Origin of the sequence: Pseudoalteromonas sp. CH_XMU1449-3 (assembly GCF_037027245.1) — a bacterium.
GTDB classification, from domain to species: Bacteria; Pseudomonadota; Gammaproteobacteria; order Enterobacterales; family Alteromonadaceae; genus Pseudoalteromonas; species Pseudoalteromonas shioyasakiensis.
In genome coordinates this window covers 115343-173013 of sequence record NZ_JAYMDY010000004.1, presented here as the reverse complement: position 1 = coordinate 173013, position 57671 = coordinate 115343, and the positions used below count along the sequence as shown (strand labels likewise).

Sequence of the window (57671 nt, the reverse complement as noted above, 5' to 3'; positions counted from 1 at the left end):
GAGTGAATAGTGACCCGAGCATGATAGTTTGTTGGGGCGGCCACTCTATTAACGAAGTGGAATACAAATACACCAAACAAGTTGGCTATGAGCTTGGCCTTCGTGGCTTAAACATTTGTACTGGCTGTGGCCCTGGTGCAATGAAAGGCCCGATGAAAGGCGCAACCATTGGCCATGCCAAGCAACGTATTACTAATAACCGTTACTTAGGTTTAACCGAACCAAGCATTATAGCCGCTGAGCCACCAAACCCGATTGTAAACGAGCTGGTGATTTTGCCTGATATCGAAAAGCGTTTAGAAGCTTTTATTCGTACAGCCCATGGCATTATTATCTTTCCGGGTGGTGCGGGTACCGCAGAAGAGCTGTTATACCTTTTAGGTATTTTGCTTCACCCAGATAACGAAAAACAATGTTTACCAGTGATCCTTACTGGCCCTAAAGAAAGTGAAAACTACTTTATTGAGCTGTGTAAATTCGTTGAGAAAACACTCGGTAAAGCGGCGCTAGATAAGTTTGAAGTGATCATCGATGATCCAGAGCGCGTTGGTAAAACGCTTAAAGCGAAGATGGCTGAAGTGCGCGAATACCGTAAAAGCCAAGGTGATGCTTACTACTTTAACTGGACGCTAAAAATCGATCATGATTTCCAACAGCCGTTTGCACCAACTCATGCTAATATGTCGAGCTTAGATTTACATTTAGATCAACCAACTCAGCAACTCGCAGCTAATTTACGCCGTGCGTTTTCAGGCATTGTGGCTGGTAATGTTAAAGACGAAGGCTTACAAGCCATCAAACAACATGGCCGCTTTGTGCTAAGTGGTGAACCTGCGCTTATGGCTGATATGGACAAACTACTGGCAGCATTTGTTGAGCAAGGCCGAATGAAGTTGCCTGGCAGTAAGTATATTCCTTGCTATGAGATAAAAGCCTAACAGGAGCCTATGTGACAACCCAATTACTTTTAATAGATGCGCTAAACCTTATTAGGCGCATCTATGCTGTTGATAGTAATCAGAGTCATCACAGTGAAGAGCATATGATAAAAGCAAGCTGTGCCCGAGTGGCACATGCTTGCAAAAAGTTACGCCTGCAAACGAATGCGACTCACGCGATTGCCGTGTTTGATGGTGAAAGAAGTTGGCGTTATCACTACTTTGAGGCCTACAAAAGCACTCGTTCACCAATGCCTGACACCCTCAAGCAAAACTTATCACGCTTTAAACAAGCAATTGAAGACACTGGCATTGTGGTGTTTTCACCTGATAATGATGAAGCCGACGATATAATTGCTACTCTTGCTTACAAGGCCGCAACTAATAATGTGCCTTCTACCATCGTTTCTACCGATAAAGGGTTTTTGCCGTTTTTATCTGAGCAAATTGCAATTTTTGATTACTTTAAAAAACAGTATATTGAGCTTGAAGATATCAAGCAGCGCTTTGGTGTACCAAAGCATCGGCTTGCTGATTTTTGGGCATTAGCAGGTGATAAAACCAATGATATTCCGGGTGTTAAAGGGATAGGTAATAAGTCGGCGCAGCAATTAATCAACGATTATGAGTCGATAGAAGCGGCCATGAACGATGATGAGCTAAACCCGACTCTAAAACGTAAGCTGAGTTCAGAAATGGACATGTTCGTAATATCAAAAAATCTTGTTATGCTGCGTACCGATATTAACTTAGGCTTTAGTTTAAAGCAGTTAAGGCTCAATTAGTCGCAATCTCGTAGCACAGTTTGCCAACTGAGCGTATACTGAAAATTCGCGTTAGTTTTATAGAGTTACACATGTTCAAAAAGGTTTTCCAATATCTGGTACTTGGGTTAGGTGTTTATGCACTGATAGCAACCCTAGTGATCACTTTTTATAAAGATGATCCGCAAGCCATGATCTGGCAAGACCGCGAAGCTTTTAATAAACGCTATATCGCAAAACTATCGATTGATAAGCCTGAAAACCTGAATGCGGTGCTTGATTATTTAGGTAGCCCCGATCTAACCTATGCTAAACGAGTCGAAGACAATGTTTGGCAGATTATTTTTTACCGCACTCAGCATGTTAAATCTGATGGCATAACCACCATCGATGAGTGCACAGGGCTACTATTTAAAAATGGTCAGCTGGTATTATGGGGGCCAAGTGCCTATGAAAGCTATCAACAAGAAACCTAACCGCTTATGATGGAAAACGTGACGCCACGGGAATTGGCACGCTTATTTGATAGTACACACCAGCTACTTAAGCTTTATCATCAAAAGCAAAAATGGTCACAAATTTTCCCTTTGTTAAGTAATCTAGCTGAGCGTTATTACCTGCTGTATCAAGCCTGCCCAAAAGGTATGCAAGCACAACTAAGCTTGTATGTACCGAACCATGGTTACACCACAAACTTAGTTGTAAACCAATGTGTTGTCGCTTGCATTTTGTGCCGCAGCCTTAACTACAACCAAGCCATTAGCGAACAAATTATTAGTTGCTGTTTAGCCAATTACCTTTGCGTGCAATCACAAAGTAATAAGTTAGCAGCAGGACAGCCCCTGACGGCTCAAGATAAAAAGCTTTGGCAGTGCCGCCATCAGTTAGCTGCAAAATTACTAAAAGACTCAGGCCCACATACGCTTTCTATTCAGCATTTATTAGCGCGTTTAAATAAATATAAACAAGCCCTATTAAGCGCGCCAAAAATTATGATTTACGATGGCGCAACAACCTTAGTTGCTTTGGCTAATATTATTGCCATGAATACGACTTACCGCGAGTCAGGTGGTCACATTAGTGTGCACAAAGCCTTAGCTGATATTTATTTACGCACCCCTAATGAATTTGCCCAAAATGCTATAAAAGCACTGATTGCGCATATTGGCCCTTACATTCCGGCCAGTGAAGTAAAGTACGCCGAACAAGTACTTATTTATTTAGCCACAGATGAACATGGCCGCCATATATTGGTTGATGCCAGCCGCCCTGAAAAAATTCGTTGGCATCGCTTCAAAGCAAGCTTAACTATTTTTGACAAACAAAGGCATTGTAAAGACTCTCGTTTGCTATACACAGTTTGGTTTAGTGAAAACATTAACTTTGCTGAGCCACAGCCAATAAATCAGCAGCGCAGGCAGCACTATTTAGAGCTAATTAGCACGTTAAAAGTATCGCAGGAATATAGCTACCGTGGCTTAAATAAGCTTTTAAGCCCCTACCCTGAATTGATAGCCCAGCTTACCGTTGCTTCTAAACCCTATAATAAAGAGCAGCAAAGAGCTAAAGACTTGCGCCATTGTTTATCTATGGTCGGATACGATAACGCCCCTGCTATTATCCAAAAAGTATTATTTCAACGCTTGGTTGCAACCACATCACACCCGCTTTTTCAGCATATATCTAAGCGCCTTGAGAATATGGTGCGCATTATTCAGGCGCTATTTAAGTACAACGATTCAATTCAATTTGAGCAAGTTACTTTGCCCTTATATGCCTACGTTCTTTATCTTTGCGAACATCAAGCTACCAGTATTTCTCGTAAAACTGTATTTGAGCAGGCCGAAGAGCAAGTAATAAGCCCACCGCTTGCCTGTTTGTTTGGGGTTAGTCACTTAAATCAAGAGCCACTAACGGCGTATTTAAATCAACTGATTGGCGATAACAGTTGGACACAGCATTTACTTGGTAGTGAGCAACATAAAAAACAAACTCTCGATATCAATGAAAAACATTGGGTCGCGATTAAGCTATTTACTTATTATGTTTTTCAACCCAAAGCGCTATTTAGTAGTTGGCAAGAACAGATTATTTTCGACAGCTTATCGGCTGCTGGATGGCAATCAAAAGCAGATTTTTATGCATATCTGAAAAACTGTGAATTTGCAGACAATTTTTAGATTGTGTTGTTAAAAAGTGCGAAAACGTTAAATAAATATGAACTTTAGTCTGTTTATAGTCAGTATTCACAGGATAAACTGGCAAAAAGCTGAATAAATTGCTATAAAAGCCGCTTAAATTTTCAAACACATCCACGTAAACCCTCTAACAAGTAAATCGCATGCTATTTCGCGATAAGTTTACGTGTTTATCTACTCATAAATAGGAAAAGTAAATGGCTAAACAAACCATCACAGTGATCAAAGGCGACGGCATTGGTCCTAGCATTATTGATTCAGCACTTGAGATCCTTAAAGCTGCAGGTTGCGATTTTGATTATGAATTCGTTGATGCTGGCCTTGCTGCCCTAGAAAAAACTGGTGAGTTACTTCCGCAAGAAACAATCGACACAATCGCGCGTAACAAGATCACTTTAAAAGGTCCTTTAACGACACCAGTTGGTGAAGGTTTTACTTCAATCAACGTAACTTTACGTAAAAAGTTTGGCCTTTACGCTAACGTTCGTCCTGTTAAATCATTCGCAGGTACACAAGCTCGTTACGACGACATCGATATCATCACTATTCGTGAAAACACACAAGGCATGTACTCAGGTCTTGGCCAAGTGGTTTCTGAAGATGGTAACGAAGCAGAAGCAATGTCAAAAATCACCCGTGAAGGTGCAGAAAAAATCGTTACTTTTGCATACGAACTAGCGGTACGTGAAGGCCGTAAAAAAGTAACTGCTGTACACAAAGCTAACATCCTTAAATCAACATCTGGTTTATTCTTAAAAGTTGCACGTGAAGTAGCTGAGCGTTACCCACAAATCGAATCAACAGAAATGATTGTTGATGCAACTTGTATGAAACTAGTTATGACTCCTGATGAGTTTGATGTAATTGTTACTACAAACTTATTCGGTGACATCCTATCTGACCTATGTGCTGGTCTTGTTGGTGGTTTAGGTATGGCTCCTGGCGCAAACATCAGTGAAGATGCAGCAATCTTCGAAGCTGTACACGGTAGCGCACCAGACATCGCAGGCAAAAACCTTGCAAACCCAACGTCAGTGATCTTAGCATCTATCCAAATGCTAGAGCACCTAGGTATGGGCGACACTGCAGAGCGCATCCGCAGCGCAGTTGCTGATGTTATCAAATCAGGCGACCGTACAACTCGCGACCTAGGCGGCAGCCACGGTACTACAGACTTCACTCAAGCTGTAATTGAGCGTCTATAAGAGAATACTTGTTTAAGGCTTATGACAAGCTAATAACCCTTAAACACCTCCTTCCAAAAGCCAGTCTAAGACTGGCTTTTTTATACCCTCTATTAAATTGAATACTTAATTGGACATCCACTTTTATTTTTTTAGTAAAACCTCAACATAAAGCTAGACACCCATCTTTAAATTTCTCACTTCTCAAAATTATGACTAAACTTAAATTGTTCAACTCATGGAGGAGAAGAGCATGGCAACCCCACGTAGAAACTTAATTAGTGTTTCAAATACACCTTACTATCACTGTATTTCACGCTGCGTTCGTCGCGCTTATTTGTGCGGGCAAGACCCACTAACGGGTCGTTCGTATGAACACCGGCGCGATTGGGTTGAAAAGAAACTACTTCAACTTGGGCGAATATTTTGTATTGATATTTGTGCCTACGCAGTTATGAGTAATCACACACATCTAGTTCTTCACATTGATATAGCAAAAGCAAAGCGCCTAAATAATAAAGCGATTCTTATTAGATGGCACAAGTTATTCAAAAGTACATTCCTTTGCCAACGATTCTTAAATGGCGAATTGCTAACACAACCTGAACACGCTGCGGTTAATACCAGAGTAAATTTATATCGAGAACGGCTCAGCAGCATTAGTTGGTTTATGCGCGTGCTTAATGAAAGTATTGCACGAAAAGCGAATCAAGAAGATGAGTGCAAAGGTCGATTTTGGGAAGGTCGCTTTAAATCACAAGCTTTACTTGATGAAGCAGCACTTGCTGCATGCCTTGCTTATGTAGATTTAAATCCTGTTAGAGCAAAAGCGGCTGATTTACCTGAGCAATCTGACTACACCAGTATTAAATCTAGAATTAATGCAGCTCAAAATAATAAGCAACCGAAATCGCTTATGCGCTTTGCAGGTAAACCTCGTAAACATATGCCTAAGGGACTACCATTTGAGCTCAAAACATACCTGCAACTTGTTGATTGGACTGGGCGGTCAATACGAGAAGATAAGCCAGGGAAAATCCCAGAAAAGGCATTACCAATACTTGAAAGGTTAAACATTTGTACTGAAAACTGGCTCACACTCACCACTTCCTTTACCCGCTCGTTTAAAAATACTGCAGGTAAAGAACAAGCAATCACAGCTTATACTAATCATATGAAACGAAAACGAAGAAGCTCTATAACTAATAGCTTAGCCTTATTTACTTAGTTACGCATTCGACACTAGAAGTCAATTTTACAAATCCAATCCTTTTAATTCTAGAGGCATAACGACTACTGCGACTAGCGCTGACCAGTGTGTAAAACTAAAAAATTAACTCAGCACATAAGGCTGAAATTTAATTGATAACAATAAAAAATCACCATTCTTATAGCAATTCAACTTGTTCTGAATAATTCACATCTATCTTTAGCTGATTCTTATTAAAAATAAGATGGGTGTCTGGTTAAATATTTAAGTTGGCTGTCTTTTCAAAAATTAACCAAACCTTATTGCAGCGAGGTGTAAAAGTGGGTGTCTAATTATAAAAAAGAATCCGATTCTGATAGTAGCTAAGTTATGCAAGGCAGTAACGTAAATGCATTATCTATTGGTATAGTTAGCAATTTGCCACACGAACAATTCAATGCATAGTTACACCCCAAAATAATGATAATAAAGCATGTAGATGCAACAAAAATATCAAAAAACAAAAATACAGAAAAATTAATGCAAAAAGCCACTTTTGCGGTTGACATCAGTTTCCAAAACGCTTAAAAATACTCCTAACATTTTTTAAACAGCAGCCATCTAGTCGGCTGTGCATTTTTTAGAAGAAAATTAAAAAATAATGAATATTCGCCGTCACCTTTTAGTCGTCAACGTTCTCGTACTGGTCTTAGTTACAAGCCCAGCGGGAGGCTATTAAAAGGTGAAAGCACGCTTTTTAAAAAACCCCCGCCCTATGCGGGGGTTTTTTTATGCATTTATGCTTGCACACACAGAGGAATGAGGATGAGTACAACTGAATATAATGGATCCGAACTAGTTGTTCGGGCACTTAAAGAATTGAATGTTAAGTATATTTTTGGCTACCCTGGTGGGTCTGTTCTTGATTTATACGACGCGTTATTTCAACAAGAAGATATTGAACATATCTTAGTACGTCATGAACAAGCCGCTACTCATATGGCTGATGGTTATGCCCGTGCTACCGGCGAAGTAGGTGTGGTGCTAGCAACTTCTGGCCCTGGCGCTACAAACTGTGTAACAGGTATCGCGACAGCGTACATGGATTCTATCCCAATGGTGGTGTTATCTGGCCAAGTTCCTACTGGTTTAATTGGTGATGATGCATTCCAAGAAACTGATATTGTTGGTTGTTCTCGCCCTATCGTAAAGCACAGCTATAACTGTCGCAGCGCAAAGGATATTCCAACGATCTTAGCTAAAGCATTCTACTTAGCCAGCACAGGCCGCCCTGGCCCAGTTGTGGTTGAATTACCTAAAGATATGCTTAATCCAGAGCTAAAGTTCCCATTCGAATTTCCAAAAACAACTGAGCTTCGAACTTATAACCCGAACACTAAAGGCCACTCAAAACAAATTCGCAAAGCGGTTAGCGCAATTTTAGAAGCTAAAAAACTGGTTATTTACTCAGGTGGCGGCATTATTCTATCAAATACCTCTGAGCAACTAACTCACTTGGTTGAATCATTAAATGCGCCAATCACTAACACCTTAATGGGCCTAGGTGGTATCAGCGGTACTCACCCTAACTTTATTGGTATGTTAGGTATGCATGGTAGCCTTGAGGCAAATAAAGCCATGGCAAATGCTGATGTTATTTTAGCTTTAGGCGCTCGATTCGATGATCGGGTAACAAATAACGTTAAAAAGTTCTGCCCCAATGCCACTATCGTTCATGTTGATGTTGACCCAACCTCTATTTCTAAAACAATTAAAGCGCACATCCCGGTTGTTGGCTGCTTGAAAACAGTGCTTGAGCAGTTACAAACGGCGATTGATAAGAGCCCTATTTCAATTGATCGTTCGGCACAAGAAGACTGGTGGCGTCAAATTATTAGCTGGCGTGAACAAAAATGCCTAAGCTACAGCACAGATGGCGATAAAATCAAACCACAAGCCGTTATAGAGGCAATTTACAAAGCAACCAATGGTGATGCTTACATTAGCTCTGATGTAGGTCAGCATCAAATGTTTGCAGCTCAGTATTATCCGTTTAAACACCCTCGCCAATGGATCAACTCTGGTGGCTTAGGCACCATGGGCTTTGGTTTACCTGCAGCAATGGGCGTTAAGCTTGCTTTCCCTGATAAAGAGTCTATCTGTGTGACGGGTGATGGTTCAATACAGATGAACATTCAAGAGCTATCAACTTGCTTACAATACAATTTAGCTGTGAAAGTTGTGTCGTTGAATAACCGCTCACTGGGCATGGTACGTCAATGGCAAGATATGATGTATTCAGGTCGTCACTCATCTTCTTACATGGAATCACTTCCTGATTTTGTAAAATTAGTAGAAAGCTATGGCCACGTAGGTATTCGCGTTGATCATATTGATGAGCTTCAGCCTGCTATTGAAAAAGCCATGTCTATAAACGACAGACTGGTATTTTTAGATATCTGTGTAGATGAAAAAGAACATGTTTACCCTATGCAAATCAAGCTAGGGGCAGTCGATGATATGTGGTTACGTAAAGGAGTAAAAGCATAATGCGCCGTATTTTATCAATCTTATTAGAAAACGAACCTGGCTCGTTATCGCGCATTGTAGGCTTATTTTCACAGCGCGCTTACAACATCGATAGCTTGACTGTTGGCACGACTGACGATCATTCTCTTTCGCGTATTACCATTACAACCATGGGTGATGATCGCATCGTTGAGCAAATTACTAAGCAAGTTAACAAACTGGTAGATGTTCTAAAGATTATTGACTTAACCGAAATGGCACATATCGAGCGTGAGCTATTATTGGTGAAAGTTTTCGCCCAAGATGAAACCACTCGTGCAGCGGTAACGCGTGTTGCTGATGTGTTCCAAGGAGCTATTTTAGATATGGGTCGCCATAGTTACACATTACAGCTTGTAGCGAGCACAGAAAAAATTGAATCCTTCCTTGATACTTTGCGTCATGAATCAGACATTATTGAAGTTGTACGTTCAGGTGCGGTTGGTATTGGTCGTGGTGATAAAGCGTTAAAGGCATAAGCCTTTTTCGCTAGCGCGACAAAACTCCAGATACAAAAAAAGGGCTATAAGCCCTTTTTTCAATAATTAGTAAGTTACCCTATTAAGGATTAACTTGGTCTTTAAGACCTTTACCCGCTTTAAAGCTTGGGATAGTTGCTGCTGCGATTTGGATTTCTGCACCAGTTTGTGGGTTACGGCCAGTACGCGCTGCGCGCTCTTTTACTGAGAAAGTACCGAAACCAACTAATGCTACTGAGTTACCTTCTTTAAGAGAGCTAGTAACTGCGCCAGTGAATGCATCTAGTGCACGAGTTGCTGCCGCTTTTGAGATTTCTGCATCAGTAGCAATTTTTTCAACTAATTGAGCTTTATTCATTGTTAGATTCCTATTCGTTATTATTTTGCCTTCGCAAAACCTATCTTTATGCATTTTTGAGAAGTTAGCAACAGCAAATTGCTATTTTTACGTAATTTATTCAAAAATGACTACTATTTAACTATCAATCACAAGGTTAGTGATATCAGTATTAATAAAGACTTAATTTAACTTCCATCACAAAATTTTATGATAGCTAAACCATCATTCAATTTTCTCGATAACCAAGGTAACTTCCCCGACCTCAAAGCCAAACTTATCAATAGCGGTACGGTTTATCAAGCGTGATTGTGTTACCAAGTACATCCAATCATCGAAATTTACCACTAAAGTACTACCATCATATGGAAGCTCGACAGAATATGTCCAATGGAACACGCTTCCATTGCTCTCACCCTTTGCTTCGCCAATCACATCTGATGCTGTCCCTGTGATACTGCCATCATCATTAATGGTAATGTACCAAACACGCGTTTGCGTTTCGCCATCATCATAAACAAATTGCTCGTCAATCACTCCCTGATTGCCGTTCCAAGATGCTTGCATGTCAACAACCAGCTTACGTGTTAACTCACCCTTGTGGTCTTGCACAACGCCGTAGGCTTTGAGCTCACCACTAAAAAACTGCTTAAAGTCAAACTTAGGCTCTGTTCCTTGATAATAATCAACATCAGGCGCAGAGCAGCTGGTAATTAACAGTACCATAGCGAAAATAAAGAGTGCTTTGAGCTTAATCATGTTTCCCTCCAATAAGCTGTTTACGAAGTGATGGTTCAGACGTGTCGGCGCTTAGCCAAATTGCTAAGAAGTTGTCAGCGAATCTGTTATCATCGATCCGACCTAGCTTTTTATCATTAAAGTAAAAAGTACCGATCCCTTGCTCGTTGGTTTGAAACGACAACGAATCGTTTTTTTTGATATCAGGCCATAGAGTTAATAATTGTTTATCGTAAGCACCTACCATGTCATTAAGCTTTAAATGTTGCCATTGCTCGTTGGTTGCTTTGACGATATCTTTCGCATCGAAATCCCGCAAATAGGTGAGTGTAAGTTTGCTGGGGTGTTGGCCAAACTGATACGAACCCGATGGGGTCTCTAATTTCGCGTTATAAACATCCCAAAACAGATACTCCATTTTCGCTTGGCCCACCGTTTTAAAGCCATTTGCATATACGACCGCAGAGAACAATAACGCAGCAAATAAACTTAAATTAAGTGACTGTTTCATCAAATAATCCTTAAAGTTGTGTTATCAAACACTACGGTGAACCACTTAAAACTGATCATTTAGCCGTTAAAAATCGCTTATTAATAGCGATAATAGCCATAAACATACTTGCCCAACCTAAGCCATACACAAGCCAAAACTGCCACAGAACGAGCTCAGTATTAAGCACTCCAAAGCGCATTCCAGCGTAGTAACTAGCAGGAGCAAATAACGCGCAAACACCCCAAGCAATATACCAAGGCAGCTTTTGTAAAAACTGCATCGAAGTATTAATGGTTAAAAGTAATGCAGCCCAAAGTACAGCAAGCCATAAAGGAAAAGGGCTAACTTTAAAGGCAAGTAAATTTAAGCTGCTGGCAAGCCATTCATAGACCAGTGCGAGAGGCAAGCCACATAAGAGTAGCCAACTATCTTGCTGGCGTTGCTTTGATAGATAAATCATCAAAGCGACAACAGCTAAAGCGGGTATCAGAGAGTTATGCTCAAGGAGTAAGGCCATAAACCAGACTCCTTGAAACAGAGCAAAATTAATAATCGAGCGCGATATCATCGCCAGAATGGCCAAAACGAGGTTTACGGGCAACTAAATGAACGGTACTGATAGCACGGGTTCTAAACGCACCTTCACAGTAAGCTAAATAAAATAACCATAAACGATAGAATCGCTGGTCAAATTTGACTTTATCTATTTCAGGCCAGCTAGCGACAAAGCGCTCGCGCCAATCAGCCAGTGTTCTTGCATAGTGAACACCAATATCTTTTACACTATGCACAACCATGTCTGTTTGCTGCTTTATTTGCTTATTCATTTCATCTAAACAAGGCAAACAGCCACCTGGGAAGATGTACTGCTGAATGAAATCGGAATTTTTAAGGTAATGGCTGTAACGCTGATCAGCTATGGTGATTGCTTGAATAAGCATGGCACCATTGTCTTTTAATAAAGACTGACATTTTGCAAAAAAGCCAGGCAAATACTCATGACCGACAGCTTCAATCATTTCAATTGATACAAGCTTATCGTACTTGCCCTCTAAGAGGCGGTAATCCTGCTTTAATAAAGTAACTTTATGCTCAAGGTTAAGCTCTTTAACCTTTTGTTCAACATAGGCATGTTGCTCATCAGAAATGGTGGTCGTCGTTACATGGCAATCAAAATGTGTTGCTGCATAAATCGCAAAGGCGCCCCACCCTGTGCCAATCTCAATCACCGAATCACCTGGTTGTAAATCAACCTGCTCACAAATCAATGATAGTTTGTGCTCTTGGGCCTGTTCAAGGCTAGCTTGTTTTGACGGGTAAACAGCACATGAATACAACATTTCGTCACTTAAAAATGCACTGTATAAATCGTTGCCTAAATCATAGTGCGCCGCAATGTTCTTTTTTGAACCGCTTGCTGAGTTTTTATTTTTAATGTGATTAACTCGGTGCGCAATGCCACTTAAGAAAGCGAATTTTTTCTCGAATGCATCTAGCTGTTCTTGATTAAGGGCAAATATTTCAATAAGTTTAGTAAGGTTGTCACAATCCCAATAGCCGAGAATATAAGCCTCTCCGGCACCCACACTACCAGATAACGCAAATGACTTATACATAGCAGCATCATTTACCGTGACGGTTGCATGTAAATCACTTGTAATGTCACCGAATTGCTCTTTTTGATTACCCTCTTTTAGGGTAATGCAACCGACATTAATACTGTTGAATGCACCTATTACCAGTTTTTTATAAAGCTTTGTCATCCAGCCGGTCGTTTGGGCTTGTGTTAAATTTGATACTTTTTCCATCACATCACCTAGTTGAATTCTCTTGTTTGCCCGAGTGGCCAATAAATGGCACACGTTTGCAAAACAACTTCAAAGCATGAAGGTAAATACCTTTAAAAATACTTAACGTCATGGCCGGAAACTGTTTAAGCACGGCACCAACCTGCTCTTTCGTGAGAGGGTGCTTTTGCAAACGCAGGGTTGCATCAAACAAAAGAGTGTCGTCTTTTTTATTTTCAATATGAATCATGGTGTTATCAGAATTCATTCTAATATGCCAATGATAGTTCATATCTAAGTTCATGAAAGGTGATACGGAGAAAACCTTTTTAAAGTTCACTTTTTTTTCAAGGGGTACGACATAATAATGACGTTCATTCCAAGGTGTGTTGCTGACTTCAGCAAGCATGTGAGTGAAATCGCCATGACTAGTTTGAAAGAAGAAAAAGTTAACCGGGCTAAAATAAATTCCTAAACAGCGCACCTGTCCGAGCATAAAAACATGGGTAAATTCATCGTCAATGCCAAGCTCTTTAATTTTATTAAGTGCACGCTGTTTGAGTGGCAGCTGCATATCGGTTTGATAACTAAAATAGTCGCTCTGATTAAATTTAAGCGCCTTGAAACCACTTAAGCCAAGCCAAGGGTGAACACCATTAAGTTCATCAGGCTTAGCTAAATCAACCCACATCATATAAAGCGGGTACTTAAAGTGATGCTCTTTGACGGCAAAGCGCCTGTGGCGAACATCACCTACATATATGGCGCTATTCAAACTCGACTCCGAGTTGCTTTGCCACATTTACAGCACTTCTTACACCGTCTTCGTGGAAGCCGTTGTACCAGTACGCACCGCAAAAATAGCTATTATTTTTACCGTCAATAAGAGACTTTTGCTGCTGAGCGGCCATCGACTGTTTATTAAATACCGGATGATGATAAGTAAACTCGCGTAAAATTTTATCTTTATTAATGCCATCAAGGTGGTTAAGCGTGACACAAAATTGCCTGTCGCTCTTAATGCCTTGCAAAATATTCATCTGATAAGTCACCACTGCGGCTTTGTCTGTGTTGTTATTTAACAGATAATTCCAGCTCGCCCATGCTGCTTTGCGTTTTGGTAGCAGTGTAGTATCAGTGTGTAGTACCACTGAATTAGCCGTATAAGGTATCGCTGATAGAACACTTTTTTCGTCTTCGCTAGGGTCTAATAACAGCTTTAAAGCTTGATCTGAATGGCAAGCAAACACAACTTTGTCGAATGTTTCACTATGGCCATCATCAAAATGGACATGCACACTATCATCTTTTCGAGATACCGAGCTGATATTACTATTTAAACGAATTTTATCAGCAAAACCTTGGATCATAGGTTTAATGTATTCGCGAGAGCCACCCGGAATAACATACCACTGCGGGCGATTCGTGATATCCAACAAACCGTGGTTATAAAAGAACTTAACAAAAAACTCTACGCCAACTTCCGCCATTTCTTTAATGCTTGTTGACCAAATAGCAGCGCCCATCGGCAAGATATAATGAAAACGGAAGAACTCGTTAAAATCATGCTCGTCTAAAAACTCACCTAGAGTTTGATTTTCTTTATAATTTTTTTCAGCATGTAATGATTTACACACATCATTAAAGCGAACAATGTCTTTTAAAAGTTTCCAGAATTTAGGGCGAAAGATATTGCGTTTTTGTGCGAACAAACTCCAAAAAGTATGACCGTTATATTCAAAGCCTGTTTGTTCGTTATGCACACTAAAGCTCATTTGGGTTTTCTGACGCTCAACGCCCAAGCGCTTAAGTAGCTTTTCAAAATATGGGTAAGTTCGGTCGTTAAAGACAATAAAGCCAGTATCAACAGCGTACTCAACGCCATCAACTTTTACGTCTATGGTTGCAGTATGGCCACCTATGTAGTCGTTTTTCTCAAATACGGTTACATCGTAATGTTTATGCAATAGGTGCGCACAGCTTAAACCCGCTATGCCAGATCCAATAACAGCCACTTTTTTCAACGTGATAATCCTTTTGCAAGCTTCAGCCAAATTGGCATAGGAAGCATTCTTAAAAATTTTAAAATGAAGGTAAAACGGTGCGGAAAGTGCACTTCTTTGCGCCTTTTCGCGACCCCTTTATAAATATAATTTGCCGCTTTTTCTGCACTCACAGCCATAGGCATAGGAAAGTCATTTTTGTCTGTAAGCGGCGTTTTAACAAAACCTGGGTGAACTAAAGTGACATCGATATCTTTTAAATCAACCGCTAAGCTATTAGCTAAATAACTTACACCGGCTTTAGACGCGCCATAAGCTTGGCTGCGCGGTAAGGGTAAATAAGTCACACTAGAGCTTACGATCACCAGCTGACCACCGGGCTTTATTTTTGGTAATAACGCCTCTAGGCAATAGCCCATACTGAGCAGGTTGGTCGTGATCACCCGCTCAAACAAACTGCTATCAAAATTACGAGCATCATCAATATATTCACAATTGCCTGCATTTAGAATGACACGATCGAATTGTGTATAGGCCACTGTGCTCGAACGAATATCTTGAAGGTCGGTTGCGTCAAACTGGCAAGACTCAATGTTTTGATGCTGGCTCAATTTAGCAAGCTTTTCTGTATTTCTACCGCATGCAATGACCTGTTCATTATTGTCTGCATAAAGCTTTGCTAATGACTCGCCAATACCTGAGGTTGCACCTGTAATTAATGTCGTCATTATGCACTCGCTCTTTTATCGATGTATTTCACAGCCGAGCCAAGCACTGGAATATGCCTGTAGAGCATAGCACCTACATCAAAATAATCGCGATGGTTAATTATTTTATCGCCAGAAAATTTTAAACGACTATGGCCTGCAACCGAGATTGCTTGGCCTTTATTGAGCTTTGGATGGCGATAATGCATGGTCCAATAAATAAACGCGATGTCGTCTTTGCTCTGAGTATTTTCAGTAACATAGCTGTCTTCGATAGCAAATTCACAAGAAAGCACATTGGCATAGAGGTTTTTAAAATAGTCACTCAGCTCCCCAAGACCATTTACCGCATGCAAGGGATCTGCGAACTGAATATCTGGATGATAGATTTCATCCAATAACTGTAAATTGTCTTTATTGAGTGATTGATAAACATCAATAAACCTATCAAGGATCGCCTTGTCCATGTCACACCTTAAATGCGTTTAGCGCTCGCTCTCGCGCGGCTTTATGATCAACAATTGCTGGCCAATAACTGCTCGACTTACCCTGTTTCGCTAAATAATCATGCGGAAAATGGATTTGCTTAGCAGGAATTTTTTCCAGCTCTGGTAAATATTTACGGATAAATTCACCATCTGGATCAAATCGCTCGCTTTGGGTGATAGGATTAAAAATTCGAAAATACGGCTGAGCATCACACCCCGTACTTGCAGCCCATTGCCAGCCACCGTTGTTAGAGGCAAGGTCGCCGTCTATGAGATGCTGCATAAAAAAACGCTCGCCTTTACGCCAATCAATTAATAAGTGCTTGGTTAAAAAGCTCGCGACTACCATGCGTAAACGGTTATGCATCCAGCCAGTTTGCAGTAGTTGCCTCATTGCAGCATCAACTAATGGATAGCCTGTTTTACCTTCGCACCATGCTTTAAACTCGCTGTCATCATCACGCCACTTCACGGCATTGTATTTCTCATTAAAGTTATCGTATTTATTTAGGTTTGGATAAATCGCGATAAGATGGCGGTAAAATTCACGCCAAATCAGTTCGTTAACCCAACAAAATAAGTTACTTTTACTACTGCGTAGTACATCTGGGTGGCGCTGTTGGATCAGTGCCAATAATTGATGAACGCTAATAATGCCAAGTGCTAAGTAAGGGCTTAAACCTGAAGTGCCTTTAATGCTTGGGATATCACGATGGTCTTGATATGTTGCTAGCTTCTCTTCAATAAAGCGCGCGCAAACGTGGCTGAGCGTTTCATCATCAACGGGCCATTTTTCTGAGCTGCCGTCTGAGGCTAATAACTCACTTGGCTGCCATTCAATGGCCTCGAACATCTCAGGCGGCTCAGCAAAATAAAAGTGGGTGTCTTGATAAGTTTTAAGCCATGCATTTTTAAATGGCGTAAATACTTTGAACATTTCACCACTTTGATTTTTGATGCTCCCTGGTGGCGCAATTACATCACCGTCGTATGCGTAAAAAGCAATCCCTTTACTATCAGCGTGCTGTAAAAAGGCTTTATCTCGGTTTACTTCATTAAGTTCATATTCGTTGTTGGCGTATACATTTTTTACTTGATGTTGCTCGCAAAATGACGCTAATTTTTCAACACAACCGGCGTAATCAGCTGCATCAATAATATGTAATTCAATACCTTTGCTAGCTAATAGCTCACCTAAAAAGTGAAGCCTACGCTTTAATAAATCTAGCTGAATAGCAGCCACATCATGCTTTTGCCATTGCTTTTCAGTAATAAAAAATACCGCATTTCTGCAACCATTTTCGATTGCCTGATACAAAGCGTCGTTATTAAAAAGGCGCAAATCGCGCCTAAACCAAAATAATGTATTCATTAAATTCCGTAGCGTAGTTTTAATTCGTTCGGATAGGGGTCAAGATACACTTGCTTAGCAAGATACTCGTTTGGATGCACTTTTAAATGATGCTTAATTAGCGTAAGTGGTACGTATAGTGGCACCAAGCCTTGGCGATATTCATCGATGGCATCACGTAGTTCTTGCTTTTCAATCTTAGAAAGTGATTTTTTAAAATAACCTTGCAAGTGCATTAATGTATTAGCGTTATTTTTACGTGAAGCTGGTTTTTTAAGGGCTGTCATTAACCCTAAAATGTATTCATCAGCCAAAGTTTGGATATCTTCGCCATCAAAAGTGCCAAGTAGGTTTCCTAGATTACGGTAAGCTTCGTAGTTATGCGCCATCAATAAGTACTTATATTGGGCATGAAACTGAGTCAATCTATGTACTGTGAGTGGTTGCTCGCTTAATGTTTGCCAGTGCTTGTAGGTATAAACACGCATTACAAAGTTTTCGCGAAGATGCATATCATTTAAACGACCGTTTTCTTCGCATGGTAACAATGGGTTATGTGCCATTATTTGCTCTGCAAAAAAACCCACACCTTCTGAAGTATTGCCAGTACCCGCTTCGTTATAAATTTTAATACGTTCCATACCGCAACTAGGACTTTTAGCGCAAAACACAAAGCCACTTAATTCTGCAGTTTGTTCTGTAGCAACACGTTTACCGTATTCTGTTAACTTAGGCCCAACATCGCCAGTGCCATCTGGGCGGCACACTTTAATAGTATCGCCAACACGCACTTGACGAATAGTTGGTCGAGGGATTGGTAGCCCTACCGCTACTTCAGGACAAAACTTTTTATATTCGACATGGTTAGCCAACTCATCCATGCAAAAATTAGATTTTTTGTGCCCGCTATCAAAGCGAACTTTGTCGCCTGCTAAACAGGCGCTTAAACCAATTTTAATTGTTGATTGCTGCATATAAACTCTACTAATAGATTAGATTACCAATTGGATTTAGTAATTTACTAATACCTTTATTGAAGTGTAGGGCACTACTAACAACTGTAAAGCACAAGCACCCTTCAATTGTTTTTGGCGTGTGATTGTGGCGACCATCTAACATCATAAAGTCACCTGGTACATAGTGTCCGTCTTCATCACTAAACTCCCCATCTAATAATAAAGTGAGCTCAAATCCAGTATGTGTGTGCTCAGGTATTTCACCACCCGCATCAATGTGCAGTAGACTTGCTCGTAATGGGCCGTCGTCTAAATCTATGCGAGAGCGAGCAAGCTTACCTATTTGCATAAAGTTACTGTGACCAATACGCGTAAGTGCTCTAGGTAATGTGTAGGTTTTATCTTTAACATCAACCGATACCTGTTCTTGCTCGTACACTTCATCAATTGATTCATCAGCGATAATGGCATCAAAAAGAGTTTTATCGAACATATCATCCAAGTCGGTAGCTGATTCAGTAAATGCATTGTCAGCGTTTTTTGCTTCAAGCGCAGCGAGTTCTTTTTGACACACAGGGCACATTTCAACATGAATAGCGACTGCAACACTCAAAGTGGCAGGTAGATTACCTTCACTGAATTTGGCAAGTAATTCGTTGCTAGGATGGTGCTTAATCATGGTGATCTCCCATTTCATTGCGTAACTTCTGCAAGGCTAAGCGAAGACGAGATTTCACTGTGCCTACGGGAATATTTAAATGCTCAGCAAGCTGCTCTTGCGACATATCTTGAAAGTACACCCCGCGCACAACTTCACGTTGCGCAAGCGGTAATTTATCAAGGTATTGTTTAATCTGTTTATCTTCTAAGTGGTCACTAAATTCGTGCTGCCCCGGCTCGGCTTCATCAATCAATGGCCAGATATCTTCACTAATGCACTCTTCTTTACTGCTCTTCATTTTTCTTAGCATATCGAAAGAGGCATTACGCATTACTGTGTATACCCAAGTTGTCGCTGCACCTTTTTCTTTATGGTAAAGGTGTGCTTTACGCCAAACTGAGGTTAGTGTTTCTTGAACTAATTCCATCGCTTGTGCTTCAGAACCGAACTGCTTTATTCCAAAACGTTTAATTTTTGGTGAGAAATATTGGAAAAGTATTGCAAACGCACGTTTATCACGGTGCTCAGCAACAGCAAATAAAGCATCAGCAAGCTCTTTGCTTGGAGTATCTGGCATGGCAGAGTATTGACCTGTGTTAGGTTTACAACCTGTTTGAAGTTGTTGACTTACCATCTTTATGTCATCCAATTATTGTCGTTAGAAGTAATACGGCAAAAAGTTGATGTTAGATCACATTAATCAGTAAATTCGTTGTTGATTAGAGTATGGAGGAAACTTAGCAAGTTTTCAAAGTTAGATTTATAAGCAAGTTGTTGTTTTTTAACTAACGATATAGGCAAAATTTCAAGCCAGCGAGCAACAACCCAAGCAAGGTTATCAAATTGTGGGGCTTTATATAGACCTGCTAAATCCGGCTGATTTGCAAATACAGCACGAAGTGTGTCACTCAATAAAGTGTTTTCGTCATTAATTGGCGTGCTTACGTACCATGAAGGTGACGTAATTATTTCGATGTCAGCATGTCGAAGTTGCTGCTTATCCTGAAAAGCGTTATGCATAGACACTGCATGCTCAGCATAAACATCAATTAATAATTGACCATTATCATCTTGATTGAAGTCGGTTATTTGCACTAAACAACCAATTTCGGGCAAGTTAAGATCTGTATCGTGTTGGTAAGTGCACAGCACAAAACCAGTGTTATCTTGTACAGCTTCTTTGACCATCGTTAAGTAACGCTGCTCAAAAATTCTTAGCTTGGTGAACCCTTCAGGTAAAATAAAAACCGGTAAAGGAAAAATCGCACGCTTCATAAAGTCTACTATTCTAAAACCACATGCCTTTAATTACGTGCGCTTTTAATCCGCCGATCAATATTTCATGAAATCTTAATATCTACTTTGTAACTTAGAAGTTGAACCATTGTGCAACGTTACGAAATAATTCGATAGATGCATATGCACTGAGTAAACTCAAAACCGGTGCAACCATAAGTAAAAATAAGCTGATTTCACTACTCATTGTCTTGTTTCCTTACTGCTTGTTTGTTGCTTTAGGAGCTTGAGCAACTTTTAACTCTTCTTCTTTCGAAGCAATTGCATCTTCACTCATGTAAGTATCTAGTAACTTTTGAGCATCAAACTCAATGCTGTTCATTACGCTTTCTTTCAGCTCGTTACTCGCTTGTTGAACATAGCTTTTAACAGATTGTGTAATTGTGTTGCTGATATCTAATTCAAAGTCAGTAGCACTTGCTTGAGTTGACCCTAATACAAGTAACGCAGCAGTAGTTAATTTAAGTGAGTTATTCATAGTGGTATTCCTTGTCTCTTTAAGTAATTAGTCGTAATTACTTAATCAAAGGTTGTGCCACCCTGAAAATAAATTTTAAAATATTGATTTTTAATGCTTTAATTATTAATTGGTTTTTTAACCTTATTCAGGGTTGGTTAATAAAACCAATAGATTTAAATGTTTTGACCAACATTTAGTGAAAAAATAAGCATTGCCAATTTCAGCGCACACTTGTACACTGAAACTGTTTTATTCACTCATTTTTAGTAGATAGATATGACAGAGCAACTCCCTTATTCACGCCAAGAAGAACAACTTAACGTGCTTACTCACGGCATGGGAGTCCTGTTTGCGGTATATGTACTGTGGGACTTAGTTTCACAATCTAAAGCTATGTCAGCTACGGTAAGTGCCATCGTGTATGGCTCAAGCCTACTGGTATTATTTTTAGCCTCGACCTTATATCACGCCAGTACCAGAGAGCGTATACGAGCCATTTATAAAAAATGTGACCACTGTGCGATTTACTTGCTTATTGCAGGTACCTACACGCCTTATTTGGTTATTTCGTTATCTGGGGCTTGGGCAATTGCTGCTTTAGTGTTTATTTGGTCTTTAGCGCTTGGTGGTGTTGCATATAAATTACTGGTCAAAAACACGAATAAAAAAGTCTCGCTCGCTACCTATTTATTAATGGGCTGGTTTGCATTAGCACTTGTTTATCCACTTTATTTGAACCTCGATTTAAGCGCTTTATGGTGGCTGCTAGCTGGCGGGATTGCCTACAGTTTAGGCACTGTATTTTACAGCGCTAAAACCCGCCATTACAGCCATGCAATTTGGCATGTATTTGTGCTAGTTGGATGTGTTTGTCACTACTTATCAATTAGTTTGTATGTTTATTAGTCCCATTGATGCAGGCGCATATTAATTTTATCCTTATTAAAAGTAACACCTTCACTGAGTAGTTTTTGTCGTTGCTCAAGGTGTTTATTGCTGCCTTCTGGAAAAGATATTTTACCTTGGCTATTAACCACCCGGTGCCATGGAATGCTTGAGCCCTCGGGCATCACTTTTAATAACCGCCCCACTAACCTTGAGTTATTAGGGTATCCCGCAAGCTTTGCTACTTGCCCATAACTGGCAACTTTCCCCTCAGGAATGGCGCAAATAATGGTATAAATTAAATCTTCTTTAGTTGCCTGCTGCACGACTCGACTCCAAATACTGTTTACTGACCTCGCTAAAATCTTGCCAAATAGCTCTTGCAACAGGGCCATGATGAACTGAGTGCTGTCTAAAAACTCGAATTTCTGCGCCAAACTGGTGTTCACGATCGATAATTTTAATTTGTTGTAATAAACCAGCATCGATTTCCGCTTGGCAATGTTGCAAACTGATCATTGCCCAGCCCGCACCAGAGAGCAAAAACGACTTAACACTGGTTATATCGTCAATTTTCATTAACGCAGAGCCTAGCGTATAAGAAAGCCTATCACTGTCAAAACTCAAGTCACTTTCAAACATGGCTAAACACGGGTAATTTTGAATATCTGCAAAACTGATTTCACTTGGCACTACATCAGGCGCACTGACAATACCGATATCAAATTTACCAATCGGTAAACTTTCGAGATCCCCTGTTGCATGAAACAAATCAAACCAAGGGCCAATTCCTAAATCAGCCTGATGACTATTAACCTGCTCTAGAGATACAAAGCGCTTACCTGAAGAAATACTAAACTCAGTACTAGCAAAACGTTTGAAGGTTTGGCTGATCACTTGGTTATAACTATTTTGATGGCAAAGTTGCTCGTAACAAATTTTATAATTGGCTTCATTACCTAGTGCCAGCTCTTTAGCAAGTGAGCTTAACTCACTGTTTGCATTAAGTAATTGCTTGGCTTCACGATAAAAAATACGGCCATTCTCAGTTAAATGTAACCTGTATTGGCTTCGGTCTAGTAGCTCAAACCCTAGCTCTGATTCTAGCTTCTTAATAGCTAACGTGAGCGCAGGTTGAGTCTTATGCAATTTAAGTGCGGCTTGGCTCAAACTAGTGCTTTGCACAATAGCATCTAGAATGATTAATTGATTTAAATTCATTAATGGCAAACTATATAAATAAAATTTATGCTGTTTCTAAAATTTAATAATTTTTATTTTATATCTTTGCAGCGTATCCTGCAGCAAATTTATGCTTTCTTATCTATGGAGAAGACAATGAGATTGGCAACCGCCGCGTTAATGAGCAGCATGTTTTTGCTTCTTGTGGCATGTTCAGAGCAAGCACAGCAAGATGAAGCAGAGCCGGTAGTACGTCCTGTTAAACTTTTTAATATTGGTAATAATTCAGAGCAAAGCATTCGCAGCTTTCCTGCTGAAGTGGTTGCTAACCAAGGTTCTTATCTCGCTTTTAGAGTAAATGGTGAGTTACTTGAGTTCCCTGCACTTGCGGGCCAACACGTTGAAAAGGGAGAGCTTTTAGCAAAACTGGATCCTGAAGATTTTCAACTGCAGTACGAAGAACGTAAAGCACGCTTTGAACTTGCTGCGTCTCAACTTGAGCGTGTGCAAAAGCTTTTTAACCGCTCTATTGCCAGTCAATCTGAGTTAGACCAAGCCCTTGCCAATAAACAGGTTGCTGAGTCAGCGCTAAAAATTGCCAAAACCAACCTCGATAATAGTGAATTACGCGCGCCATTCGCAGGTACTGTAGCAAAAGTGTTTGTGAAAAACTTTGAAAACATTCAAGCAAAACAAAACATCCTTCGTCTTGAAACCCGTGACCTAATGGACGTGGTTATTCAAGTACCCGAAAAACTCATTGCACGCATCGATAAAGACGTACATTACCAACCTGATGTTGTATTTGATGGTTACCCAAACAAGTCATATCAATTAACGGTCAAAGAGTTTGATACCCAAGCCGACCCAATTACTTTAACGTATAAAGTTGTGTTTTCTTTACCTGTGCCAGAAGATTTTAATCTACTTGCCGGTATGACTGGCCGCGTTGATATAGATTTAAGCAAAATCACCAGCTCACAGTCACCTTATACACTACTGCCAGTTGAGGCGGTATTCTCTGAGCCTACTGAGTCTGAAAACGATAACAGCTATGTGTGGCTTTATGACGAAAACACCGGTTTAGTGCACAAACAAGCTGTTGAAGTTGGCCAATTACACCGTGATGGCATTGAAGTACTCTCAGGTATTAAAGAAGGCCAAATCGTTGTGGCTGCTGGCGTGCACTTTTTAGAAGAAGGCATGAAAGTGCGTCCATGGCAAAAAGAGCGAGGCTTATAATGAGCTTTGCTGCACTCGCTATTGAAAGAAAAGTCATTAGCTGGATGTTCGCGCTGTTTTTACTGATTGGTGGAACCGTCGCTTACTTTGGCTTAGGACAACTAGAAGACCCTGAATTCACCCTAAAAAAAGCCATGGTGATCACCCTTTATCCGGGCGCGTCACCACAGCAGGTTGAAGAAGAAGTCACTTTCCCTATTGAAAATGCAATTCAACAGCTACCGTATGTTGATTACGTAACCAGTATTTCATCACCGGGTAAATCGCAAATTACCGTCGAGATGAAAAGTAATTACCGTAAACAAGACTTACGTCAAATATGGGATGAGTTGCGTCGCAAAATCAATGATCAGGCATCGTCGATGCCCTCTGGTGTTTATCCAAGCAAGATTATGGATGACTTTGGTGATGTATACGGAGTGATGTATGCAGTCACTGGTGATGGTTATTCTTACGATGAGCTTAAAGATTACGTTGATTATTTAAAACGTGAGCTTGTTTTGGTTGATGGCGTTAGTAAAGTAACCGTGGGTGGTGAGCAACAAGCACAAGTAATGGTTGAGATTTCAACCCGCAAACTTGCCCAATTAGGTATTTCGCCTAATCGTATTTACCAGCTTTTACAAACTCAAAATAGCGTGTCGAACGCAGGTAAAGTCCGCGTTGGCGATGAATCAATTCGCTTACACCCAACCGGTGAATTTAAAGACGTAAAAGAGCTCGAAAACTTACTTATTTCTAAGCCAGGTGAAAATGAGCTTATTTACTTAGGTGATGTTGCTACCGTTTTTCGTGAGTACGCCGAAGTCCCTAACAATATTATTCGCTATAACCAACAGCAAGCATTACTGGTTGGCGTGTCATTTAGCACAGGCGTTAACGTTGTTGATGTAGGCGCAAATATTGATGCCCACTTAGCGTCACTGGAATATCAACGACCACATGGTATGGAAATAAACAGCGTTTATAACCAACCTGCTGAAGTAGAAAAGTCAGTAAGTGGCTTTATTATCAGCCTACTTGAAGCCGTTGCCATTGTTATTATTGTGCTTTTAGTCTTTATGGGCTTTAAGAGCGGCGTATTGATTGGTGTAATACTCCTACTGACCGTACTAGGTACCTTCATTTTCATGAAGTTATTTGCCATTGATTTACAGCGAATTTCGCTTGGTGCTTTAATCATTGCCTTAGGGATGCTGGTAGATAATGCCATTGTGGTTACCGAAGGTATATTAATTAACCTCAAGCGCGGACAAACAAAACTGCAAGCGGCGACTAACATTGTTAATCAAACCAAGTGGCCATTACTGGGGGCTACGGTTATTGCTATTACTGCCTTTGCGCCGATTGGCTTGAGTTCAGATGCCAGTGGTGAGTTTGCTGGCAGCTTGTTCTGGGTGTTGTTTATTTCATTGTTACTAAGCTGGATCACAGCCATTACTTTAACGCCTTTCTTCGCTGATTTAATGTTTAAACAAGCCACTGAAAAACAGCCGCATCACGATGAAGACCCTTATCAAGGTGTTATTTTTAATGTTTATAAAGGCGTATTGCATACAGCAATGCGGTACCGTAAAACTACGCTACTGCTGATGGTGATCCTGCTTGTTAGCTCAGTTTATGGCTTTAAATTTATCAAGCAGTCGTTCTTTCCTGCATCGAATACTCCTATGTTTTATGTCGATTATTGGCATACGCAAGGCGCTGATATTCATACCACAATGGATGGTGTTGCAAAGCTCGAAAAATTCTTACAAGCCGACCCACTGGTTGAAGAAATAACCACAACGGTTGGTCAAGGTGCACCGCGTTTCATGCTGACTTACGCACCTGAAAAATCATACCCAGCTTATGGGCAATTGATTATTCGAGTAAAAGACCGCGAAGCTGTTACAACCATGATCAAAAAAGTACGCGATTACCAACACGAGCATGTACTTGATGCTCAGCTTAAAGTTAAACGTATGGAAATTGGCCCATCAACAGATGCAAAAATTGAAGCCCGTTTTTCTGGTGCTGATCCTGTGGTACTTCGCCAATTAGCAAAAGAGGCAAAAGACATTCTGCATCAAGATGCGGGGGCATTTAATATTCGTGACGATTGGCGTGCTCGCTCGAAGTTAATTCGTCCACAATTTAACGAGCAAAAAGCCCGTCGTTTAGGGATTGCTAAATCTGACCTTGATCAGCTGCTGTTAACTAGCTTATCGGGTAAACAAGTGGGCGTTTATAAAGACGGCACACAAATGCTGCCAATTATTGCTCGCTCACCTGCTGAAGAGCGTTTAAACGTTGAAAGCTTACGTGACTTACAAATTTACAGCCCAGTGTTAGGTGTGTTTGTACCGGTGACACAAGTGGTTGATGACTTTGTTGTTGAGTGGGAAGACAGCTTGATCATGCGACGTGATCGTAAGCGTACCATCACTGTAATGGCCGACCACGATGTCATTGGCGATGAAACTCCAGCGAAGCTCTTTGCACGTGTTCGCAAAGACATTGAAGCTATTGAACTACCACGTGGTTATGAATTGCAATGGGGCGGCGAATATGAATCGTCAACAGATGCGCAAAAAGCTATTTTCGGTTCATTACCTCTTGGTTACTTAGCCATGTTCGCAATCACAGTGTTGCTGTTCAATTCAGTTAAAAAGCCTTTAGTGATTTGGGCAACAGTGCCACTAGCCATTGTGGGTGTATCAGCTGGTTTATTACTAATGAATGCAGCATTTAGCTTTATGGCCCTGCTTGGCTTACTGAGCTTAAGCGGTATGCTCATTAAAAACGGCATTGTATTAGTTGATCAAATTAATCTTGAACTCGATAGTGGTAAAGACCCTTACAAAGCAGTATTCGACTCAGGTGTAAGCCGTGTTCGCCCTGTAGCGATGGCTGCAATTACCACCATTTTAGGCATGATCCCACTGCTATTTGACGTGTTCTTCCAGTCAATGGCGGTAACCATTATGTTTGGTCTTGGTTTTGCGACAGTGCTGACACTAATTGTTGTGCCTGTGCTCTATACCATGCTGTTTAAGATCAAAGTACCTAAACAGCGTCACGCTAATTAATACAGATTGGCTCTCAACCAAAAGCCCTAACAGCAAACTGTTAGGGCTTTTTCTTAATTAGAATGACTGGTAACTAAAACTGCCACAGCTTAAAAAGCTATTCAAACACTACATTTTAAAAGCTCAAGCTTACTTTTTCAGGCTTAATGTACCTGTGCGTTTGGTACTGCTACGCTTAGTTTGATTTAGTTTTGATGAGTGTGGATTGCCAGCTTTTGATCTTGATTGACCTTGCTTAGCATCACTGCGTGCTTTTTTCACGTATTTAGAAAAGTCGCGCTTTTTTTCTTCTTCATTGCGTGGCTTTTGCTTAGCACGAGCTTGCGTTGGCTGTTTGTTTTCATCAATTGAACGCTCTTCGGTTTTACCTGAGTCGGCAATTGAGTTATTGATCTCAGCCATTTCTTGTTCTGTTAAGTGACGCCACTGCCCTACTTTTAAACCCTTTAGGGTCACGTTCATAATTCTCGTGCGCTTTAGTGTCACCACTTCATAACCTAAATATTCGCACATACGACGTATTTGGCGGTTTAAGCCTTGTGTTAGTACAATGGTAAATTGCTGTGGGCCAGTTTGCTTGACCTTACACTTTTTAGTAACGGTATCGAGGATAGGAATACCGTTTGCCATCTTATTCACGAACTGGCGATTAAGTGGTTTATCAACGGTCACTACGTATTCTTTTTCATGATTATTACCAGCGCGAAGAATTTTATTAACGATGTCGCCTTCGTTAGTTAAGAAAATTAAGCCTTCTGAAGGTCTATCCAAGCGTCCGATTGGGAAAATACGCTCTGGGTAATTAACGGCTTTAACAATATTGCTTTGAATTTTTCGCTCTGTTGTACAAGTAATGCCAACAGGTTTGTTATAGGCAATATAAACCAGCTTAGGCTTTGCTTTTAAAGGTTTGCCATCAATAAGTACATCATCGGCGTCACTAACTTTTACGCCCATTTCAGGCAAGTTGCCGTTAACAGTAACACGACCTTCTTCAATATATTTATCTGCCTCACGGCGTGAACAAAAACCTGTTTCACTGATAAATTTATTTAATCGCTTTAACTCTGTCATGGCACACTTCTGTCTGGATTTTAAAGCCGCTAGTTTATACCAGAAGCCTTTACCAAGCTAGGTAGAATCTAGGCTCTTTGACTACACTTTTAGTGTTGCGCTGCGTTTTTGGGCTTTTCGCTCAATAAACTATGTAGCGTATCAAAATCGAAGGCGTACTCAGTGCTTTTGCTGTTTTGCAGTAAGAAGGTTTCAAAAGGGATAACCGACCAATCTTTGATGTTTCTTAGCCAGCTGTAACTTTGAATATTGTGCTTTGTGATCACCCCAAGCTGAAACTTAATCTCATCGTGATTTTGCCAATAAGGGTTGCCATTATGATGATCGACCACGCTAATTAAAGCCCATGCTCCCATCATAAAATGCCCGCCAACACTGGCTGTGAGTTTTTGTTGTTCTATTAAGTCTAAATTATCATCAAGCCAATCAATGCCACCAATGAAATAGGTTTTATCTTTTTTACCTTTTACTGCTTCTAGGGCACCTTGCGCCATTAAATCAGAGGCGCACCAAATCACATTCGTATCTGGGTATCGTTGTAATAATCGGCTCACTTTATTCTCGGCTTCTTGCTTATTCCAACTGGCATACACAACTTGCTCAAGCTCAACATCTTGTTTTCGTAAATAATGGACAAGGCCGTCACTACGGGTGTCAGACTCTGTGCCATAATGACCATTAATCGCAACAAAGTGAGGCGTTTGTTTTGTATTTACCGCCTCATCAAGTAAGGCTTTGCCAAGTTGCTCACCCGCTTTGAAGTTATCGTGAAATACTTCACCTAACCAATACTTAAAGCGCTGACGGGGTTTACCCACTTCGTCACGCTCTACGCCAACAATCGTTTCTTCAAGGGTGATAAAATTCACTTTATGTTGCTCAAGCAAGCTCATTGACTGCTCTGCACCACCTGGGTAATTGATTAAAATTGCGTAATCAGGTTTGGGCTTATATTGCAGGTATTGTTTGAGTTCGGCTAATTGAATGTGGCGATTTCCACCGCCATAAATTGTTGTGAGAGAAACATTATTTTGCTTGGCAGCAACCTGCATCACATTAGTCACTTTTTGCCAAAACAAATCAGTTTTAACTGAGGGGTTAACTAACAGCACAGAGAATTGCTCGCCAGCATAAAGTGGTGAACAGCAAAGCAATGTAAAAACCAACAAGCAAACTCGCATTACCACTCCGCTTTGTTTTTCTTTGATTGTAGTATACGAGGAATTATCTAGACAATTTTCGCCAAATTAATTCACACGGACCATGTGTAAAGTACTGACTATACACTTTACAAAAAAACAATTGAAAAACAAGCACAATAGCAATAACCAACCAATAATCTATGCGATCAAAATTAAGTGCTGCGGTTGGATATGCGACTTTAAAAAACAGAATAAAAATCACTGTTTGCATTAGATATAGCGTTAATGACATGCGACCGGCTTGCTGTAACAGCAACCAGTTACTGGGGGAATTTTTAACTATTTTCACAATGATGTGGCAATAACAAATGGCCATAGCTAAAGCAGCAAGCCAATTAATCGGTTCAGCAATCGCGTACATGAATACACTTTGGTCAGGCTCTATCATCAACCTTAGGGCCGTAAAACTTATCGCTGCAGCAGTAATCAACTTAAGCTGAGAGTGTGTTAAACCTTTAACAAATACCCCTTGTTTATATAAATAAACGCCCACCAGCATTAACCCTGCAGCCATCCACATAGTGATAAGCGGCACAGCAATAAGCATTATTATAAAAATCAGAAAGTTACTGACGAATCCTGCAAAATAAGAAGAATAAGCCGCGTCATACGCCATTAAAAAACTCTCAGAGCTTCTCGTTACAGGGTTAAACTCAGGCTCTACAAAGGCAAGTAAAAATGAAATAAAGGCACCGAGAACTAAGAACAACATGCCCATACGCAGTATTTTTTCGTCATCTTGCTGGCTAAATTTAAGCGTTAACCAGCCTGCACAAGAATAAATAAACAAAATATCGCCAGCCCACAATAAAAAACCATGGGCAAGGCCTATAAAAGCCAAAACTTTTAGTCGCTTATGTTGCTCCTCGACGCTTTGCCAAAGCTGCCATTGAATTACTAAAGACGCACCAAATAGCAAGCAAAAAAGGCTCCTAAAGCGCCCATCAATAAAAGCAGTATTAAAAATGTATATTAGTGAATCTGAAAATGGTGGCGTAGCACTTGGGGTATAATCGTACTCGAACACAGCAAAAGTGTAGATGTTCATAAACATCAAGCCGAGTACCGCAATACCCCGTAAAACATCCATATTTATATTGCGCATAAATCCCTTATAGGTTTTGTCTGCAGCTATCGCTCCAATTTACCGCATTTTCGTATATCTTGGGAAGGTCAGCACTTTCAATACTTAAATAGGCAACAGCCTGTTCAAGTGCCCACCAACTGCCAGTTTCGTAAGCTTTGACGGTTTCTAGTATGTAATAGAGGATATTTTTTTCTTGCATGAGAGCGGCATGAATTTCGTCAGGAAACGGCAATCGATCCAATAGCTTTTCCATTGGCTGATCTAATATGGCATCGAGCAACGAAAACAGTCCCGTTAAAAATGCCTCACCTGTTTGTTGCTTAGCAACACGCTGCGCTATTAATTCGCAAAAGCGCGCTCTAACAACACAAAGCCGAGTAAGCTCGGCTGGTTTTGACTGGGCACTGTGGGCAGTAATAATTAGGCTAACAAACTTTTTCAGTCGTTCATGGCCTAAATATACAAGTGCTTGTTTTAGAGAGCCAATTTTGCTTTTAATAGGAAACACGCCGCTATTAATTAAGCGCAGCAATTTATAAGCAAGTGCGGTATCTAACGAGAACAAGCCCGCAATTTCACTTATATTTGGATCTGGGCGCATGACTTCAGCATAAATTGATAATACCAGCGCGTAGTTGTAATCAATATCGCGATGCTGAATCATTTTGGGTTTAGCAAAGAAATAACCTTGAAAGAAATCAAAGCCCATTTTATAGGCTTTGTCGTAATCATCGGCTGTTTCAAGCTTTTCTGCCAAAAGCTTTATTTTTTTATGTTTTTTAAGCTTATTTACAACAGGGGCAATTTCTTCAAAGGGTGTTTGCTGAACATCAAACTTGATAAGACGAATAAGTTTTAAAAAGCGATCCCACTCAGGTTGGTAAACAAAATCATCCAGTGCCAACTTGTAGTTGTTGTGAAAAAGCTCGCGACAATATTCGTAATTTTCGTCGGTAGGTTCCATAGTTTCGAGTAACTCAATCACCACATCTTGAGTTGGCAAAAACGCACAAAGGTCCAGCTTCAAAGACTCTGGACCTATATTAATTAATGCTTTTTTGCCCGACGTAATATGCCGAGTACCTAAATTGAGCTGGTTTTCCATAATCAGCCGAGCCGTTGCCGTACTCTCTGACACATCAGGAAAACTATTTTTTAAACTATCTCTAAATAGTAGCTCATAGGCGACAACTTGTTGACGACGATTAAAGACCGCTTGCCTAGCAACAAATACAGCCACTTTACCTACTTTTTATATTTTATCTCACACTAAGTAATTAATAGCTGAAATTGACAAAAAAGTCACTTAATTACCATGAATCACGCATTTTTTATTGATATAAGCCTGATAAATAGCCTTCTGCAACGGATTGCCACGTAAAACGGGCATTTTTAGCCTGTTCACATATTGCACACCATTGTTCTGGTTGTGATTTTTTAAGCTCAAGCGCATCGCTAAAACTAGTAACAAGTTCGTAGCTTTGTGATGCTAAACTCTCACCTTGGAAACTAAAACCACTCACATGATGCTCTACCGTATCACGCAAACCGCCAACACCGTGGACTAAACATGGCTGACCTGCTCGCATTGCTAACATCTGACTGATACCACATGGCTCAAACGAACTTGGCATTAAAAATAAATCGCCTAAGTGATACATGTATTCGCCAACAAAATGTGCGTACCCTTTTAAAAATAGCAGGTTTTCTTGGCGAGCCATAACCGATGTCATAATTTGCTCAAGTTCAGCATCCCCTGAGCCTAAAATAATCATATAGCCGTTATGTTGTTTTAAGCGCTGACACAACTCATCTAACACCACTCCTTTATCAAAAGGCTGGCGAAGTAACAGTGCTTTTTGGTCCGTTAAACGGCCCACACTGGTTACTAATGGCCCTGAAAACGGCTGAGTTTTAAATTTAAGTAAGCGTTGATGCGCTATGTAATAACTTGAATCTAAGACCGGACTTTTTGCCATCCATTGAAATAATGCATTTTCGGCATGTTGATAAAGGCTCGCTAAACTAATGTCCTCAAGCTTCATTCCAGGGTATTCGCAACCATTAAGAATGCCCACTACGCGGCCTTGTTCATAAGCAGCTTGTAGGTCAGCTTCAAGCCCCTCACCACCAAAGAAGCCTTTTTCTGCATCACTAGGGCGCAATACTTCTTGGCAATAAGTTGGCGATACAAGATGTACTTTATCCACCAAATTAATTGCGCTGCGCATGGGGTTAAAGCAATCAAAATAACGCGGATCGCATAACCTTTCGCCGTTATAACCTAAACTTGGGAACCAGGCTTCTAGGCTTGAGCTATCACCTTTGAAAGGACGTATCCCTTGCAATGCAAGGTTATGTACTGTGTAAGCTAAGAATAAGTGCGATAGTTTTTTATAGCGACTATCTGTTTTTAGTAATAGAGCAACACAGGCACTGTGCCAGTCATGTAAATGCACAACATCCGGCGTGCGAATGAGTCCTTGTAATAAGGCCTCACAAACAGCAGCGTTGAAAAGAGCAAACTTACTTGCATCGGTTGCAAACGGGCGGCCTGGTTCATCATTACAATAAACAGCACCATTATGGCGACTAAATTCCCAATGAGATATAAGCAGTTGCGTTACACCTTCATCACTTTTAGCGAGCTTCCACACATCCAGTTTTTGCATTTTACCTGCAAATGGCACATGCACAACACCTATGTGATGACGCTCTAAATAATCAAAGCCATAATCAGGGATCACCACATCAACAGTAAGGCCTTTTTCTACTAACGCTTTAGGACAATCTCTAACAACATCCGCTACACCACCGACTTTTGCATTCGGTAATGCATCATTCTCTGCAGCTACCATCAATACATGCATGCTTTGCAGTACTCCATAAAACTGTTATACCAATTAGCAATAATACTTAATTAAGCGAATTGGTATTATTCAAATATAAATAAGGGAGGGACATGCCCTCCCTTTTTCATTTAACGCGATTGCTTAAGCAAGTCGTTTATTATCTTGCTCTTGTTGTTTTAACTTTTTTGCAAGTTCATTCAACATATCACGAGTTACCAACACAATCCCTTTTTTCGAGACTCTAAAGCCATTTTCTTTGTCAGCTTTGTGATCGTAGCCAATTTCTAGACCTGCTGGGATCTCACAATTACGGTCAATAATAGCACGCCTAATTCGGCAATTTCGCTGTATTTTCGCACCAGGTAAAATCACAGACTCTTCAATTTCACAGAATGAGTGAACATATACATTCGAGAACAGCAGTGACTTTTTAACTTTAGAGCCAGAGATAATACAGCCACCCGAAACTGTTGAATCAACAGCCATACCACGTCTGTCATCATCATCAAAAATAAACTTAGCAGGTGGTAACTGCTCCTGATAAGTCCAGATTGGCCATTTTGGATCATAAAGGTCAAGCTGAGGTTCAGGCATTACCAGCTCCATGTTAGCTTCCCAGAATGAATCAAGCGTACCCACATCGCGCCAGTATGGTTGACCATCTGTGTTAGAGTCTCTAAACGGATAAGCAAACACGTTATGCTCTTCGATGATAGCTGGGATGATATCGTGACCGAAATCACGGCCTGAGCCTTCCGTTTCTGCGTCTTTTTTCAATTGTTCAAATAAGAACTCAGTATTGAAAATATAGTTACCCATTGATGCTAAGCAGGTTCCTGGTTTACCCGGTACAGACGTTGGCTCAGCAGGCTTTTCATCAAAACGACGGACACGATTGCTTTCATCAACCGTCATTACACCAAATGTATCTGCAGCTTCTTCGCAAGGTACTTCAATACAACAAACCGTCATATCAGCACCTGTCTCAACATGTTTTGCCAACAAACCGCCGTAGTCCATACAATATACGTGGTCACCAGAGAGGATCATGACATACTTAGGCAGCTCATGACGGATGATATCCATATTTTGGAATACCGCATCAGCTGTACCGCAATACCACTCGTCACCATATCGCTGAGATGCAGGTAAAATCTCTACAGATTCACCCAATTCTTTCTTAAAGTGACCCCATGCACGGTTTACGTGACGAATTAACGAGTGCGACTTATATTGAGTAGCAATACCAACTCGACGAATACCTGAATTAATACAATTCGACAATGGAAAGTCGATTATTCGGTGTTTACCACCAAAATAGACTGCTGGTTTAGCACGCCAGTCTGTTAATTCATGTAAACGTGAGCCACGTCCACCGGCAAGAATTAGGGCATACGTTTCTCTGGTTAAACTACTTATGTATCGGTTTGCATAACTTGGCATAACTCTCTCCGTCTTAAGCTAGCTGCTTTTCTTCTGTGTGTTTTGCTGTGCACTAGTGTCCAGTAATGGCTCCAAATGCCAGATATCTTCACTGTATTGACTAATGGTTCTATCGCTCGAAAACATGCCACTGGCTGCAGTATTCAAAATACTCATTTTGGTCCAGTGAGCAGTGTCTAAGTAGGCTTGTTCAACTTGCTCTTGCGCTTCTACAAAGCTGGCAAAATCATGAGCGACTAACCATGGATCGTGCGGGCTCTTAATCGCCGCGATAATGTCGTCAAATAAATTAGGCTCAAACAAATTGAAGTGACCGCTCTCAAGTAATTGCATTACTTTATAGAGGCTGTCAGTTTGGTGAATAATCTGCTCAGGGTTATAGTGCGCTTTGATATCATCAATTTGCTCTGCACGTGCACCAAATAAGAAGAAGTTGTCAGCACCCACAGCATCACGAATTTCGATGTTAGCGCCATCTAACGTACCTATAGTCAATGCGCCGTTCATCATGAACTTCATGTTACCTGTGCCAGATGCTTCTTTACCTGCTGTAGAAATTTGCTCAGATAAATCCGTCGCTGGGCAAATAGTTTCCATTGCTGTCACGTTGTAATTAGGTAAAAAAGCAACTCTTAAATACGGTTTAGCAAGCGGATCTTTGTTGATCACTTCTGCTACGTTATTAATTAATTTAATAATTTTCTTCGCCATGTAGTAACCTGGTGCAGCTTTGCCGCCCAATAGCACACAACGAGGAACAATGTTTGCTGTATCGCCTTGGCGAATACGGTCGTAAAGGTGAATAACGTGCAATACGTTTAATAGCTGACGCTTATATTCGTGAATACGTTTCACTTGCACGTCAAACATCATTTCGGCATCAAACTCTACGCCACAGCGGTTTTTCACTAACTCAACAAGGCGTTGCTTATTGCTGTATTTTACAGCTTGCCATTGTTTATGGAATTTAGGGTCGTCATATAAACGACGTACCTGACTAACTTTACTAAAGTCTGCAACCCATTCATCACCAATATGTTGATTAAGCAGTTTAGCCAACTCAGGATTACAATGTGCTAACCAACGACGAGGTGTTACACCATTGGTTTTGTTGTTAAACTTCTCTGGCCATAGCTGATAAAACTCATTGAATAGGCCCGCTTTAAGTAGCTCAGTGTGAAGTGCAGCTACACCATTCACCGAATAGCTACCAACAATCGCTAAATATGCCATGCGAATTTGTGGCTCAGGGCCTTCTTCGATAAGCGACAGCGCACGTTGTTTTTCAACATCACCTGGCCATGCTAACGCAACTTCAGCGAGGAAACGTGCATTGATTTCGTAGATAATTTCTAAAATACGCGGCAATAATCGAGCAAACAAAGATACTGACCACTTCTCTAATGCTTCAGGAAGTAAAGTGTGGTTTGTATAGGCCATGGTCTTAGTCGTGATAGACCAAGCTTCTTGCCAATCTAGCTCATACTCATCAACCAAAATACGCATAAGCTCAGCGACAGCAATACTAGGGTGCGTATCGTTTAATTGAAAAACATGGTAATCAGCAAAATCAGAGAAGTCTTCGCCATGTTTGCTAACCCACGTGTCAATAATGTCTTGTAAGCTCGCTGATGATAAGAAGTACTGCTGACGTAAACGCAGTTCTTTACCGTTCTCACTGCTGTCATTCGGGTAAAGAACCATGGTAATTTGTTCAGCTAAGTTTTTACGCGCTACTGCTTCTGAGTAACTACCCGCATTGAACTCGCTCAAATCAAATTCGTCTGTTGCTTCTGATTTCCATAAACGTAAGGTATTTACAATATCATTCTTGTAACCCGGAATTGGCACATCATAAGGCACAGCTAAAACATCGTGAGAATCTAGCCATTGACGGTGCTCACGGCCGTATTTATCAGTATAGCTTTCAACATGACCAAAGAACTTTACGCGCTTTGATTGCTCTGGTGCACTCAGCTCCCACGGGTGCCCTTCACGTAGCCAGTTATCTGGTTGTTCAATCTGATGACCATTTTCAATAGCTTGATTAAACATGCCGTATTCATAACGAATACCATAGCCTACCACTGGCAATGCAAGGCTTGCACAGCTATCTAAGAAACATGCAGCTAAGCGTCCTAAGCCACCATTACCCAGACCTGCATCATGCTCAGCCTCAGCAACTTGCTCAAGCTCAGTGCAGTATTCTTGTAACGCTTTAGCGACTTGCTCATCTAAGTCTAAGTTTAAAATCGCATTACCAAGGGCACGGCCCATTAGAAACTCAAGTGATAAGTAAGCTGTTTTACGGCGTTTTTGTTCATGGATTTGCTGTTTGGTCACACGGCAACGAGCAACTAATCGGTCACGAATAGTTAATGCTAATGCATGGTATAAATACAGCTGTGATTTACCCACTTTGTCACGCCCAAGGGTGTAATAAAAATGGCGTGATAAGTCATCATCTAGTGTACTTTCATCAACTGTAGGCGCATCCTGCCAGCCCTTTACAATACATACTTGATCGGCATTTTTAGCCATGATTTAGATCCTCTGAATTGGCGGTAAAAACCCAGCTGCTCATTGCAGCAATCTGGTGTTCCTTATCAACAAATTGTGTTGACATAGGATGAATGCTGGTCAGTGCTAACTGCCACTTTCCTTTTTCTAAACTAGGAAGTTGGCAAGTTACCGGCTCTGCACCTGCATTTAATATGATCAATAAAGCTTGATTTGTATGCTTGTCGGTCAGGCTGTATATCAACACTTGGCGATCACCTTGATGCCAATCGTCTTGTTGCATATTGGAGCCTGATTCGGTGAACCACGCGACGTCATAACGTGGGTCATTATCGTGAACAAAAAAGCGATGTTTAAAAATACTGAACTGCTTGCGAATGCGCAGAACATCGTCAATAAATCGAGTTAGAGGATGACTGAATTGTGAGTCTTTCCATGCAAGCCAGCTTGTGCGATTGTTTTGACAATAGGCGTTATTGTTACCGCCTTGTGAGTGTGCCATTTCGCTTCCTAATGAAAGCATAGGCACGCCTTTAGAAAGTAACAAAGTTAACAGCATATTTTTTTGTTGTTGTAAGCGTAATTTGCTCACTTGTGGATCGTTGGTAAACCCTTCGACACCACAATTGAATGAGTGATTGCCACTGTGGCCATCACGATTTTGCTCACCATTAGCTTCGTTGTGTTTATGCTCGTAGCTGACTAAATCAGCAAGCGTGAAGCCGTCATGACTGGTGATGAAATTAATACTGTTAAGTGGCCCACGTAGGTTGTGCTCAAACAAGTCAAACGAACCATGTAAACGTTTTGCAAGCTCGCCAATTACGCCCTGCTCTTGTTTCCAAAAGCGTCTTATCGTATCGCGATACTTATCATTCCATTCACGCCAAGGCGCAGGAAAAGCCCCTAATTGGTAACCACCTGGGCCAATATCCCACGGCTCTGCAATCAGTTTAACTTGGCTTAGTACTGGGTCTTGATTAATCGCTTGGAAAAACGCATGTGCCTGATTAAAGCCATTTGGGTTACGCGCTAAAATGGTTGCTAAGTCAAAACGAAAGCCATCGACCCCCATCACTTCAACCCAATAACGCAAGCTATCAAGTACCAGCTGTAAAGAGCGAGGCGAATCAATATTTACGGTGTTACCACAGCCGGTATCATTAATATAATGCTGGGGTTTATCAGCAACGGTGCGGTAGTAACCTAGATTGTCTAAGCCACGTAGCGACAAGATAGGTCCATCTGTGCCCGCCTCTGCTGTGTGGTTATAAACCACATCGAGTATTACTTCGATATCTGCTTTGTGAAGCGCCGCCACCATTTCTTGAAACTCACTAATATCATCATTAACCAAGTAATCTTTATGTGGCGTAAAGAAGTTAAGCGTGTTGTAGCCCCAGTAGTTTTGTAAGCCTTTGGCTGTTAAAAACTGCTCACTGATAAAAGCATGAACGGGTAATAACTCTAAGCAAGTCACACCAATAGTACGTAGATGTTCAATAAAACTAGGGTGGCTTAAACCTAAAAATTTACCTTGTAACGGTTTTGGGATCTCAGGGTGGCGGCATGTTGCACCAACCACATGACACTCATAAATAACCGTTTTTCCCCAGCAGTGATTCGGTTTTTTACCTGTGTAAGGTGCCAGTTCACGGACTCGTGATTTTGGCATATCAATGGCATTATTAACCTGACTTAACTTTCCTACAGGCATTTGCCCATAGTGACGTTCACTCCAAGTAAACTCACCATACAAATCGCGGGCATACGGGTCTAACAGCAATTTGTGATTATTAAAAAATAGTCCTTTTTCGGGTGCGTATTCACCATCAGCGCGAAAGCCATACAAGGCGCCACTTTTCAAAGGGCTCACTTTCAGTGTCCAGATGCCACCTTCGTTCATATGCATCGCAAGGGTAAGAATTTCTGAATGACCGCTGCTATCGAATAAGCACAGAGACATATGTTGTGCTTGTGGTGCGTACACAGCAAAGTTTACGCCCTCACCAACAACAGACGCCCCTAAAGGTGAGCTCACACCGACTTCTAGTTCGACACTATGACTCATCGCTCACCTTCTTAAGGTAAATTGTCGCAAGGCCAGGCAAAGAAACACTAATACTTTGATTAAAGCCATGACTTTCTTTTGCTTGGCTTACAATTATTTGCTCTGCATGATTAGTTGCTTCAACGCCGGAACCAAAATAATCCTCTTTGTCGGTATTCAAAATAACTTGATAGGTACCAGCTTTTGGCACACCAATCACGTAGTCGTGATACACCTGCGGCGTTAAATTACAGATCACCACCACAAAATCTTCAGCTTTTTTTGCATAGCGAATAAAGCTAAACATACTTTGCTCAGCATTATTGCTATCAAGCCACGCAAAACCCGCTGGGCTTGTATCCTGCTCGTATAAAGCTGGCGTACTGGTGTAAACTGCATTTAAATCTTTAATCGTTTGCTGCATGCCTCTGTGGCTAATATGTTCAAGTAAATGCCAATCAAGCGATTGGTCGTGATTCCACTCTTTACGCTGGGCGATTTCTGCCCCCATAAACAATAATTTTTTACCTGGATGTGCCCACATAAAGGCATAATATGCACGTAAGTTCGCAAACTTTTGCCAGTCATCCCCTGGCATTTTTTCAATTAATGAGCCTTTACCATGCACCACTTCATCGTGGCTAAGCGGTAGAATGTAGTTCTCGCTGTAGGCGTAAACCATTGAAAACGTCATTTCATGGTGGTGATGCGAACGGTAAATTGAATCGCGCTGCATATAATGCAAACTGTCGTTCATCCAGCCCATGTTCCACTTATAACCAAAACCTAAACCATCATGGTCAACTTGGCGCGTAACACCTGGCCATGCTGTTGACTCTTCGGCCACCATCATAATGCCCGGATTTTTTGCATAGCAGCGCATATTGACTTGTTTTAAGCACTCAATGGCGCCTAAATTTTCTCTGCCACCGTATTGATTTGCAACCCACTGCCCTTCTTCACGGCTATAGTCTAGATAAAGCATTGAGGCAACCGCATCAACGCGTAAACCGTCAATGCCAAATTCATGCAGCCAATACATTGCATTCGCAATTAGGAAGCTACGAACCTCTGCGCGATCATAATTGTAGATATAGGTATTCCAATCAGGGTGAAAACCTTGCCTAACATCAGCATGTTCGTATAGATGGGTGCCATCAAAACGATGTAAACCATGGGGATCACTTGGGAAATGACCAGGTACCCAGTCAAGAATAAGGCCAATATCGGCTTCGTGACATTGCTCGACGAAGTAAACAAAATCTTCAAAGCTGCCATAGCGACTGGTCGGGGCAAACAATCCAACAGGTTGATAACCCCAAGAACCATCAAATGGGTACTCGCTGATTGGCATTAATTGTAGATGCGTAAAACCGAGCTCTTTTGTGTAAGGAATAAGATTATCAGCAAGTTCACGCCATGTGAGATAGCGCTCGCCATCATCTCGTCTTTGCCAAGAACCCGCATGCACTTCATAAATACTAACAGGCGCATCAATACTGTTTCGTTTTGCACGATTTGCTAACGCCTTTTCAGAAAGCTGAATACCTGTTTTTAGCTTTTGTAGCACTGACGCCGTACCCGGTGCTTGTTGCATCTTAAACGCAAATGGATCGGCTTTATCAAGCACTTCTCCTGTTAGAGTGGTGATAGCAAATTTATAGCATTGATGCTCTTCAAGCCCAGGAATAAATAACTCCCATACCCCACTGGCAGGATGAAAACGCATAAAATGACGATTACGCTGCCAATAGTTAAATTCACCAATAACCGATACACTACTGGCATTCGGCGCCCACACTGTAAAGCGAACACCATCAACGCCTTGTTGAGTCACAAAATGTGCACCAAAATGTTGATACGCATGCTCTAAACTGCCTTCATTAAACAGATACATTGCCTGTTCATCTAAGCTGCTTTCAAAGCTGTACTCATCGTATTGTTGATGAGTAAATTCATTGCTATAGCTAACATCTAGCTGGTAGTCAGGCTTAGTTTTTGATTTGATATTTGCGATAAATAAATGACTATCACCTTGTTGCTGCGCAACGATTTTTTCTGTGCCAAGCAGAATCGAAACACTGCTTGCGCCAGGCAAAAAGCAACGAATTTCATAGCTTGTAGGGCCACTTTTATGCGCCCCAAGAAAGCTGAAAGGATCTCTAAAACAACCACTGGCTAATGCATCGATTTGTTTTTGATAATTAACAGGTTGTGCACTTTGCTCTTGACGAACACGACTTCGCATTATTGATTCCTTATCGAAATTAAATTGGCTAAGAATGACTGTTGCGCTTCGATAATCTGCGCCGCTGGACGCGACAATAAACGCCGCCAATTTGGGTACTCTTTATCAGTACCGGGGATATTTACAGGCAGTATTTGCTGATCTAAGTCATCTATTTGAATAGTAAATAGCTTTGCTGGTGCTGCCGCTAATGAGGATGCCAACGCTTCATAAACCGTAAAGGCATCTGTTTCTAACGATAAATGCTGATTTGACTCTCGTGCGATAAAATTAAGCATACGATGCTTTTCAATGTTTCTCGCATCGAATTGAGCCCGAGTTTGCTCATCATCAAGCAAACCATATTGTTGTTTAATCGTAATATCATGGCCAATCCACCAGCCTTTAAATGGTGGTACGTCATGGTTGGCTATCATTAAAAGACTATGAGGAGCAAAATGCTCAGCCGCTAAAAACTCACCTTGGTGGTCCTTTTCAAAGTAAAACAACCCGTTTGAATAGATTGCACTTGCTTTAAGTGCTTCACGCACTTCATTAGGTACAACACCTAAATCTTCGCCAATCACCACACATTGATTGAGGTGAGATTCAATCTTTAGAATTGCTAATAGTTGTTCAAAGGGATAATAGACATAACAACCATCTTGCTGGGAGTTATTTTCAAAACACCACCAAAGTCGGCGTATCGCCATAACGTGGTCAATTCTAAGACCACCAACATCTTCCATATTGGCGCGGATAAGTGAGCGATAAAAAGCAAAATTGTCTTTACTTAACTTTTGTGGATTAAGTGCCGGTAAGCCCCAATTCTGACCATGTTCAGCCCAAGGGTCTGGCGGAGCTCCAACATGTGCATTTTCTGCAAATAATTCATTTTGGCTCTTGAACTCACTACCATCACCTGCACAGCCAACGGCTAAGTCATTAATAAGGCCAATTGCCATACCACTGTCACGGGCAGCTTGCTGGCAGATATTTAATTGAAGGTGAGCTTGCCATTGTAAATAGCTAGCATAATCACGGTCCCCAACCAACATAGTTGCAAGACTGTGTTTATGGGTTTCACAAAAACGAGTGAATTGCTGTTTTCGCTCTGCTGAGCCAAATTCACAAAAGTGTTGATATAAACAGCTAAACACTTGATATTTAAAGTCACTAACTGATGTATAATCAATGTAAGTCGCATCGGTTTGCGGTTTATCCGCTAACAATTTAATAAGTGCATTATTATTTTTGGCGTCTTCGCATAATGACACTGCAATATACAGCGGGTTCAATAACGCTCGGCTATTTGGACTATAGGGACTCGCCCTCTCTGGGCTGTGTTCAAACAGTAAATGCAGTGGATTAAGCAACACATAATCCATGTTTTTAGTCGCCGCTGCTTTAATAAGCTTTGTTAAGTCAGCGAAGTCACCAATTCCTAACCCCTCTTCATTGCATAAGCTATAAAGCTGAATGGATAAGCCCAAACGCTTTTTGTCATCAATAGAGAAGCTTTCTTTAGGTGTGATCCATAGCTGACTGTGAGATTGCTGATCTGCCACAGTAATGAGGGCATCATGATAACCAATTGGCATTTCAGGAACTGGCAATGCAAGCTCAAGATAACGAATACCGTTTAGACCATAATCACCAAGAATAGCTAAACCTTGTAAGTTTTCACAAGTAAAATGAATATCAAGCGAAGGCACGCTTAGAGTACATGAGCGTGATAATAAACGCTCATCAACGCGTACTTTCAAAATTGGGTGGTGTGCCTCAATAATGCTTGTATGAGGCAACAAATTCAGCCATGTACCTGCATCTAATGCAAAATTAAGTTGGTTAATTGCATCAGTATCCTGAGTATCTACACCACAACAACTAAGTGCCTGCATGCGTGTACTTTCATCGAAAATAACATGCTCACCAGTGTATTTAGTATATTCATAGCCTATGCCATGCAGGTAATATAACTGCGAAAGTGACTGCATCAAAACACCTAAGCGCGTTGGGTATTAACAATGCTGTTATCAGTACCAAAACCGTTAGGAATATAACCATCTGCTTGGTGGTCATTGTCCCATGTTTCGCCATTGATTAAGTAACGGAAGTGAAATTCTTGATCAAGCGGTAAGCGCTGCTTGCATTTGAATACTTGTTCTTTTTTATTAAACTTCATTGGCACTGGCTGCCAATCTGTGAACTCTGCAACTAATTGCACATCATCAGCATCAGGGTGTTGAAATTCAAAGGTAACTTCTGTTTCGTCTTTAGTTTTAAAAAAACGTTTACTTAGCATAGTGGGCTCCAATTCAACCAATTGGTAAATTAATCCTTGCCACAGTACCGCATTCAACGACTCATTCAGCGGAAGCTGTGCGTTTCAGGTTTCTAAACTTGCTTACTAAAACATCAAGTTTGAATCTAGTAAACCAAACCTATATTTACGCATTATGACAGTGCATCTGTATGTTTTTCGCACCACCATAGTGCATAAAACACACAAAAACTACAACAATCATATTGCTGTATTATTACGAGCAATAACTGAACCAAGTTGATAATAAAATATACTTTATTTTCAGTACCTTTTTTATCAACCCTATTCGCAACTTATAAAAAAATAGATAACAATTTAGATTGGGTAAAGTGAATAAAATTGAAGTGAAAAGTTAGAGCAATCATACTAAAATAAACACAACTTCGTTCGTCAAAAATACACTGCCAACAATTTATAAAAACAAGACAAAACAGATTTACACCGTACATCCTCGTTAAATAAATTAACAAACAAGATGGTAATAAAATCTTTATTTTTGACTGATTTTTAATTTTTTATCACATGAAAAATGATAAAACGCAACGCAAATTTAATTTTATAAACCAGACGCTAATCCCGCACTACCCAATTAACGTTTTTAAAAATTATCTCAGTGCATATACAAACACAATAAGTAGAAAAGCGTAAATTCGAACGGACTACCAATCCCTGAAAGCATTAACAGTGCTGCTTTTCAGTAATGTTATAACCACTTTTTCTGACCACAAGAATAGCTAGGTTAAAACCTGTTTCGGATAAAACTAGCAGGCCATAGCAAAAGTTGGTATATAACATTTAATAATTAACAATCAGCCGAAAAAATAATAAATTCCAAACATGGCGAGAAGAGATAATAAAATAAATGCTAAGTGGTGACTTATTGTTTAGCTAAACAATAACCATAAATATTATTAGTATGAAAGTATCTAAGCATTTTTATCGTACCAGTGCTAAAGTTTGCTCGATGAATAGCAACAATGCAGTATAAAAGTAAGACTTCAATTAATTAGCATAAGAAAAACATTTTAGAGTATTAACACTAATGACTATGAATTTTCACATTCTATACTCATCCATGCCCCAAAGTATGAGAAAGGTTTTGTCTAATCTAGATACAAACAATATACTCGATGTATTAACTGGTGAGGTTTTATTGTAAAACAAAGACACCACAATGGTAGTAATGTATGGCCAATGCTCTTCGAACTTTATCAATAAGTATTATAACTTTAATAGCTTTTATATATGGCTTAAATATCTTCTTGACTAAACAGGTCAATGATTTGATGTACGCGCCAAAAGGCTTAGAACTACATACCTTCCAAGGTACAGATGTTACAGTAGTAACAGCTCCTTGGTATAACCTCGTGTTAAGTGGCCAGCATTTAGTTTACGATAATAATATTTCTTATATTGTTATTAATACAACAAATGAGTCTGTCGTAACCGCGATGACTTCGGATCTTATACTCACTACATTATTCTCACCGGTAAACATTATCATTTTAATCTTGTTAGCATTAGCCATCAGTTGGTTAGTTAACTTAAGATTTCAAAATAATCATGAGAAATACACTCTCAAGATGCTCAATACTAAAGCAATTGAATTACTCAACAGCCTAAACTTAGCCAGTGAATCAGGTATAAACAAGCATACAGAACTTGAACAGTTACAAGCTAACTTTCAAACACTTACAACCCATATAACTAATTACACACGTGAATCTGAAGTCAGTATTTATCAAGATAAGTTAACCCACCTTATTGACCGACATGCCTATATAGAACACCTTGCCAAACAATTGAGACTTGCTGAGATGGATAAATTCAGCTGTGCTTTACTATTTATAGATTTAGATGGGTTCAAACAGGTGAATGACTCTTTTGGTCACAGTTTTGGTGACGATGTGTTAATTCAAGTAGCAACACGCTTGAGCAGTGTTTTACGTCACCATAAAATAAGTAATATTTCCCCAATTAGTCAATTAGAACAAAACTTAGCACGCCTTGGTGGTGATGAGTTCTCGATTTTCATTAACTTAAAAGATGATAAAGATAAAGCATTAGAGGTTGCACAAAATGTACTGCACGAAATCGAACGTGATTTTGTCTTAGGTAACAAGCTAATCAAAATTAGCGCTAGTATAGGTATAGCGGTTTACCCAGATAGTGCATCCACCCCACAAGCATTACTGCAGATGGCTGATGTTGCCATGTATCGAGCCAAAACAGATGGTCGTGGAATTTTTAAAGTCTATTCTCCTGAAATGGGTAAAAAGATTAGGCGCTATCATTACTTGCTAGAAGAAATGCGTCTTGCTATTGCTAGCAGCAGTTTTCATTTGTCTTTTCAACCTATTGTACATGTAGATGATTGTGCCATTGACTACTTCGAAGCGTTAGTTCGCTGGGATCACCCTGTTGAAGGCTCAATCACGCCTGATGAGTTTATCCCCATTGCTGAAGAGTCTAATCTGATACTAGAACTTGGTGATTGGATCATGCTGGAGTCATGTAGGCAAATGTCTGCTTGGTATAATGCGGGGATGAAGAAAGTGTCTATTTCTGTGAATATATCCGGCGTGCAATTAAAGCACTACGATATTTATGAGTGGGTCATGGAGAAGCTTGCTAAAACGGGGCTGCCTGCAAAAGCGCTGATGCTAGAAATAACCGAATCAACCTTAATCAAAGCAAGCAACAAGATTATTCAATCATTAGAAAAACTCAGAAGCGAAGGGATCACCATTGCGATTGATGATTTTGGTACCGGTTTTAGCTCGTTAAGTACTCTTGCAGACTTACCTATCGATGTGATCAAACTTGATAAACTGTTTGTTGCGCAAGCTAACGACAACCTTAAATATAATGAAATCATGCACTCTGTCAGTGAACTTGGCCGAAAACTCGGCCTTAAAGTTGTCGCCGAAGGAGTTGAAGAACTCGCTCAATTTGAACTAGTTAAATCGATGGGCATAAACAGTGTTCAAGGCTACCTAGTGAGCCACCCTGAGTCCTCTGTTAATGTTGGCCATAAAGTATTGCAAGATAACATTAACTTTATGTCTGTTACTGGAACAGGGGTTTGGAATATACAGCAACCGCTTTAGTAAGTTATACTAACGACATTATTCAAAGCCATTCCCTTGTTAATGTTAAAAAAAAGCTTACTTACAGTTTTTATCTTATCAGTCACCATCATTGGATTATTGGTCGGCTCTTCTATTTATACCCTTTACAGCAAAAAACGTTTAACGGTAGACCCAAAACTGAGAGAAATCTCCGGTATCGAATTTGATAAGTTCAATCGACTCTGGGCTATTAATGACAGCGGTGACGAGCCAAAACTTTACCGTCTTAATGAAGATGGCTCTATAGCAAAAGAAATTTTGGTAACCAATGCTAAAAACATTGACTGGGAAGATATGACACAAAACAAATTTGGTCACTTTTTCTTGGGCGACTTTGGCAATAATAAAAACGACAGAAAATGGTTAACTATTTATAAAATAGAAAACCCTATCGATATCAAAAGCGACACCACAGAAGCAGAGATAATCAAGTTCACTTATCCTGAAATGGACGGCAGCCCTATTCAACCAGATCAACGTAACTTTGATTTGGAGGCCTTTGTAGCCCTTGGCCGACACCTCTATTTATTTACTAAAAATCGCACTGAGCCATTTGATGGTATTACAAAAGTGTATAAAGTTGGCGATCATGCGGCTAACTTTGATGCACAATTAATAGATTCGTTTCAAACTTGCACCACAATGGAAAAACTTTGTTGGATCACTTCTGCGGCTCTAAGCCCTGATAGAACCAAGTTAGTTCTACTAGATTCAACCAGCATTTGGTTATTTGAAAACTACCAAGGTGATAAGTTTTTTTCCGGGGATGTATCTCGTATTGATCTCGGGATCGTAACGCAAAAAGAAGCAATCACTTTTTACGATGACAACACAATTGTTTTTACAGACGAAGAGTTTAAAGGCATTGGCGGTAATGCCTATGTTATAAAGCTCGATGAAGTCGAAAAGAAAGTCATTCGCAAAGCGCCCAAAACCAATCAATGACTAAGTGCGTTATTAGAGAGCGCTTTTTCGATATCTACACCTAATATCAGCACTCCCATGTGCTGATTTTCCTCATCAAAGATAGGCACGCTAAACTGTACCTGAAAGTGTTTAGTCGATTCATCAAACTCCACTGTATCAATGTAATAGTCATCATCTTGCTGGTACATATTTAAAAATTTGGCTTCATCACCCTGCCAATAGTCAGTTGTGACTTCACTAATAATGACATTTTTACCTTGTTTATCTGTCACGATTATCTCTGTAATGACACCTTGCATTTGCTTTTGCCATACTTGTAAGAATTGTGAACCTTCAAGTTTTAGATAGCGCTCTGCAAGTATTGGTGTATTGTTACGAACTTGTTGTGCCCACTGATTATCAAGCTGATCGAGGTCTTGCTGCGCGAGCGGTTTTTGATTACTTTTCATTACCGCTTGTTGTACATTGTCTGTATTCGCTAATTGCTTTATTTTTTCTAAAAGCCCTTGCACTAAAGTAAGTTTTTCAATTTTTGACAACACAAAAGGACTTTGTGAGCAACTACTTATGTGACTGTTAAAGGTTTTTAAAAACTCAGGAAACTCCTCGAGTGTTTTATTTGCTGCAAATAAACCCAAAGGCACATAACGATAGAATGTTTGCGTGTATTCATCTGGCTTTATCTGTAACTGCACAGCATTGAACTCAAACTCTTCTAAATCAAGCAAAATTCTATCTACCCGTTGCTTTTTAAATACTTTTATAAGCTCTTGCGTGGTGTTAACTTCGACTTCAATTTTCCGATTTGTTAATTGATACCAATCAGCCTGATGACTCCCTCTTACGACGCCATAACGAAGTTCGTGTTCAGCTATTGAAACTGAATCTGCATGGGTAAACCAGTACCAGTTTTCTAAAAACATCGGGGCAGAAAGCTCACCATACTCTTGCATTTGCGACAACAGGTTTGCGGTAAAGTAACCATCGAGCCGATTTAGCTGCACTTCCCTTTTAGCCCTTAACCAAGGTAACTTCTGCAAGTGAAATGGCACATTGATTTGCTTGAAAATACATTCAACATGCGTAATTGCGTTGTGTGGTGCGTTAATTGGTAAGTTAGTACCTAACTGAAAAGGCTGAGCTACAGTGAGTGACAGCAATAATGAAGCAAGCATCAATACAAGCCTAAATAACTAACGAGTAACAGCTATTATAGACAAAAGAACCGGTTTTACCTGATTAAGGGTTAACGCTTAAACTTTGTCTCTAAAATCACAGACGACGTTGTTCGCTCTACGCCATCTAAGTTGCCAATGTCATCTAAAAGGTGACTTAACTTTTCAAGGTTTTGCGCTTGCACGACAGCAATCAAATCAAATTCACCACTAATTGCGTAGAGCTGTGAAATAGCATCAATTTGCTTTAGTTCAAGATTCGTTTTGGTGGTCAGTTTTTGCTTCACTTTAATGGAAACATGGGCCGATACCATTTGGCTCAAATAGGCGTCACCATAGTCTACGCTGTAGCCTTTGATCACCCCTGTTTCTTCTAATTTCAACATTCTGCTTTGAACAGTTGAGCGCGATAAATTAAGCGCTCTCGCTAGGTCAGAAATACTCGCACGCGCGTTGGTTCTTAAGATAGCTAATAGTTTTTCATCTTGTGAAGTTATCACTTTGACTACTCTTTTCGTTAATTTGCTTTTTATTTTAGTCATTTTTCACAAAATAGCACTGCAAATTTAAGTCCCTAACCCAGATAATAAGAAAAATAGATAAGAAAAATAATCTCATCGTGCTTAATTAGGCAGGAACGGCTTAACTGACCTATTTTTTGCAATTTAACTTTTTTCATACTAAGCCAGATTTAGGTGCAACAAATGCAAGTAACAAGAGAACTTTTTAACGACGTAATGGTACCAAACTACAACCCATCAGAGGTAATTCCTGTTCGCGGTGAAGGCTCACGTGTTTGGGATCAAAACGGTAAAGAATTTATCGATTTTGCAGGTGGTATTGCCGTTAATTGTTTAGGCCATTGTCACCCAGCTCTTGTCAATGCCCTAAAAGAGCAAGGCGAAAAAATTTGGCACTTATCAAACGTAATGACAAACGAGCCTGCACTTCGCTTAGCTAAAAAGTTAACTGACGCTACATTTGCAGATAAAGTATATTTTGCAAACTCAGGTGCAGAAGCTAACGAAGCGGCATTAAAATTAGCGCGTCGTTGGGCATTAGATGTACACGGCGAGCAAAAGAACCAAATCATCGCGTTTAACAAAGGTTTCCACGGTCGTACATTCTTCACTGTTACCGTAGGTGGTCAAGCTGCTTACTCAGATGGTTTCGGCCCTAAGCCTGCTGCTGTTGATCACTGTGATTATAACGATTTAGCTGCGTTTGAAGCGCTTATCAGTGACAACACATGTGCCGTAATGATGGAACCACTACAAGGTGAAGGCGGCATCATTTCGCCAACGAGCGATTTTATCAAAGGTGTTCGCGCATTATGTGATAAACACAATGCTTTACTTATTTTTGATGAAGTACAAACAGGCGTTGGCCGTACAGGTGATTTATACGCATACCAAGGTTTAGATGTAACGCCAGACATCCTAACTACAGCAAAAGCGTTAGGCGGTGGTTTCCCAATTGGTGCGATGATCACAACAACTAGCATTGCAGAGCATTTAAAAGTAGGCACACATGGTTCAACTTACGGTGGTAACCCACTTGCATGTGCTGTAGCAGAAGCGGCTTTTGATACTGTGAATAGCGAAGAAGTACTTGCTGGTGTTAAAGAGCGTGAACAACTTTTACGCGATGGCTTTGCAGCTATCAACGAAAAATACGACGTATTTAGTGAAGTACGTGGTAAAGGTCTATTATTAGGTGCGGTTCTTAACAGCAAATTCGAAGGCCGTGCACGTGACTTCCTAGTAGCAAGCACTAAACACGGTTTAATGAGCCTTGTTGCTGGTACAAACGTTGTGCGCTTTACGCCATCTTTAGTTATTCCATTAGAGGATATCAAAGAAGGTTTAGCTCGCTTTGAAAAAGCGGTTGCAGACGTTGTAAACGGTTAATCCTAGTTGGCGCATGCTCAAAGCATGCGCCATTGGAGTGCACTTAATGCAAGTATTACGTCCTATAACAGCAAATGATTTTGCTGCGTTAAAACAAATTGCTGTTGAATCTGGTCATGGTTTTACCTCGTTACCGGTTGATGACAATTTACTACAAGAAAAAATTGAACGCGCTGAACGCAGTTTTGCAAAAGATATTAATAAACCACAAGACGAAACCTACTTATTTGTATTAGAAGACAGTGAAACGGGTGACGTTATCGGCACAACGGCTATCGAAGCTGCCGTGGGTATGTCGGTTCCTTTGTATCATTACCACCAAGGTAAAACTGTTCACCATTCACCTACTCTCAACGTATATAACACGGTTGATATTCTGAGTATGTGTAATGACTACACAGGTTGCTCTGAAATTTGTACCTTGTTCTTACGGGAGCAAAATCGCAAAGGCTTAACAGGTCGCTTTTTATCACGTTCTCGCTTTTTATTTATGGCCCAACACAGCGAACGTTTTGCTGACACCATTATCGCAGAAATGCGTGGTGTGAGTGATGAAGACGGTCATTCACCTTTTTGGCAGTGGTTACAAGAGCACTTTTTTAGTATTGAGTTCCCACAAGCTGATCACTTAGTGGGTTTAGGCGATAAAGTCTTCATCAGCGAGTTAATGCCTAAGTACCCTATTTATGCCAACTTACTGAGCAAAAAAGCCCAAGCTGTGATTGGTAAGGTTCATGAAAAAACCAAGCCTGCGCTTAAACTTTTGGAAAAAGAAGGGTTTGAGCACCGTGGTTATGTTGACCTATTCGATGCAGGGCCAACGGTTGAAGCAAAGCTTGGCAATATTCGCAGTGTCCGTGAGTCACAAGTGTGCCCTATCAGCATTGGTGAGCTTGCGCATATCAATGAGCAAAGCTCAGATACATTAGCTATTTGCAACCAAGGCGTGAATGACTTTAGAGCCACATTCACCAAACATGCTCATTACAACCACGCTAAGCACACATTAATCGTCAGCCAAGAAGTGGCAGATGCACTTAAATTAAAACAAGGGGATGCAGCACGGTTCTTCCGTTTGTAACCACTTAAGGAGTTTAAAATGAGTGTAACAACTCAACTTATTGCTAACCAATGGCAAGCAGGCCTTGGTCATGATTTTAGTTCAATCAACCCAAGTAATGGCGAGGTTGTTTGGCAAGGTAAAACAGCCACTGCTGAACAAGTCGCTGATGCAATCAAAGCTGCTCGCAGTGCTCAGCTTGGCTGGGCTGATATGGCCCTTGAAGAGCGTATTGCTATTCTTGAAAACTTTGCAGCAGAGCTTAAAGAGCACAGCGAAGAGTTTGCAACGATCATCGCCCGTGAAACAGGTAAACCGCTTTGGGAAACTCGTACTGAAGTAGGTGCAATGACGGGTAAAATCGCCATTTCGATCAGAGCCTATAACGAACGTACTGGGACCACAGAAAACCCAATGCCTGGCGCTAAAGCGTTTATTCGTCATAAGCCACATGGTGTTGTTGCGGTGTTTGGTCCTTACAACTTCCCGGGTCACTTACCAAATGGCCATATTGTGCCAGCTATTTTAGCGGGTAATACAGTTGTATTTAAGCCATCAGAACTAACGCCTCATGTTGCTGAGTTCACCTTAAAACTTTGGCTAAAAGCAGGCTTACCAGCCGGTGTCATCAACCTTGTTCAAGGTGAAGTAGACACAGGTATTGCTTTGGCATCACACCAAGATATTGATGGCTTATTCTTTACGGGTAGCTCAAATACAGGTCACCTATTACATAAGCAATTTGCAGGTCACCCAGGTAAAATTTTAGCGCTGGAAATGGGTGGTAATAACCCACTGATCGTAAAAGATGTTGCAGATGTAAGTGCGGCTGTTCACGATATTGTTCAGTCTGGTTTCATTACGTCTGGCCAACGTTGTACCTGTTCTCGTCGTTTATTCATCGAGAACTCGGCAAATGGCGATGCAATTTTAGAAAAATTAATTGCTGCAACAAAACAAATTAAAGTCGCCGACAGCTTCAGCGAAGATCAACCGTTCATGGGTGCAATGATCAGCGAAAAAGCAGCGTTAGGTATGGTTGCAGCTCAGCAGCAGTTACTTGATATGGGAGCAACCTCTCTTGTCGAACTTAAGCATCTTGAACCAGGCACTGGTTTTGTAAGCCCTGGTATTATTGATGTAACGGCCGTTAAAGATATGCCTGATGAAGAGCACTTTGGACCTCTAATCAAGGTTTATCGCTACACAGATTTCGATAGCGCGATTAATGAAGCAAATAACACCTCATTTGGTTTATCTGCTGGTTTATTAAGTGATGATAGCGATGACTACCAGCATTTCTTAAAACGTATTCGTGCCGGTATCGTTAACTGGAACAGACCAATTACTGGCGCATCAAGCGCTGCACCATTTGGTGGTATTGGTGCCAGTGGTAACCACAGAGCAAGTGCCTATTACGCTGCTGACTACTGTGCATACCCTGTTGCTTCTGTTGAAGCCGAAAAAGTTAACTTACCACAGACCCTTGCGCCGGGCTTAATTATTGAATAATTGTTTGGCGGCCTCGCCGCCTTAATTGAAGGAATTAAACATGCACACAGATGTAAACGCCCTATTTGAAAACCTATGGGACAACTATTTATCAGTTACGCCATCGGCGGTAAAAGTACATGAGTTACTTGGCTCAACACAAAAAGATGACGTGATTAACGATCACATCGCACTGCGTACTTTTAACCATGAAAAAATCGGTTTAGAAAAACTAGCTGCGCACTTTTTAGCTGTTGGCTATAAAGAATGCGGCGAGTACCATTTCGAAGCGAAAAAACTATACGCAAAGCACTTCGAACATTCAGATCCTAAGCAACCTAAAGTTTTCATTTCTGAATTACTTGTTGAGCAATGCTCAGAAGAATTACAAGCTATCGTTAACGACATGGTTGAACAGATTGACGAAGACGCTGTAACAGCGGATAATTTCCTATATTCAGGTACACACTGGCAAGTAAGTTCAGACACTTACAAAAAGCTGCTAGCAGAAAGCGAATACGCTGCATGGATGTCAGCATGGGGTTACCGTGCTAATCACTTTACTGTGAGCATCAATGAATTGGCTAAATTCGATGATATCGAAAGTGTAAACCAAGCACTTAAAGATGCAGGTTTTGCGCTAAATACATCTGGCGGCGAAATCAAAGGTTCACCAGAGGTTTTACTTGAGCAATCTTCGACTCTTGCTGATGACAGCGAAGTTGAATTTAGCGATGGTGTTGTTGCCGTACCGAGTTGTTTTTATGAGTTCGCTCTGCGTTATGCAAAACCAGATGGTGAGCTATACACAGGTTTTGTGGCAGCATCAGCTGACAAAATTTTTGAGAGCACCAATGCTCGATAATTAGCACATACCAATTCGCTAAGTACAAATAAGCGAGTTGGTATACAAGGATATGTATGAGACTAATTGCGTTTATCGTAATACTATTTACTCTAAACACAGCAACGGCAACAGAAAAATCCAAGCTTACAATTTTGTCTCATGCATATTTTGCCAACGAAGCAGATAAACTCAGTATTAACCTCCACCTTGCTGCGGTTATCAATCCAGCCCTTGCTGATGAATTCGATATAGACGTCGACTTTACCAATCATGCGCGCTTAATGAAGCGCTTATCTAGTGATGAGGCCAGTTGCACCTTTAACGCAATCAAAACCCCTGAACGGGCAGAGTCCATGGTATTTTCTAAAATACCCACCTATATGCATATGCAGCGTCAAGTCTATGCACTTAAGAGCACCTTAAAGTCAGGTTCTGCGCCTATTTCTGTCACTAAGCTTCTCAAAAACAAAGGTAGTTTTGGCATTATTGGCTCCACCAGCTACCGTGAACTCGATGATGTTTTTGCTAATAAACAATACAACGTTGCGGCTATTTATGGCGAAAATGCATTTTTACAATTAAGTCGACTATTACTCAATAAGCGTATTGATTACATTGTTGCTTACAAACAAGCACTTGAAGCGCACATACCTGCTCATGAACTAAGCCAACTCACGTCAAGGCGTATTACTGAATACCCTGAATTTATAAATGGCTTTTTTACCTGCAGTAAAACCGCGGCGGGTTATCGTGCCATTGCACTTATCGATGAATATATGAAAAGTGCAGAAATGGCTGCCTATATTAAGCAATTACACAGTCAAAGTAATCACCCCGATGACGCAAAAGCTATGCTTGATCTTTATTCAAAAAGCTACGGAATACGCTTCGAAAACAGTGACTAAGCCAACTCGATTTGCTGTACAAAAATAACTCGAAATATTATAAAAAAATACTTGCGCAAATAAAAAAGCAGATCTATTATCTCGCCGCTTCTTGATGATAGCCAATCCGAGTACATTACAAACACTGTTTGTAGCAAGGCGATAGAGCAACTATCCAAGAGTGTATTTGATTGCACAGAACATACTGTGCGCTTAATAACACTCAACTGACTCGGACTTCCATTTTTCCGAGCAGTTGCTTAATTGCCGGAGAGTAAAATGGCTATTTCAACACTTACACAAGACTTAACAATCAAAGTACCTGCAGCGTCGGTTGCTGCAAACGAACCAGTCGCACAACCATCAAACCAATTTATTGAGCAACTTGTTGCACAACATGGCGCGCCATTAATGGTGCTAGATTGTGAATCTGTTCGTCATCAATACCGTGCATTAAGCCATGCTTTACCTGGCGTTGTTTTACACTTTGCGTTAAAGCCACTTCCTCATCCTGCGGTTGTTCGTACGCTTTTAGAGGAAGGTGCCAGCTTTGATTTAGCAACCAGCGGCGAAGTTGACTTAGTCGCCAGCCAAGGCGTACCTAGTGATCGTACAATTCACACGCACCCTATCAAACGAGATCGTGATATCCGTGATGCACTTGAATACGGTTGTAATGTGTTTGTGGTTGATAACATCAACGAACTAGAAAAGTTCATTGCATACAAAGACCAGGTTGAGTTACTTGTTCGCTTAAGTTTTCGTAATGCGGAAGCTTTCGCAGATTTATCGAAAAAATTTGGTTGCAGCCCAGCAATGGCCGTTGAAATCATTAGCTATGCGCAACAATTAGGTATTCGTATCAAAGGGTTGTCGTTCCATGTTGGTTCGCAAACAGCAAGTCCGGCTAAGTATGTCACTGCTATTGCTGCATGTAACCAAGTGATTAACGACGTAGCCACATTAGGATTACCTGCGCTTAGTACGCTTGATATTGGCGGTGGTTTCCCAGTGCCTTACAACAAAGACGTGCTGCCAATTAAGGAATTTTGTGCGCCAATCAATGATGCCTTAGCACAGTTACCAGAGACAGTTCGCGTAATTGCTGAACCAGGTCGCTTTATTGTAGCTAGTGCTGTAACCAGTGTTGCATCAGTAATGGGTCAAGCAGTACGTGATGGCAAGCCTTGGTACTATTTAGATGATGGAATTTACGGCTCATTCAGTGGTTTATTGTTCGATGAAGCCTCGTACCCTATCGACTCGTTCAAACAATCAAACGAACGTGTTGAGTCAGTGTTAGCAGGCCCGACTTGCGATAGCATCGACGTAGTAAGTGAGTCAATTATGCTACCAAAATTAAACAATGGTGATTTAATCATCAGCCGTATGATGGGTGCTTACACATTAGCAACCGCAACAGATTTTAACTTCTTCAAACGTGCAGAAGTTATCGTACTGAATGATGTAGTGCAGGTTGACGCACTCACCGGTTAATCGTTTCCTCGACTAAAAGCATGTAAGGCAACATGCTTTAACTCTTAAAATGCAGCTGCTCATTCCAGCTGCATTTTTTTATTTCTTTGTTTAAAGAAAGAGTGGTTTGTAATCGTTTTCTAATTGTTCAAACGACAAGTTACCAATAAAACGACCAAAGCTTAGCCAGGTTGCTAGGCCTCGTAAGTCTTTAAAGTGTGGTGGAATAAATTTTGGGTCTTCAATCACACCTAAATCATGTAATTGCGATATCAGTCTAAAATCATCAATTGAGATTTTACCGACCAATAACAAGTGCAATTGATCAATTCGACCTAACTGAATGGCAACCCGAATAAGGTTATACACCAACACGAAACCTTTGATATAAGCGATATCTTTGGTAAAAGGTAAGCCTGTTGCTGTACTGCCTCTAAACACCCGCTGAGTAAGCGTATAACTGTCGTCTTTACTCAAACCTTGCGCTACATAATCACGATAAATATCAACGAACTCCGCGCCATCAATAACCTTAGTAATACCTTGAATACGGTTCACTAATTTTGCTAAACGTCGTGGCGTCGACTTTAAAGTAATAATTTCGGTTAAGACAGCAAGGCCCTCTTGGGTCACTGTAGAGCTCGGTGTGCCTTTACTTAAACAGGTTAAATAGGGCTGAGCAAGACCGTTTTGCGTCGTCCCCACATGGATCCAGCCTTCATGCACCTCTAGAATATCTAGCTCTCTTTGAGAGAATTTAACATCTTGATTAAGTTTAATATTATTTGCACCTGCCGCAGCATCACTCACAATACCATCACTCAGAATAACCTCAACATCGATACCCGGCATCGTTTGAGCCACTTGTGATGCTAGAATTTTCACCGCATCTTGTGCATCTATGTTTTTTGGATCATCCGGTAAAATATCCGCATCAAGCATACTCTTTAGCGGCTGCTCAAGCATGGTTGCAAGCTCAGAAAGTGAAGGCTCCCCTGCATGGAATAAATCC

General features: G+C 40.6%; 50 protein-coding genes (2 of these 50 running past the window's edge). 19 read left to right on the top strand and 31 right to left on the bottom strand.

The window, feature by feature from the left end:
• The 8 genes from ppnN to ilvN all read left to right on the top strand — a co-directional run.
• Window positions 1–938: the 3' portion of a nucleotide 5'-monophosphate nucleosidase PpnN gene (gene ppnN, locus WA256_RS07135; RefSeq protein ID WP_335990158.1), read on the top strand. The gene continues 406 nt to the left of window position 1, outside the view; 938 of the gene's 1344 nt are visible here — the last part of the coding sequence; its start codon lies beyond the left edge, outside the window; its stop codon occupies window positions 936–938.
• An 11-nt stretch (window positions 939–949) separates the two neighbouring features.
• On the top strand, window positions 950–1723 hold the full coding sequence (xni, locus tag WA256_RS07130; protein ID WP_335990155.1) for a flap endonuclease Xni: 774 nt from the start codon (window positions 950–952) through the stop codon (window positions 1721–1723).
• 71 nt (window positions 1724–1794) lie between these two features.
• Window positions 1795–2178 carry a DUF3192 domain-containing protein gene (locus WA256_RS07125; RefSeq protein ID WP_054563904.1) on the top strand — a complete coding sequence of 128 codons (384 nt, stop codon included), beginning with the start codon at window positions 1795–1797 and terminating at the stop codon, window positions 2176–2178.
• 18 nt (window positions 2179–2196) lie between these two features.
• On the top strand, window positions 2197–3882 hold the full coding sequence (locus WA256_RS07120; RefSeq protein WP_335990153.1) for a hypothetical protein: 1686 nt from the start codon (window positions 2197–2199) through the stop codon (window positions 3880–3882).
• Between the two features lie 215 nt (window positions 3883–4097).
• Window positions 4098–5105 (top strand): isocitrate dehydrogenase, encoded by a 1008-nt coding sequence (locus WA256_RS07115; RefSeq protein ID WP_054563906.1) that lies wholly within the window; start codon window positions 4098–4100, stop codon window positions 5103–5105.
• Window positions 5106–5337: 232 nt separating this feature from the next.
• Window positions 5338–6312: a transposase gene (locus tag WA256_RS07110; protein WP_062565670.1), complete on the top strand. Its 975-nt coding sequence runs from the start codon at window positions 5338–5340 to the stop codon at window positions 6310–6312.
• A gap of 786 nt (window positions 6313–7098) precedes the next feature.
• Complete coding sequence (locus tag WA256_RS07105) at window positions 7099–8823, top strand: acetolactate synthase 3 large subunit (protein ID WP_166340826.1); 1725 nt, start codon at window positions 7099–7101, stop codon at window positions 8821–8823.
• Entirely contained in the window at window positions 8823–9320 is a 498-nt protein-coding gene (ilvN, locus tag WA256_RS07100; protein WP_054551998.1) for an acetolactate synthase small subunit, read from the top strand. The genes WA256_RS07105 and ilvN overlap by 1 nt, the downstream gene beginning before the upstream one ends.
• 82 nt (window positions 9321–9402) lie before the next feature.
• Here the strand turns inward: ilvN and WA256_RS07095 are convergent, their stop codons facing one another.
• From WA256_RS07095 to WA256_RS07025, 15 genes are all read right to left on the bottom strand, one after another.
• Window positions 9403–9678 (bottom strand): HU family DNA-binding protein, encoded by a 276-nt coding sequence (locus WA256_RS07095; protein WP_004586404.1) that lies wholly within the window; start codon window positions 9676–9678, stop codon window positions 9403–9405.
• A gap of 204 nt (window positions 9679–9882) precedes the next feature.
• Entirely contained in the window at window positions 9883–10416 is a 534-nt protein-coding gene (locus WA256_RS07090; protein ID WP_054562353.1) for a DUF3833 domain-containing protein, read from the bottom strand.
• Window positions 10409–10906 (bottom strand): chalcone isomerase family protein, encoded by a 498-nt coding sequence (locus tag WA256_RS07085; protein ID WP_335990140.1) that lies wholly within the window; start codon window positions 10904–10906, stop codon window positions 10409–10411. Before WA256_RS07085 ends, WA256_RS07090 begins: the two co-directional genes overlap by 8 nt.
• Before the next feature lie 55 nt (window positions 10907–10961).
• Window positions 10962–11456, bottom strand: a complete 495-nt coding sequence (locus WA256_RS07080; RefSeq protein ID WP_335990138.1) for a DUF2878 family protein — start codon at window positions 11454–11456, stop codon at window positions 10962–10964.
• Complete coding sequence (locus WA256_RS07075; protein ID WP_335990136.1) at window positions 11434–12696, bottom strand: cyclopropane-fatty-acyl-phospholipid synthase family protein; 1263 nt, start codon at window positions 12694–12696, stop codon at window positions 11434–11436. Before WA256_RS07075 ends, WA256_RS07080 begins: the two co-directional genes overlap by 23 nt.
• 4 nt (window positions 12697–12700) lie before the next feature.
• Window positions 12701–13450 (bottom strand): DUF1365 domain-containing protein, encoded by a 750-nt coding sequence (locus tag WA256_RS07070; RefSeq protein ID WP_335990135.1) that lies wholly within the window; start codon window positions 13448–13450, stop codon window positions 12701–12703.
• Complete coding sequence (locus tag WA256_RS07065; protein ID WP_335990133.1) at window positions 13443–14699, bottom strand: NAD(P)/FAD-dependent oxidoreductase; 1257 nt, start codon at window positions 14697–14699, stop codon at window positions 13443–13445. The genes WA256_RS07070 and WA256_RS07065 overlap by 8 nt, the downstream gene beginning before the upstream one ends.
• Entirely contained in the window at window positions 14696–15406 is a 711-nt protein-coding gene (locus WA256_RS07060; protein ID WP_335990131.1) for an SDR family NAD(P)-dependent oxidoreductase, read from the bottom strand. The genes WA256_RS07065 and WA256_RS07060 overlap by 4 nt, the downstream gene beginning before the upstream one ends.
• Window positions 15406–15852 carry a nuclear transport factor 2 family protein gene (locus WA256_RS07055; RefSeq protein WP_335990129.1) on the bottom strand — a complete coding sequence of 149 codons (447 nt, stop codon included), beginning with the start codon at window positions 15850–15852 and terminating at the stop codon, window positions 15406–15408. The genes WA256_RS07060 and WA256_RS07055 overlap by 1 nt, the downstream gene beginning before the upstream one ends.
• A 1-nt stretch (window position 15853) precedes the next feature.
• A complete protein-coding gene (phrB, locus tag WA256_RS07050; RefSeq protein WP_335990126.1) occupies window positions 15854–17245 on the bottom strand; it encodes a deoxyribodipyrimidine photo-lyase in 1392 nt (463 codons plus the stop codon).
• A complete protein-coding gene (locus tag WA256_RS07045) occupies window positions 17245–18198 on the bottom strand; it encodes a YbgA family protein (protein ID WP_130052665.1) in 954 nt (317 codons plus the stop codon). The genes phrB and WA256_RS07045 overlap by 1 nt, the downstream gene beginning before the upstream one ends.
• Before the next feature lie 10 nt (window positions 18199–18208).
• Window positions 18209–18859, bottom strand: a complete 651-nt coding sequence (locus WA256_RS07040; RefSeq protein ID WP_250660535.1) for a ChrR family anti-sigma-E factor — start codon at window positions 18857–18859, stop codon at window positions 18209–18211.
• Window positions 18852–19475 carry a sigma-70 family RNA polymerase sigma factor gene (locus WA256_RS07035; RefSeq protein ID WP_054562364.1) on the bottom strand — a complete coding sequence of 208 codons (624 nt, stop codon included), beginning with the start codon at window positions 19473–19475 and terminating at the stop codon, window positions 18852–18854. Before WA256_RS07035 ends, WA256_RS07040 begins: the two co-directional genes overlap by 8 nt.
• Before the next feature lie 62 nt (window positions 19476–19537).
• Entirely contained in the window at window positions 19538–20116 is a 579-nt protein-coding gene (locus tag WA256_RS07030) for an LON peptidase substrate-binding domain-containing protein (protein WP_055021069.1), read from the bottom strand.
• A gap of 220 nt (window positions 20117–20336) precedes the next feature.
• Window positions 20337–20615 carry a hypothetical protein gene (locus tag WA256_RS07025; protein ID WP_054562366.1) on the bottom strand — a complete coding sequence of 93 codons (279 nt, stop codon included), beginning with the start codon at window positions 20613–20615 and terminating at the stop codon, window positions 20337–20339.
• Window positions 20616–20873: 258 nt separating this feature from the next.
• Between WA256_RS07025 and trhA the strand changes: the two genes are divergently transcribed.
• Window positions 20874–21503: a PAQR family membrane homeostasis protein TrhA gene (gene trhA, locus WA256_RS07020; protein ID WP_130167625.1), complete on the top strand. Its 630-nt coding sequence runs from the start codon at window positions 20874–20876 to the stop codon at window positions 21501–21503.
• Here trhA and WA256_RS07015 read toward each other — a convergent pair.
• Together WA256_RS07015 and WA256_RS07010 are read right to left on the bottom strand one after the other, a co-directional pair.
• Window positions 21500–21808 (bottom strand): MGMT family protein, encoded by a 309-nt coding sequence (locus WA256_RS07015; RefSeq protein ID WP_063530092.1) that lies wholly within the window; start codon window positions 21806–21808, stop codon window positions 21500–21502. The two genes, trhA and WA256_RS07015, sit on opposite strands and share 4 nt — an antisense overlap.
• Complete coding sequence (locus WA256_RS07010; RefSeq protein ID WP_335990114.1) at window positions 21792–22703, bottom strand: LysR family transcriptional regulator; 912 nt, start codon at window positions 22701–22703, stop codon at window positions 21792–21794. The genes WA256_RS07015 and WA256_RS07010 overlap by 17 nt, the downstream gene beginning before the upstream one ends.
• Window positions 22704–22820: 117 nt before the next feature.
• On the opposite strand from WA256_RS07010, the gene WA256_RS07005 reads away from it, so the two are divergent.
• The gene (locus tag WA256_RS07005; protein ID WP_250660533.1) at window positions 22821–23906 is read left to right on the top strand and encodes an efflux RND transporter periplasmic adaptor subunit; all 1086 of its coding nucleotides are present in this window, start codon (window positions 22821–22823) and stop codon (window positions 23904–23906) included.
• Window positions 23906–26977 carry an efflux RND transporter permease subunit gene (locus tag WA256_RS07000; RefSeq protein WP_062565683.1) on the top strand — a complete coding sequence of 1024 codons (3072 nt, stop codon included), beginning with the start codon at window positions 23906–23908 and terminating at the stop codon, window positions 26975–26977. Before WA256_RS07005 ends, WA256_RS07000 begins: the two co-directional genes overlap by 1 nt.
• Before the next feature lie 129 nt (window positions 26978–27106).
• Here the strand turns inward: WA256_RS07000 and rluF are convergent, their stop codons facing one another.
• The 11 genes from rluF to WA256_RS06945 all read right to left on the bottom strand — a co-directional run bounded on the left by rluF (window position 27107) and on the right by WA256_RS06945 (window position 43737).
• Window positions 27107–28051 (bottom strand): 23S rRNA pseudouridine(2604) synthase RluF, encoded by a 945-nt coding sequence (rluF, locus tag WA256_RS06995; RefSeq protein ID WP_335990112.1) that lies wholly within the window; start codon window positions 28049–28051, stop codon window positions 27107–27109.
• An 89-nt stretch (window positions 28052–28140) separates the two neighbouring features.
• Window positions 28141–29232 carry an ABC transporter substrate-binding protein gene (locus WA256_RS06990; RefSeq protein ID WP_335990111.1) on the bottom strand — a complete coding sequence of 364 codons (1092 nt, stop codon included), beginning with the start codon at window positions 29230–29232 and terminating at the stop codon, window positions 28141–28143.
• 43 nt (window positions 29233–29275) lie between these two features.
• Complete coding sequence (locus WA256_RS06985; RefSeq protein WP_335990109.1) at window positions 29276–30358, bottom strand: DUF418 domain-containing protein; 1083 nt, start codon at window positions 30356–30358, stop codon at window positions 29276–29278.
• 7 nt (window positions 30359–30365) lie between these two features.
• On the bottom strand, window positions 30366–31580 hold the full coding sequence (locus WA256_RS06980; protein ID WP_054562379.1) for an EAL and HDOD domain-containing protein: 1215 nt from the start codon (window positions 31578–31580) through the stop codon (window positions 30366–30368).
• A 91-nt stretch (window positions 31581–31671) separates the two neighbouring features.
• Window positions 31672–33210: a glycogen synthase gene (locus tag WA256_RS06975; RefSeq protein ID WP_335990106.1), complete on the bottom strand. Its 1539-nt coding sequence runs from the start codon at window positions 33208–33210 to the stop codon at window positions 31672–31674.
• 123 nt (window positions 33211–33333) lie between these two features.
• The gene (gene glgC, locus WA256_RS06970) at window positions 33334–34635 is read right to left on the bottom strand and encodes a glucose-1-phosphate adenylyltransferase (RefSeq protein ID WP_054562381.1); all 1302 of its coding nucleotides are present in this window, start codon (window positions 34633–34635) and stop codon (window positions 33334–33336) included.
• Window positions 34636–34653: 18 nt separating this feature from the next.
• Window positions 34654–37176: a glycogen/starch/alpha-glucan phosphorylase gene (locus tag WA256_RS06965; protein WP_335990103.1), complete on the bottom strand. Its 2523-nt coding sequence runs from the start codon at window positions 37174–37176 to the stop codon at window positions 34654–34656.
• Entirely contained in the window at window positions 37169–39226 is a 2058-nt protein-coding gene (gene glgX, locus WA256_RS06960) for a glycogen debranching protein GlgX (protein WP_250660527.1), read from the bottom strand. The genes WA256_RS06965 and glgX overlap by 8 nt, the downstream gene beginning before the upstream one ends.
• Window positions 39216–41453: a 1,4-alpha-glucan branching protein GlgB gene (gene glgB, locus WA256_RS06955; RefSeq protein WP_335990100.1), complete on the bottom strand. Its 2238-nt coding sequence runs from the start codon at window positions 41451–41453 to the stop codon at window positions 39216–39218. The genes glgX and glgB overlap by 11 nt, the downstream gene beginning before the upstream one ends.
• Window positions 41453–43429 (bottom strand): 4-alpha-glucanotransferase, encoded by a 1977-nt coding sequence (malQ, locus tag WA256_RS06950; RefSeq protein ID WP_063527863.1) that lies wholly within the window; start codon window positions 43427–43429, stop codon window positions 41453–41455. The genes glgB and malQ overlap by 1 nt, the downstream gene beginning before the upstream one ends.
• Window positions 43430–43437: 8 nt before the next feature.
• Window positions 43438–43737, bottom strand: a complete 300-nt coding sequence (locus tag WA256_RS06945) for an isoamylase early set domain-containing protein (protein ID WP_054562386.1) — start codon at window positions 43735–43737, stop codon at window positions 43438–43440.
• A gap of 1307 nt (window positions 43738–45044) precedes the next feature.
• Between WA256_RS06945 and WA256_RS06940 the strand changes: the two genes are divergently transcribed.
• Both WA256_RS06940 and WA256_RS06935 read left to right on the top strand, forming a co-directional pair.
• Entirely contained in the window at window positions 45045–46868 is a 1824-nt protein-coding gene (locus WA256_RS06940; RefSeq protein WP_420331606.1) for a putative bifunctional diguanylate cyclase/phosphodiesterase, read from the top strand.
• A gap of 42 nt (window positions 46869–46910) precedes the next feature.
• Complete coding sequence (locus tag WA256_RS06935) at window positions 46911–47834, top strand: hypothetical protein (RefSeq protein ID WP_062565693.1); 924 nt, start codon at window positions 46911–46913, stop codon at window positions 47832–47834.
• Here WA256_RS06935 and WA256_RS06930 read toward each other — a convergent pair.
• Window positions 47828–48991, bottom strand: coding sequence for a transporter substrate-binding domain-containing protein (locus WA256_RS06930; protein WP_335990095.1), 1164 nt, complete (start codon window positions 48989–48991; stop codon window positions 47828–47830). The genes WA256_RS06935 and WA256_RS06930 overlap by 7 nt on opposite strands.
• 71 nt (window positions 48992–49062) lie before the next feature.
• Window positions 49063–49491 (bottom strand): Lrp/AsnC family transcriptional regulator, encoded by a 429-nt coding sequence (locus tag WA256_RS06925; protein WP_054554593.1) that lies wholly within the window; start codon window positions 49489–49491, stop codon window positions 49063–49065.
• A gap of 204 nt (window positions 49492–49695) precedes the next feature.
• On the opposite strand from WA256_RS06925, the gene WA256_RS06920 reads away from it, so the two are divergent.
• The 6 genes from WA256_RS06920 to WA256_RS06895 all read left to right on the top strand — a co-directional run bounded on the left by WA256_RS06920 (window position 49696) and on the right by WA256_RS06895 (window position 56680).
• Window positions 49696–50901, top strand: a complete 1206-nt coding sequence (locus tag WA256_RS06920) for an aspartate aminotransferase family protein (RefSeq protein ID WP_175080164.1) — start codon at window positions 49696–49698, stop codon at window positions 50899–50901.
• A gap of 46 nt (window positions 50902–50947) precedes the next feature.
• Complete coding sequence (gene astA / locus WA256_RS06915) at window positions 50948–51982, top strand: arginine N-succinyltransferase (protein ID WP_062565696.1); 1035 nt, start codon at window positions 50948–50950, stop codon at window positions 51980–51982.
• 18 nt (window positions 51983–52000) lie between these two features.
• Window positions 52001–53473: a succinylglutamate-semialdehyde dehydrogenase gene (astD, locus tag WA256_RS06910; protein WP_335990089.1), complete on the top strand. Its 1473-nt coding sequence runs from the start codon at window positions 52001–52003 to the stop codon at window positions 53471–53473.
• Between the two features lie 40 nt (window positions 53474–53513).
• Complete coding sequence (locus WA256_RS06905) at window positions 53514–54317, top strand: DUF1338 domain-containing protein (protein WP_055021080.1); 804 nt, start codon at window positions 53514–53516, stop codon at window positions 54315–54317.
• Between the two features lie 56 nt (window positions 54318–54373).
• On the top strand, window positions 54374–55204 hold the full coding sequence (locus tag WA256_RS06900) for a hypothetical protein (protein WP_335990085.1): 831 nt from the start codon (window positions 54374–54376) through the stop codon (window positions 55202–55204).
• Between the two features lie 258 nt (window positions 55205–55462).
• Entirely contained in the window at window positions 55463–56680 is a 1218-nt protein-coding gene (locus WA256_RS06895; RefSeq protein ID WP_335990083.1) for a type III PLP-dependent enzyme, read from the top strand.
• Window positions 56681–56770: 90 nt separating this feature from the next.
• Here the strand turns inward: WA256_RS06895 and WA256_RS06890 are convergent, their stop codons facing one another.
• Window positions 56771–57671, bottom strand: partial view of a flavohemoglobin expression-modulating QEGLA motif protein gene (locus WA256_RS06890; RefSeq protein WP_058584118.1) — the 3' portion only. Its footprint extends 380 nt past the window's final position; only the last 901 of its 1281 coding nucleotides appear in the window; the start codon falls outside the window, past its right edge; its stop codon occupies window positions 56771–56773.

Excerpts from the sequence above, each read along its gene's own strand:
- WA256_RS06920 (WP_175080164.1), top strand. The coding sequence starts at position 49,696 with ATGCAAGTAACAAGAGAACTTTTTAACGACGTAATGGTACCAAACTAC.
- ilvN (WP_054551998.1), top strand. The coding sequence starts at position 8,823 with ATGCGCCGTATTTTATCAATCTTATTAGAAAACGAACCTGGCTCGTTA.
- WA256_RS07115 (WP_054563906.1), top strand. The coding sequence starts at position 4,098 with ATGGCTAAACAAACCATCACAGTGATCAAAGGCGACGGCATTGGTCCT.
- WA256_RS06930 (WP_335990095.1), bottom strand. The coding sequence starts at position 48,991 with ATGCTTGCTTCATTATTGCTGTCACTCACTGTAGCTCAGCCTTTTCAG.
- WA256_RS07025 (WP_054562366.1), bottom strand. The coding sequence starts at position 20,615 with ATGAATAACTCACTTAAATTAACTACTGCTGCGTTACTTGTATTAGGG.
- WA256_RS07035 (WP_054562364.1), bottom strand. The coding sequence starts at position 19,475 with ATGGTAAGTCAACAACTTCAAACAGGTTGTAAACCTAACACAGGTCAA.
- astA (WP_062565696.1), top strand. The coding sequence starts at position 50,948 with ATGCAAGTATTACGTCCTATAACAGCAAATGATTTTGCTGCGTTAAAA.
- malQ (WP_063527863.1), bottom strand. The coding sequence starts at position 43,429 with ATGCAGTCACTTTCGCAGTTATATTACCTGCATGGCATAGGCTATGAA.
- WA256_RS06935 (WP_062565693.1), top strand. The coding sequence starts at position 46,911 with ATGTTAAAAAAAAGCTTACTTACAGTTTTTATCTTATCAGTCACCATC.
- phrB (WP_335990126.1), bottom strand. The coding sequence starts at position 17,245 with ATGAATACATTATTTTGGTTTAGGCGCGATTTGCGCCTTTTTAATAAC.
- WA256_RS06965 (WP_335990103.1), bottom strand. The coding sequence starts at position 37,176 with ATGGCTAAAAATGCCGATCAAGTATGTATTGTAAAGGGCTGGCAGGAT.
- glgB (WP_335990100.1), bottom strand. The coding sequence starts at position 41,453 with ATGCGAAGTCGTGTTCGTCAAGAGCAAAGTGCACAACCTGTTAATTAT.
- WA256_RS07075 (WP_335990136.1), bottom strand. The coding sequence starts at position 12,696 with ATGGAAAAAGTATCAAATTTAACACAAGCCCAAACGACCGGCTGGATG.
- WA256_RS06945 (WP_054562386.1), bottom strand. The coding sequence starts at position 43,737 with ATGCTAAGTAAACGTTTTTTTAAAACTAAAGACGAAACAGAAGTTACC.
- WA256_RS07010 (WP_335990114.1), bottom strand. The coding sequence starts at position 22,703 with ATGAATTTAAATCAATTAATCATTCTAGATGCTATTGTGCAAAGCACT.
- WA256_RS07085 (WP_335990140.1), bottom strand. The coding sequence starts at position 10,906 with ATGAAACAGTCACTTAATTTAAGTTTATTTGCTGCGTTATTGTTCTCT.
- WA256_RS07000 (WP_062565683.1), top strand. The coding sequence starts at position 23,906 with ATGAGCTTTGCTGCACTCGCTATTGAAAGAAAAGTCATTAGCTGGATG.
- astD (WP_335990089.1), top strand. The coding sequence starts at position 52,001 with ATGAGTGTAACAACTCAACTTATTGCTAACCAATGGCAAGCAGGCCTT.
- WA256_RS07030 (WP_055021069.1), bottom strand. The coding sequence starts at position 20,116 with ATGAAGCGTGCGATTTTTCCTTTACCGGTTTTTATTTTACCTGAAGGG.
- WA256_RS07080 (WP_335990138.1), bottom strand. The coding sequence starts at position 11,456 with ATGATATCGCGCTCGATTATTAATTTTGCTCTGTTTCAAGGAGTCTGG.
- WA256_RS07095 (WP_004586404.1), bottom strand. The coding sequence starts at position 9,678 with ATGAATAAAGCTCAATTAGTTGAAAAAATTGCTACTGATGCAGAAATC.
- WA256_RS07055 (WP_335990129.1), bottom strand. The coding sequence starts at position 15,852 with ATGGACAAGGCGATCCTTGATAGGTTTATTGATGTTTATCAATCACTC.
- WA256_RS07060 (WP_335990131.1), bottom strand. The coding sequence starts at position 15,406 with ATGACGACATTAATTACAGGTGCAACCTCAGGTATTGGCGAGTCATTA.
- rluF (WP_335990112.1), bottom strand. The coding sequence starts at position 28,051 with ATGACAGAGTTAAAGCGATTAAATAAATTTATCAGTGAAACAGGTTTT.
- WA256_RS07005 (WP_250660533.1), top strand. The coding sequence starts at position 22,821 with ATGAGATTGGCAACCGCCGCGTTAATGAGCAGCATGTTTTTGCTTCTT.
- trhA (WP_130167625.1), top strand. The coding sequence starts at position 20,874 with ATGACAGAGCAACTCCCTTATTCACGCCAAGAAGAACAACTTAACGTG.
- glgC (WP_054562381.1), bottom strand. The coding sequence starts at position 34,635 with ATGCCAAGTTATGCAAACCGATACATAAGTAGTTTAACCAGAGAAACG.
- WA256_RS06900 (WP_335990085.1), top strand. The coding sequence starts at position 54,374 with ATGAGACTAATTGCGTTTATCGTAATACTATTTACTCTAAACACAGCA.
- WA256_RS06940 (WP_420331606.1), top strand. The coding sequence starts at position 45,045 with ATGTACGCGCCAAAAGGCTTAGAACTACATACCTTCCAAGGTACAGAT.
- WA256_RS06895 (WP_335990083.1), top strand. The coding sequence starts at position 55,463 with ATGGCTATTTCAACACTTACACAAGACTTAACAATCAAAGTACCTGCA.
- WA256_RS06905 (WP_055021080.1), top strand. The coding sequence starts at position 53,514 with ATGCACACAGATGTAAACGCCCTATTTGAAAACCTATGGGACAACTAT.
- WA256_RS06975 (WP_335990106.1), bottom strand. The coding sequence starts at position 33,210 with ATGCATGTATTGATGGTAGCTGCAGAGAATGATGCATTACCGAATGCA.
- WA256_RS07105 (WP_166340826.1), top strand. The coding sequence starts at position 7,099 with ATGAGTACAACTGAATATAATGGATCCGAACTAGTTGTTCGGGCACTT.
- WA256_RS07040 (WP_250660535.1), bottom strand. The coding sequence starts at position 18,859 with ATGATTAAGCACCATCCTAGCAACGAATTACTTGCCAAATTCAGTGAA.
- WA256_RS07125 (WP_054563904.1), top strand. The coding sequence starts at position 1,795 with ATGTTCAAAAAGGTTTTCCAATATCTGGTACTTGGGTTAGGTGTTTAT.
- WA256_RS07110 (WP_062565670.1), top strand. The coding sequence starts at position 5,338 with ATGGCAACCCCACGTAGAAACTTAATTAGTGTTTCAAATACACCTTAC.
- WA256_RS07045 (WP_130052665.1), bottom strand. The coding sequence starts at position 18,198 with ATGCAGCAATCAACAATTAAAATTGGTTTAAGCGCCTGTTTAGCAGGC.
- WA256_RS07090 (WP_054562353.1), bottom strand. The coding sequence starts at position 10,416 with ATGATTAAGCTCAAAGCACTCTTTATTTTCGCTATGGTACTGTTAATT.
- WA256_RS06990 (WP_335990111.1), bottom strand. The coding sequence starts at position 29,232 with ATGCGAGTTTGCTTGTTGGTTTTTACATTGCTTTGCTGTTCACCACTT.
- glgX (WP_250660527.1), bottom strand. The coding sequence starts at position 39,226 with ATGAGTCATAGTGTCGAACTAGAAGTCGGTGTGAGCTCACCTTTAGGG.
- WA256_RS06985 (WP_335990109.1), bottom strand. The coding sequence starts at position 30,358 with ATGCGCAATATAAATATGGATGTTTTACGGGGTATTGCGGTACTCGGC.